At 57.8% G+C, this 57,201-nt stretch carries 53 protein-coding genes (2 of these 53 cut by a window edge); 32 read left to right on the top strand and 21 right to left on the bottom strand.

Going from position 1 to position 57,201, the window contains the following annotated elements; translation table 11 throughout:
• Both clpA and clpS read right to left on the bottom strand, forming a co-directional pair.
• Positions 1–1,909, bottom strand: partial view of an ATP-dependent Clp protease ATP-binding subunit ClpA gene (gene clpA / locus ACQUWM_RS02110; protein WP_428921026.1) — the 5' portion only. Its footprint begins 362 nt before the window's first position; the window shows 1,909 of its 2,271 coding nt (coding positions 1–1,909); the start codon lies at positions 1,907–1,909; the stop codon falls past the left edge of the window.
• Positions 1,910–1,927: 18 nt separating this feature from the next.
• Positions 1,928–2,290, bottom strand: coding sequence for an ATP-dependent Clp protease adapter ClpS (gene clpS, locus ACQUWM_RS02105; protein ID WP_127332801.1), 363 nt, complete (start codon positions 2,288–2,290; stop codon positions 1,928–1,930).
• A gap of 339 nt (positions 2,291–2,629) precedes the next feature.
• On the opposite strand from clpS, the gene ACQUWM_RS02100 reads away from it, so the two are divergent.
• The 8 genes from ACQUWM_RS02100 to ACQUWM_RS02065 all read left to right on the top strand — a co-directional run bounded on the left by ACQUWM_RS02100 (position 2,630) and on the right by ACQUWM_RS02065 (position 9,650).
• A complete protein-coding gene (locus ACQUWM_RS02100; protein ID WP_407000265.1) occupies positions 2,630–2,959 on the top strand; it encodes a cold shock domain-containing protein in 330 nt (109 codons plus the stop codon).
• Positions 2,960–3,150: 191 nt separating this feature from the next.
• Positions 3,151–3,777, top strand: a complete 627-nt coding sequence (locus ACQUWM_RS02095) for a pseudouridine synthase (protein ID WP_428921025.1) — start codon at positions 3,151–3,153, stop codon at positions 3,775–3,777.
• 2 nt (positions 3,778–3,779) lie between these two features.
• Positions 3,780–4,229: an NUDIX hydrolase gene (locus ACQUWM_RS02090; RefSeq protein WP_428921024.1), complete on the top strand. Its 450-nt coding sequence runs from the start codon at positions 3,780–3,782 to the stop codon at positions 4,227–4,229.
• Between the two features lie 48 nt (positions 4,230–4,277).
• Positions 4,278–5,432 (top strand): tRNA 2-thiouridine(34) synthase MnmA, encoded by a 1,155-nt coding sequence (mnmA, locus tag ACQUWM_RS02085; RefSeq protein WP_428921023.1) that lies wholly within the window; start codon positions 4,278–4,280, stop codon positions 5,430–5,432.
• Positions 5,429–6,073 (top strand): high frequency lysogenization protein HflD, encoded by a 645-nt coding sequence (hflD, locus tag ACQUWM_RS02080; protein WP_428921022.1) that lies wholly within the window; start codon positions 5,429–5,431, stop codon positions 6,071–6,073. The genes mnmA and hflD overlap by 4 nt, the downstream gene beginning before the upstream one ends.
• Before the next feature lie 78 nt (positions 6,074–6,151).
• On the top strand, positions 6,152–7,519 hold the full coding sequence (gene purB, locus ACQUWM_RS02075; RefSeq protein WP_407000254.1) for an adenylosuccinate lyase: 1,368 nt from the start codon (positions 6,152–6,154) through the stop codon (positions 7,517–7,519).
• Between the two features lie 17 nt (positions 7,520–7,536).
• Positions 7,537–8,688: a JmjC domain-containing protein gene (locus ACQUWM_RS02070; RefSeq protein WP_428921021.1), complete on the top strand. Its 1,152-nt coding sequence runs from the start codon at positions 7,537–7,539 to the stop codon at positions 8,686–8,688.
• Positions 8,685–9,650 (top strand): GNAT family N-acetyltransferase, encoded by a 966-nt coding sequence (locus ACQUWM_RS02065; RefSeq protein ID WP_428921020.1) that lies wholly within the window; start codon positions 8,685–8,687, stop codon positions 9,648–9,650. Before ACQUWM_RS02070 ends, ACQUWM_RS02065 begins: the two co-directional genes overlap by 4 nt.
• Here ACQUWM_RS02065 and ACQUWM_RS02060 read toward each other — a convergent pair.
• The gene (locus ACQUWM_RS02060) at positions 9,639–10,649 is read right to left on the bottom strand and encodes a LysR family transcriptional regulator (protein ID WP_407000248.1); all 1,011 of its coding nucleotides are present in this window, start codon (positions 10,647–10,649) and stop codon (positions 9,639–9,641) included. The two genes, ACQUWM_RS02065 and ACQUWM_RS02060, sit on opposite strands and share 12 nt — an antisense overlap.
• A 231-nt stretch (positions 10,650–10,880) precedes the next feature.
• Between ACQUWM_RS02060 and ACQUWM_RS02055 the strand changes: the two genes are divergently transcribed.
• Together ACQUWM_RS02055 and ACQUWM_RS02050 are read left to right on the top strand one after the other, a co-directional pair.
• Complete coding sequence (locus ACQUWM_RS02055) at positions 10,881–11,657, top strand: hypothetical protein (protein WP_407000246.1); 777 nt, start codon at positions 10,881–10,883, stop codon at positions 11,655–11,657.
• A 54-nt stretch (positions 11,658–11,711) separates the two neighbouring features.
• On the top strand, positions 11,712–13,709 hold the full coding sequence (locus ACQUWM_RS02050; protein WP_428921019.1) for an ATP-binding protein: 1,998 nt from the start codon (positions 11,712–11,714) through the stop codon (positions 13,707–13,709).
• Here ACQUWM_RS02050 and ACQUWM_RS02045 read toward each other — a convergent pair.
• Together ACQUWM_RS02045 and ACQUWM_RS02040 are read right to left on the bottom strand one after the other, a co-directional pair.
• Positions 13,660–14,127, bottom strand: coding sequence for a MarR family winged helix-turn-helix transcriptional regulator (locus tag ACQUWM_RS02045; RefSeq protein ID WP_407000242.1), 468 nt, complete (start codon positions 14,125–14,127; stop codon positions 13,660–13,662). The two genes, ACQUWM_RS02050 and ACQUWM_RS02045, sit on opposite strands and share 50 nt — an antisense overlap.
• 3 nt (positions 14,128–14,130) lie before the next feature.
• Positions 14,131–14,613: a glutathione peroxidase gene (locus ACQUWM_RS02040; RefSeq protein ID WP_407000240.1), complete on the bottom strand. Its 483-nt coding sequence runs from the start codon at positions 14,611–14,613 to the stop codon at positions 14,131–14,133.
• A gap of 228 nt (positions 14,614–14,841) precedes the next feature.
• Between ACQUWM_RS02040 and ACQUWM_RS02035 the strand changes: the two genes are divergently transcribed.
• From ACQUWM_RS02035 to htpX, 3 genes are all read left to right on the top strand, one after another.
• A complete protein-coding gene (locus ACQUWM_RS02035) occupies positions 14,842–16,056 on the top strand; it encodes a pyridoxal phosphate-dependent aminotransferase (protein ID WP_407000238.1) in 1,215 nt (404 codons plus the stop codon).
• 12 nt (positions 16,057–16,068) lie between these two features.
• A complete protein-coding gene (locus tag ACQUWM_RS02030) occupies positions 16,069–16,551 on the top strand; it encodes a hypothetical protein (RefSeq protein ID WP_428921018.1) in 483 nt (160 codons plus the stop codon).
• A gap of 94 nt (positions 16,552–16,645) precedes the next feature.
• On the top strand, positions 16,646–17,530 hold the full coding sequence (gene htpX / locus ACQUWM_RS02025; protein ID WP_428921419.1) for a protease HtpX: 885 nt from the start codon (positions 16,646–16,648) through the stop codon (positions 17,528–17,530).
• Here the strand turns inward: htpX and pdxB are convergent, their stop codons facing one another.
• Genes pdxB through ACQUWM_RS02010 form a run of 3 tightly spaced genes read right to left on the bottom strand, consistent with a single transcriptional unit; the run spans position 17,531 to position 20,586 of the window.
• Entirely contained in the window at positions 17,531–18,685 is a 1,155-nt protein-coding gene (gene pdxB, locus ACQUWM_RS02020) for a 4-phosphoerythronate dehydrogenase PdxB (protein WP_428921017.1), read from the bottom strand.
• 20 nt (positions 18,686–18,705) lie between these two features.
• On the bottom strand, positions 18,706–20,001 hold the full coding sequence (locus tag ACQUWM_RS02015) for a DEAD/DEAH box helicase (protein WP_407000232.1): 1,296 nt from the start codon (positions 19,999–20,001) through the stop codon (positions 18,706–18,708).
• Positions 20,002–20,007: 6 nt separating this feature from the next.
• Positions 20,008–20,586, bottom strand: coding sequence for an elongation factor P hydroxylase (locus tag ACQUWM_RS02010; protein ID WP_428921016.1), 579 nt, complete (start codon positions 20,584–20,586; stop codon positions 20,008–20,010).
• A 214-nt stretch (positions 20,587–20,800) separates the two neighbouring features.
• Between ACQUWM_RS02010 and dsbD the strand changes: the two genes are divergently transcribed.
• Positions 20,801–22,627, top strand: coding sequence for a protein-disulfide reductase DsbD (dsbD, locus tag ACQUWM_RS02005; protein ID WP_428921418.1), 1,827 nt, complete (start codon positions 20,801–20,803; stop codon positions 22,625–22,627).
• On the opposite strand, the gene tusA is transcribed toward dsbD, so the two are convergent.
• Positions 22,608–22,847: a sulfurtransferase TusA gene (gene tusA / locus ACQUWM_RS02000; protein WP_407000230.1), complete on the bottom strand. Its 240-nt coding sequence runs from the start codon at positions 22,845–22,847 to the stop codon at positions 22,608–22,610. The genes dsbD and tusA overlap by 20 nt on opposite strands.
• An 89-nt stretch (positions 22,848–22,936) precedes the next feature.
• Here tusA and ACQUWM_RS01995 point away from each other — a divergent pair, with 89 nt between their 5' ends.
• Positions 22,937–23,221 (top strand): antibiotic biosynthesis monooxygenase family protein, encoded by a 285-nt coding sequence (locus ACQUWM_RS01995; protein WP_407000228.1) that lies wholly within the window; start codon positions 22,937–22,939, stop codon positions 23,219–23,221.
• A 13-nt stretch (positions 23,222–23,234) separates the two neighbouring features.
• On the opposite strand, the gene rlmM is transcribed toward ACQUWM_RS01995, so the two are convergent.
• Positions 23,235–24,311, bottom strand: coding sequence for a 23S rRNA (cytidine(2498)-2'-O)-methyltransferase RlmM (rlmM, locus tag ACQUWM_RS01990; RefSeq protein ID WP_428921015.1), 1,077 nt, complete (start codon positions 24,309–24,311; stop codon positions 23,235–23,237).
• A 118-nt stretch (positions 24,312–24,429) separates the two neighbouring features.
• On the opposite strand from rlmM, the gene ACQUWM_RS01985 reads away from it, so the two are divergent.
• Positions 24,430–26,271 carry a sensor domain-containing diguanylate cyclase gene (locus ACQUWM_RS01985; protein WP_428921014.1) on the top strand — a complete coding sequence of 614 codons (1,842 nt, stop codon included), beginning with the start codon at positions 24,430–24,432 and terminating at the stop codon, positions 26,269–26,271.
• Here the strand turns inward: ACQUWM_RS01985 and ACQUWM_RS01980 are convergent.
• On the bottom strand, positions 26,268–26,927 hold the full coding sequence (locus tag ACQUWM_RS01980; RefSeq protein ID WP_428921013.1) for an alpha/beta family hydrolase: 660 nt from the start codon (positions 26,925–26,927) through the stop codon (positions 26,268–26,270). The genes ACQUWM_RS01985 and ACQUWM_RS01980 overlap by 4 nt on opposite strands.
• 232 nt (positions 26,928–27,159) lie before the next feature.
• Between ACQUWM_RS01980 and ccoN the strand changes: the two genes are divergently transcribed.
• From ccoN to ACQUWM_RS01935, 9 genes are all read left to right on the top strand, one after another.
• Complete coding sequence (ccoN, locus tag ACQUWM_RS01975; protein ID WP_407000222.1) at positions 27,160–28,590, top strand: cytochrome-c oxidase, cbb3-type subunit I; 1,431 nt, start codon at positions 27,160–27,162, stop codon at positions 28,588–28,590.
• A 15-nt stretch (positions 28,591–28,605) separates the two neighbouring features.
• The gene (gene ccoO / locus ACQUWM_RS01970; RefSeq protein WP_407000220.1) at positions 28,606–29,214 is read left to right on the top strand and encodes a cytochrome-c oxidase, cbb3-type subunit II; all 609 of its coding nucleotides are present in this window, start codon (positions 28,606–28,608) and stop codon (positions 29,212–29,214) included.
• 5 nt (positions 29,215–29,219) lie between these two features.
• Positions 29,220–29,405, top strand: a complete 186-nt coding sequence (locus ACQUWM_RS01965; protein ID WP_407000218.1) for a cbb3-type cytochrome oxidase subunit 3 — start codon at positions 29,220–29,222, stop codon at positions 29,403–29,405.
• On the top strand, positions 29,402–30,292 hold the full coding sequence (gene ccoP, locus ACQUWM_RS01960) for a cytochrome-c oxidase, cbb3-type subunit III (RefSeq protein ID WP_428921012.1): 891 nt from the start codon (positions 29,402–29,404) through the stop codon (positions 30,290–30,292). Before ACQUWM_RS01965 ends, ccoP begins: the two co-directional genes overlap by 4 nt.
• Before the next feature lie 124 nt (positions 30,293–30,416).
• Positions 30,417–31,847 carry a cytochrome c oxidase accessory protein CcoG gene (ccoG, locus tag ACQUWM_RS01955; protein WP_428921011.1) on the top strand — a complete coding sequence of 477 codons (1,431 nt, stop codon included), beginning with the start codon at positions 30,417–30,419 and terminating at the stop codon, positions 31,845–31,847.
• A 44-nt stretch (positions 31,848–31,891) separates the two neighbouring features.
• Positions 31,892–32,392 carry a FixH family protein gene (locus ACQUWM_RS01950; protein ID WP_407000212.1) on the top strand — a complete coding sequence of 167 codons (501 nt, stop codon included), beginning with the start codon at positions 31,892–31,894 and terminating at the stop codon, positions 32,390–32,392.
• 5 nt (positions 32,393–32,397) lie between these two features.
• Complete coding sequence (locus tag ACQUWM_RS01945) at positions 32,398–34,845, top strand: heavy metal translocating P-type ATPase (protein ID WP_428921010.1); 2,448 nt, start codon at positions 32,398–32,400, stop codon at positions 34,843–34,845.
• Between the two features lie 51 nt (positions 34,846–34,896).
• Positions 34,897–35,112, top strand: coding sequence for a cbb3-type cytochrome oxidase assembly protein CcoS (ccoS, locus tag ACQUWM_RS01940; protein ID WP_407000208.1), 216 nt, complete (start codon positions 34,897–34,899; stop codon positions 35,110–35,112).
• Entirely contained in the window at positions 35,112–35,813 is a 702-nt protein-coding gene (locus tag ACQUWM_RS01935) for a sulfite exporter TauE/SafE family protein (protein ID WP_428921009.1), read from the top strand. The genes ccoS and ACQUWM_RS01935 overlap by 1 nt, the downstream gene beginning before the upstream one ends.
• A 22-nt stretch (positions 35,814–35,835) precedes the next feature.
• Here ACQUWM_RS01935 and ttcA read toward each other — a convergent pair whose 3' ends face one another.
• Positions 35,836–36,750 (bottom strand): tRNA 2-thiocytidine(32) synthetase TtcA, encoded by a 915-nt coding sequence (ttcA, locus tag ACQUWM_RS01930; RefSeq protein ID WP_428921008.1) that lies wholly within the window; start codon positions 36,748–36,750, stop codon positions 35,836–35,838.
• A 73-nt stretch (positions 36,751–36,823) separates the two neighbouring features.
• Between ttcA and ACQUWM_RS01925 the strand changes: the two genes are divergently transcribed.
• Genes ACQUWM_RS01925 through ACQUWM_RS01915 form a run of 3 tightly spaced genes read left to right on the top strand, consistent with a single transcriptional unit; the run spans position 36,824 to position 39,219 of the window.
• Entirely contained in the window at positions 36,824–37,468 is a 645-nt protein-coding gene (locus tag ACQUWM_RS01925; protein ID WP_407000201.1) for a TetR/AcrR family transcriptional regulator, read from the top strand.
• 27 nt (positions 37,469–37,495) lie between these two features.
• The gene (locus ACQUWM_RS01920) at positions 37,496–38,164 is read left to right on the top strand and encodes a DNA-J related domain-containing protein (RefSeq protein ID WP_428921007.1); all 669 of its coding nucleotides are present in this window, start codon (positions 37,496–37,498) and stop codon (positions 38,162–38,164) included.
• Between the two features lie 23 nt (positions 38,165–38,187).
• The gene (locus tag ACQUWM_RS01915; protein ID WP_428921006.1) at positions 38,188–39,219 is read left to right on the top strand and encodes a polysaccharide deacetylase family protein; all 1,032 of its coding nucleotides are present in this window, start codon (positions 38,188–38,190) and stop codon (positions 39,217–39,219) included.
• A 2-nt stretch (positions 39,220–39,221) separates the two neighbouring features.
• On the opposite strand, the gene ACQUWM_RS01910 is transcribed toward ACQUWM_RS01915, so the two are convergent.
• The 4 genes from ACQUWM_RS01910 to ACQUWM_RS01895 are packed head-to-tail and all read right to left on the bottom strand — an operon-like array spanning position 39,222 to position 43,831.
• Positions 39,222–40,253: a MalM family protein gene (locus ACQUWM_RS01910; protein WP_428921005.1), complete on the bottom strand. Its 1,032-nt coding sequence runs from the start codon at positions 40,251–40,253 to the stop codon at positions 39,222–39,224.
• 43 nt (positions 40,254–40,296) lie between these two features.
• The gene (locus ACQUWM_RS01905; protein WP_407000193.1) at positions 40,297–41,922 is read right to left on the bottom strand and encodes an OmpP1/FadL family transporter; all 1,626 of its coding nucleotides are present in this window, start codon (positions 41,920–41,922) and stop codon (positions 40,297–40,299) included.
• A gap of 37 nt (positions 41,923–41,959) precedes the next feature.
• Positions 41,960–42,970 carry a transporter gene (locus ACQUWM_RS01900; protein WP_407000191.1) on the bottom strand — a complete coding sequence of 337 codons (1,011 nt, stop codon included), beginning with the start codon at positions 42,968–42,970 and terminating at the stop codon, positions 41,960–41,962.
• Between the two features lie 60 nt (positions 42,971–43,030).
• Entirely contained in the window at positions 43,031–43,831 is an 801-nt protein-coding gene (locus tag ACQUWM_RS01895) for a C39 family peptidase (protein ID WP_428921004.1), read from the bottom strand.
• 260 nt (positions 43,832–44,091) lie between these two features.
• On the opposite strand from ACQUWM_RS01895, the gene malT reads away from it, so the two are divergent.
• A complete protein-coding gene (gene malT / locus ACQUWM_RS01890; RefSeq protein ID WP_428921003.1) occupies positions 44,092–46,848 on the top strand; it encodes an HTH-type transcriptional regulator MalT in 2,757 nt (918 codons plus the stop codon).
• A gap of 3 nt (positions 46,849–46,851) precedes the next feature.
• Here malT and ACQUWM_RS01885 read toward each other — a convergent pair whose 3' ends face one another.
• Positions 46,852–48,315 carry an SLC13 family permease gene (locus ACQUWM_RS01885; RefSeq protein WP_428921002.1) on the bottom strand — a complete coding sequence of 488 codons (1,464 nt, stop codon included), beginning with the start codon at positions 48,313–48,315 and terminating at the stop codon, positions 46,852–46,854.
• A 50-nt stretch (positions 48,316–48,365) separates the two neighbouring features.
• Entirely contained in the window at positions 48,366–48,686 is a 321-nt protein-coding gene (locus tag ACQUWM_RS01880; protein WP_428921001.1) for a TraR/DksA family transcriptional regulator, read from the bottom strand.
• Positions 48,687–48,861: 175 nt separating this feature from the next.
• Between ACQUWM_RS01880 and ACQUWM_RS01875 the strand changes: the two genes are divergently transcribed.
• Positions 48,862–50,235: a sodium:solute symporter gene (locus ACQUWM_RS01875; RefSeq protein WP_428921000.1), complete on the top strand. Its 1,374-nt coding sequence runs from the start codon at positions 48,862–48,864 to the stop codon at positions 50,233–50,235.
• Here ACQUWM_RS01875 and ACQUWM_RS01870 read toward each other — a convergent pair.
• On the bottom strand, positions 50,232–52,385 hold the full coding sequence (locus ACQUWM_RS01870) for a methyl-accepting chemotaxis protein (RefSeq protein ID WP_428920999.1): 2,154 nt from the start codon (positions 52,383–52,385) through the stop codon (positions 50,232–50,234). The genes ACQUWM_RS01875 and ACQUWM_RS01870 overlap by 4 nt on opposite strands.
• Before the next feature lie 413 nt (positions 52,386–52,798).
• Here ACQUWM_RS01870 and ACQUWM_RS01865 point away from each other — a divergent pair, with 413 nt between their 5' ends.
• Both ACQUWM_RS01865 and malK read left to right on the top strand, forming a co-directional pair.
• Positions 52,799–54,412, top strand: a complete 1,614-nt coding sequence (locus ACQUWM_RS01865) for an alpha-glucosidase family protein (protein ID WP_428920998.1) — start codon at positions 52,799–52,801, stop codon at positions 54,410–54,412.
• 37 nt (positions 54,413–54,449) lie between these two features.
• Positions 54,450–55,565 carry a maltose/maltodextrin ABC transporter ATP-binding protein MalK gene (malK, locus tag ACQUWM_RS01860; protein ID WP_428920997.1) on the top strand — a complete coding sequence of 372 codons (1,116 nt, stop codon included), beginning with the start codon at positions 54,450–54,452 and terminating at the stop codon, positions 55,563–55,565.
• Between the two features lie 201 nt (positions 55,566–55,766).
• On the opposite strand, the gene malG is transcribed toward malK, so the two are convergent.
• Positions 55,767–56,657 (bottom strand): maltose ABC transporter permease MalG, encoded by an 891-nt coding sequence (malG, locus tag ACQUWM_RS01855; RefSeq protein ID WP_012137814.1) that lies wholly within the window; start codon positions 56,655–56,657, stop codon positions 55,767–55,769.
• A 10-nt stretch (positions 56,658–56,667) separates the two neighbouring features.
• Positions 56,668–57,201, bottom strand: partial view of a maltose ABC transporter permease MalF gene (gene malF, locus ACQUWM_RS01850; RefSeq protein WP_428920996.1) — the final stretch only. The gene runs 960 nt beyond the window's last position; 534 of the gene's 1,494 nt are visible here — the last part of the coding sequence; the start codon falls outside the window, past its right edge — the gene reads right to left on this strand; its stop codon occupies positions 56,668–56,670.

The following is a 57,201-nucleotide window of genomic DNA, read 5'->3' as shown; positions in this document are numbered from 1 at the left end:
TGCTGATGATTTCCATACCATCGGTACTGTGGTCCTGTTCGCTGAAGCCAATCGAGCGGCGGGCCATGCTCTCAGCGCCGGCGTTGGTGGTCATCACCAGGATAACGTGGCGGAAATCCGCCTTACGGCCGTTGTTATCCGTCAATGTGCCGTGGTCCATCACCTGCAACAACAGGTTGAAGACTTCCGGATGAGCTTTTTCAATTTCATCCAGCAACAGCACACAGTGAGGATGCTTGTTCACAGATTCCGTCAACAGGCCGCCCTGGTCGTAACCCACGTAACCGGGAGGCGCGCCTATCAGGCGGGAAACCGTATGCCGCTCCATGTACTCGGACATGTCAAAGCGCACCAGCTCGATACCCAGCACCTTGGCCAGCTGCTTGGTCACCTCGGTCTTGCCGACACCCGTCGGACCGGAGAACAGGAAAGCGCCTTCCGGCTTTTCCGGAGCCTTCAGGCCGGCACGGGCCAACTTGATGGCGGTCGACAGAGATTCGATCGCCGGATCCTGGCCAAACACCACCATCTTGAGATCACGCTCGAGATTACGCAGCAGATCCTTGTCGCTGGTGGACACATTTTTCGGAGGAATACGGGCGATGTTCGCCACCACATCTTCAATGTCGGGCACATCCACCGTTTTCTTGCGCTTACCCTCCGGAACCAGCCGCTGACGGGCGCCGGCTTCATCGATAACGTCGATGGCCTTGTCCGGCAGGTGACGGTCAGTGATGTACCGGTCGGCAAGTTCGGCAGCCACCCGAAGCGCCTTGTCGGTGTACTTAAGGTCATGGTGTTTTTCGAAATTGGGCTTCAGGCCCTTGAGGATCTGGTAGGTATCCTCAACGCTCGGCTCGTTCACATCAATCTTCTGGAATCGACGGGCAAGTGCGCTGTCTTTTTCGAAAATGCCCCGGAATTCGGAGAAGGTAGTTGAACCAATGCAGCGAATTTCACCGGAACCCAGCATGGGCTTGAGCAGATTGGAGGCGTCCATGACACCACCGGAAGCCGAGCCTGCCCCAATGATGGTGTGAATCTCATCAATAAACAGAATGGCGTGCTGCTCCTTCTTGAGCTCAGCCAGCAGTCCTTTGAGACGCTTCTCAAAGTCGCCCCGGTACTTGGTACCGGCCAGCAATGCCCCGAGGTCCAGCGAGTAAACCACGGCATCCGAGATAATATCCGGCACCTGGCCATCCACAATACGCTTGGCAAGCCCTTCGGCGATAGCTGTCTTGCCGACGCCGGCTTCACCCACCAACAGCGGATTGTTCTTGCGGCGACGCACCAGAATCTGAACCACGCGTTCCACTTCATGCTCACGGCCGATCAGTGGATCAATGCGTCCCTGACGCGCCTGCTCATTCAGGTTGGTTGCATAGCTCTCCAGCGGACGCGAGGCGCCGCCCTCTTCACCCACTTCCTCATGGGAAGCCTGATCATGGCCTTCCTGGTCCTCGGCACCCTGAACCCTGGAGATACCGTGGGACACAAAGTTCACCACGTCGATCCGGGCCACGCTCTGCTTCTTGAGCAGGTACACGGCCTGACTTTCCTGTTCACTGAAGATGGCCACCAGCACATTGGCGCCGGTCACTTCTTTCTTGCCCGATGACTGGACATGGAACACTGCCCGCTGCAATACCCGCTGGAACCCCAGCGTAGGCTGTGTTTCACGCTCACTGTCGTTGCTCGGGATCAACGGGGTTGTTGAGTCTACAAATTCAATGAGTTCTTCCTGAAGCCGTTTCAGGTCTGCACCACAGGCTTTCAGAACGCCCACTGCCGATTCGTTATCCAACAGAGCCAGCAACAAATGCTCTACCGTCATGAATTCATGACGCTTGTCACGAGCATTTTTGAAGGCCGTATTCAGCGTAATTTCAAGATCTTTGCTCAGCATGGGCCACCCCTGGGTCTATCAGTCCGCACGTTCAATCTCGCAAAGGAGCGGATGTTCGCATTCCGAAGAATACTGATTCACCTGTGCCGCCTTTGTTTCTGCGATGTCACGGGTATATACCCCACATACGGCTTTTCCCTGCGTATGGACGAGCAGCATCACCTGCGTCGCCTTTTCTTCGTTCATTCCGAAGAACTTCATCAATACATCCACCACGAAATCCATGGGGGTGTAATCATCGTTCAGAAGCACCACGCGAAAGCGCGCAGGGCGCTTGAGTGCGGGCTTCTCGGGAGCAACACTGAGGTCATCCTGACGCCCCGGCTGTTGTTCTTCATCCCCCTGATTAAATACTAGTAGAGAATTCTGGATAGTCCTCATGATTCTTTACCGGTAGTCGGTGCCCTTGGTTAAAGATGGTTGTGAGTCGTCCGGTTTTCAAGCCAACAAGACTACCGGACGTGCGCTGGTTATCAATATCTTCATGATACCGCTTCCGGACCCCCTTCAACCATACATTCCCCCAAAGTCCGCTATTGACTCAAAAGCAATATTGGTCAACAGTAAAGGTGCAATGTAAAATAATGTAAATTGGCGTCATGTTATTGTATCCACGGAAGCGTTCATAAACAGGTAATCCGATATCACGCGTGCGGGCGAGAACGCACGGTAATAACGCCAACAACTGTGATTGACAGCGAAAGAACAGGGGAGTTCATCATGCCAAAGGGCAAAGTGAAATGGTTCAACAATGCCAAGGGTTACGGCTTTATAATTGAGGACGGCTGCAGTGATGATCTGTTCGCCCATTTCTCTTCGGTACAGATGGAAGGTTACAAGACCCTGAAAGCGGGTCAGACTGTCACCTTCGACAAGAAGCCCAGTGACAAAGGCATCCATGCGGTCAACATTGTTCCTGACGAACAGCCGCAGAAACAGCAGAGCCATACAAGCATGGGAGACGAGGCTGAAAAGAAATCTGACACCGACACCGGAAGCAACGGCCAACGCCTGAGCCCTGACGCTGCCAGGTTGTCGGTTACACATTGACTCTATGGCCGGCCCCGCTCCAGGGCCGACCAAACCGCACGCAGCCGACACCTGAATTGAGGTGACGGTCTCTGCAGCCCTGTGTCACTCACCCACCCAATTCCGCTTTTCCTGAACTCTCCGTTCAGCTACCCTCACCGCTTTCAGTCACTCAGCCCCGGAATCGCCCGCGGCATAGCACAGAGCAACCCATGGCGACCCTGATCCTCTTCAACAAACCCTACAAGGTCATGAGCCAGTTCACCGACTCCGGTGAGGGTAAAACCATGCGTTCGACCCTGGCGGATTGGATAAACACACCCCATGTCTATCCCGCAGGTCGGCTGGACTATGATTCCGAAGGACTCCTGCTGCTAACGGATGACGGCCAGTTACAGCATCGTATTGCGTCGCCACGAAACAAAATGGCAAAAACCTATTGGGTTCAGGTGGAAGGCGACATCAGTGAAGACGCTCTCGACAGATTACGGGCAGGTGTCTCGTTAAAAGATGGCCCCACTCGTCCGGCCAGGGCGAAAAGAATACCCGAGCCGGCGCTGTGGCCGCGCGTACCGCCGGTTCGCTATCGGGATTCGGTGCCAACGTCCTGGATCGAACTGACCATTACCGAAGGCAAAAACCGTCAGGTACGACGAATGACCGCCGCCGTCGGCTTCCCTACCCTTCGCCTGATTCGCTATCGTATCGGCGACTGGAGCCTGGAAGACCTGGCGCCCGGCGAATATCGCAAACTGACCGTTCACGCACCGGCGCCCCCTGCTCCGCACCGGAAACGGAAACCGGGCGGCGGCAGCCACAAAACACGGAGAAAGAACTGACCATGACCTGGACACCTCACGCCACGGTGGCGGTTATCGTGGAAGACAACGATGGGCGATTCCTGCTGGTGGAGGAAGTCAGCGGTGGCCTGGTGGTCTTCAACCAGCCGGCCGGGCACATCGAGGAAGATGAAGCCATCCTTGATGCGGTACGCCGCGAAACGCTGGAGGAGACCGGCTGGCAGGTAGAGCCCCTTCACTTCCTTGGCCTGTACACCTACAAGGCTCCGGCCAACGGCGTAACCTATTACCGCTTTTGCTATTCTGCCCGGGCAGTGAAAAAGGTATCCGATCAACTGGATGACGGCATTATCGCAGCACACTGGCTGACACCCGACGAAATCGCCGGTCTTGGCAAACAGCTGCGTAGCCCGCTGGTGCTTCGGTGCATAGAAGATTACCGAAAGGGCCGGCGCTTCCCCCTCGATGTGATCGTCGACGCTGAGACGTAACCTCTGAACAATGATAAACTTCCGCGCTTTGACCAGTACGGTTCAGCTATGACAAAAGCACCCGAAAACACCCGAGTTATCGTTGGCATGTCCGGCGGCGTTGATTCGTCCGTGGCCGCCTGGCTCCTGAAAGATCAGGGCTACCAGGTTGAAGGCCTGTTCATGAAAAACTGGGACGAGGATGACGGCACCGAATACTGCACCGCCATGACCGACCTTGCCGACGCCCAGGCGGTCGCCGAAACCATCGGCATCCCCCTGCATACCGCCAGTTTCGCAGCGGAATACTGGGACCGGGTATTTGAACACTTTTTGTCCGAGTACAAGGCCGGTCGGACCCCCAACCCCGATATCCTGTGCAACAAGGAAGTGAAGTTCCGCGCGTTTCTGGACTATGCCGTTACCCTGGGCGCTGATTTCATCGCTACTGGCCACTACACCCGCCAGCGGCCGCTCAATGATGGCTCTGGCAAGGCACAGCTTTTGAAGGGGCTGGACCCTAACAAGGACCAGAGCTATTTCCTCCATGCTGTCTCCGGCGACCGCATCGAGCGGACGCTGTTCCCGGTCGGGGAGCTGGAAAAACCGGAAGTCCGTCAAATCGCTGAAGCTCAGGGCTTTGTCACCCACGACAAAAAAGACTCCACCGGCATCTGCTTCATTGGCGAACGCAAATTCAGTGACTTTCTTAAGCAATACCTTCCGGCCCAGCCCGGTGACATCGAAACACCAGATGGCCAGGTGATCGGTCGCCACCAGGGCCTGATGTATCACACCATCGGTCAGCGCCAGGGCCTGGGCATTGGCGGGCTCAGCGAGTTTGGCGACGATCCCTGGTACGTGGCGGAGAAGGATCTGAGCCGTAACGTACTGATTGCGGTTCAGGGCAAGCACCACCCACTGCTGTTTTCCCGCGGGCTGGTCAGCGGCCCGATTGACTGGGTGGCCGGCGAGGCGCCAGCCGATGAGTTCCGGTGCAAGGCCAAGACCCGCTATCGCCAGCCCGACCAGGACTGTGTCGTTACCGTGTGTGACGGTGGCGTGACCGTGGTGTTTGACGATGCCCAGCGGGCCGTTACCCCGGGGCAGTCGGCGGTATTCTACGAGGGTGACGTTTGCCTCGGTGGCGGCGTTATCGAACAGACCTGGCGTGACGGGGAAACACTCCCTGCACGGGCAATCGTTACCGGAGCACAGGAATGAGCCGATCGCTGTACGACCAGACCCTGGCACTGGCCGGTGTCTTTCAGGCCGCCGCCCAGGTTCAGCAGGTGGCCCACACGGGCCAGTGCACCGACTCCAGTTTCGAGACCTCCATGCGCTCGCTGTTCGCGACGGAGCCGGAGACCACGCTCGATGTCTACGGGGGCGAACTCAAGGATCTTCGTGAGGGCCTGAATACATTGGCCAATGTGCTCAGCCAGCAAAGCAAGCAGCAGGACATCGAAGTCCTTCGCTATACCCTCAACCTGATCCACCTTGAATCTAAGCTGAACCGCGACAAGGACATGATGGCGGTGATTGGCAGCCGTATCGACCAGGCCCGGCATACCGCCAGCCATTTTGGCTACCTGCACAGCAACCTAATTGGCAACCTGGCTTCCGTCTACGGCGATACTATCAGTACCTTCCGCATGCGTATTCAGGTAACCGGCGATCCCGCCATCCTGCAACAGGAAGAGAACGCAGCCCGCGTAAGGGCCCTGCTGCTCGCCGGCATCCGCTCCGCCGTTCTGTGGCGCCAGAGTGGTGGGCGTCGCTGGCAGCTGATTTTTTCCCGGCGCAAGGTGATTGCCACCGCGCGGGACCTCGCCGAGAAGGCTAACCGTTCGGTTTACGACTGATTCACGCCTTGCGGTGGTGTATCATAAGTATCCCCAATTCAGTATTGACCCATTCTTTGATGATTTGAGAGGTTTTCGATGGAACTCACCGCCCTGACCGCCATTTCCCCGGTCGACGGACGTTATGGCAGCAAAGTCAGCGTTTTCCGTGATATTTTCAGTGAATACGGCCTGATTCGGAACCGGGTGACTGTCGAAATCCGCTGGCTGCAAAAGCTGGCCGCCCACCCCGAAGTGGCGGAAGTCCCGGCATTCTCCCCGCAAGCCAATGCATTTCTGGACGAGATGGTACGGGAATTCAGCCTGCCGGACGCCGAACGCATCAAAGACATCGAGCGCACCACGAACCACGACGTCAAGGCTGTTGAGTATTTCATCAAGGAAAAGATCGCGGAGGTTCCCGAGCTGCACGCCGTCACCGAGTTTGTTCACTTCGCCTGCACCTCCGAGGACATCAACAACCTGTCCCACGCCCTGATGCTGCGGGAAGGCCTGGACCACGGACTGCTACCCGGCATGGACCGCATTGTGGACAAGCTGGCGCAGCTGGCCCACGATCATGCAGAGCAGCCCATGCTGTCCCGCACCCACGGTCAGACCGCGTCTCCGTCGACGGTTGGCAAGGAGCTGGCCAACGTTGTCCACCGTCTGCGCCGTCAGGTCAAGCAGGTTCGAGCCACGGAACTGCTGGGTAAGATCAACGGCGCGGTGGGCAACTACAACGCACACCTGTCGGCCTACCCCGACATCAACTGGGCACAGAACGCCAAGGACTTCATCGAGAGCCTTGGCCTGGACTGGAATCCCTACACCACGCAGATTGAGCCCCACGACTACATCGCCGAGCTGTACGACGCCATTGCCCGCTTCAACACCATCCTGATCGATCTGGACCGGGACATCTGGGGCTACATTTCTCTCGGGTACTTCAAGCAGAAAACCGTGGAAGGCGAAGTGGGCTCCTCCACCATGCCGCACAAGGTCAATCCGATTGATTTCGAGAACTCGGAAGGCAACCTCGGCATTGCCAATGCCCTGTTCAGCCACCTGTCCGCCAAGTTGCCGATTTCACGCTGGCAGCGGGATCTGACCGACTCCACGGTGCTCCGCAACCTCGGCGTTGGATTCGCCCACAGCCTGATCGCCTACGAAGCCACCCTGAAGGGGCTGGGCAAGCTGGAGATCAACCCGGGGCGCCTGGATGAAGACCTGGATCACGCCTGGGAAGTGCTGGCGGAACCCATCCAGACTGTCATGCGCCGCTACAACATCGAGAAGCCCTATGAAAAACTCAAGGCGCTCACCCGAGGCAAGGCGATGACTCCCGAGGTCATCAAGAACTTCGTCGAGACCCTGGATATTCCGGAAGCCGCAAAAGCCGAGCTGATGGCGCTGACCCCGGGTTCCTACATCGGCAACGCCGTCGATCAGGCGCAAAACATCTGAACACAGGACACAGACCCATGGACATGCTTGGCGGGATTTCAGCGGCGGATTTTCTCAGGGATTACTGGCAAAAGAAGCCCCTGGTGATCCGTCAGGCGTTCCCCGGGTTCCAGTGCCCGGTGTCTGCCGACGAACTCGCGGGTCTTGCCTGCGAGGAAGGCGTCGAATCCCGGATCGTAATTGAAGATGACAACGACAAGCCGTGGCAGTTACACAACGGCCCATTCAGCCCGGACCGTTTCAGCACCCTGCCCGACCAGGACTGGACCCTGCTGGTGCAGGGACTGGATCACTGGGTGCCGGACATTGCCGACCTGCTGGACAACTTCCGTTTTGTTCCCAACTGGCGGCTGGATGACATCATGGCCAGCTACGCGCCGAAGGGCGGAAGCGTCGGGCCGCACTACGATCAGTACGACGTCTTCCTGCTACAGGCCCAGGGGCATCGTCGCTGGACCTTTGGCGGCCACTGTGATCACACCACCCCCCGGGTGGAAGGCACGCCGCTGCGCATCCTGAGCAGCTGGGATGGAGAAGAAACCGTTACCCTGGCACCAGGCGACATGCTCTACCTGCCGCCCGGCATTGGTCATCACGGCGTTGCAGAGGACGACTGCATCACCCTGTCCATTGGCTTTCGCGCACCGACCATTGATGACATCCTGACCGGCTTCACGGATTTCCTCTGCAGCCAGTCCGATGCCGCCGATCACCTCAACGATCCCGACCTCAGAGTCCAGGACAACCCAGGCACCATCGCCCCCGAGGTCATTGATCGTCTGGAGGGCGTTATTCGCGAGAAACTGTCGGATCGCCGCCAGCTCTCCCTCTGGTTTGGCCAGTACGCCACGATCCCCAAAAGCATGGACATCGTTGTACCGTCCGATGAACCGATTGCGCCGGAGGTGTTCAGGGACCTGGTCCTTGACGGCGCACAATTGCGCTGGAACGAAGGCTCCCGCTTTGCCTATCATGAGTTGGAGGATGAAACCGCACTGTTCGTCGATGGCGAGCAATACCTTCTGAGAGGCGATGCCCGGCCGCTGGCTCCCCTGCTCTGCGCCGGCGCCCGTATCAATATGGAGGCACTGGCCCCGCTGTCCGAGGACGAAGCCATCTGCGGTCTGCTCAGCAACTTATACAACCAGGGATCCGTTTACTTCGAATGACCAGGGTACGAATCCGCAAATATAGCTGGCCACTGGCGCCGGGCCACATCCGCGACATACGGCAACGCGTGTTCGTCGAAGAACAGAAAGTGCCTCCCGAGCTGGAATGGGACGACACAGACCATATAGCGGATCACTACCTGGCGGTCACCGAAAACAACGAACCCGCAGCGGTTGCCCGGATCTTCACCACCCTCGATGAAACCGCCCATATCGGACGCATGGCGGTACTGCCGGAGTTTCGCGGCCAGGGCGTGGGCGATGCATTGCTAAAACACCTGATCAGCGACGCGACCGGTTTCGGGGAGCTGAAATTGTCCGCCCAGGAACACGCCATTCCTTTCTACCAGCGCGCCGGCTTCCATGTGTGTTCCGGCCTCTATGACGATGCCGGCATTCCCCACGTGGACATGCGCTGCCTGTCACCAGATATCGTGACGCCGGAGCTGGACCGGCGGCAGTGTCCGATGATCCTGGGTAAGGACCGGGACGCCTGGTTGTTCGAATCCGAGGGCCAAATGATCAGCCTGCTGGATTCGATGACCGGCCAGGCCACGCAACGGCTGTGGTTGTATGACCGCCTGCTGGATCACGACACCTATAACCGCTACCGTTTCCGGGAATTGCTCTCCGCGCTTGCCCGCCGGCACAGACTCTGTGAAGTCAGACTTCTGATCCATGACGACAAGCCGCTGATAAAACGCCGTCACCAGATCGTCGAGTTGATGAGACGCCTGCCAAGTCGAATTGAGTTGAAACTGGTTAACGACGATTACCCCGTCGAAGACAGGCCTTTTCTGCTGGTCGACCGCGAAGGCGTGGTGTATCGACACAACTTCCACAAACCCGAAGGCTTTGCCAACTTCGCCGACGATGGACGGGTCAGGTTGCTCGGGGAATCCTTCCAGCGTATGTGGGACGTCGGCCGCAGTTCCCTCGAGTTACGGGAACTACCGCTCTGAATGATGCGCCACGGGGAGTTCAGCGGACTCGAACTGTGCCCCGAAAGGCGCGAACTCGGTGTCCACATCCTCCGCCACTTCTGCAATCAGCCTCCTCAACCACTGGTGGTCGGCATTGTGTTGCAGCAATGGACTCCACGCCATTTTCAGCTCGAATGGGGGGATCTCGAACGGCGGCACCTTGACCACCAGGTTGGGGTTGTCCTTTTGAAGCCAGGCCGCCCTTGAGGGCAATGTGGCAATGAGGTCGTGCTGCTCCGCCAGCAACATGGCCACCTGATAATGCCGGGTAAACACCGAAATCTGCCGTTTTCGGCCCATCAGCGACAGGGCCTCATCCACCCAGCCTAATCGCTGTACATCTTTCGGGTTGACCCCCACCCCGACCCCGAAGCCGGTTTTACTCACCCAGATGTGGCTGGCATCAAGATAGGTGTCCAGGGTAAACGGTTCCTTGAGAATCGGATTGCGGGCATTCATCAGGCAGGCAAAGTATTCGGTCCACAGGGTTTTCTGGTGAAATGACTGGGGGATTTTGTCAAAGCGGTTAATCGCCATGTCCAGCCGCCCCTGCTCCACATCCAGAAAGCTGACGTCACTGGGGGTGAGTACGTCCAGGGTTACGTGAGGCGCCTCCTGACGAATGCGCCTCAGCACCCGCGGCATCAGGCAGGATTCCGCATAGTCGCTGGCCATGATACGGAACACCCGCTGGCTCTCCATAGCCGAGAAAGGCGTCTTCTCCTGCACCGCCTGCTCGATGTCCGAGAGAATGCCGCGAACCAGCGGCTGCAATTCCCGGGCGCGCTCCGTGGCCGACATTCCCTCGCTGGTGCGAACCAGCAACGGATCCCCGAACAGATCCCGTAAACGTCGCAGGCCATTGCTCATGGCCGGCTGGGTAATCCCCAGGTGATTGGCGGCCTTGGTCACGTTCCGCTCCCTGAGCAGTACATCAAGGTACACCAGAAGATTCAGGTCAACCCGGGAAATATCCATTCAGCAACTCCAGCCAACATGACACACCCTGGCCAGGCCAGGGCATTGATCCAGGCAATCTACAGGATCCATTCGATTCACGAAATAAATATAACGGAGGAATCATTCACATTTCAAAACGGAATCAATACGGGTTTTCTGCTAGTCTTTCGGATACTTGCTGAAGCGCGGTGGCCCCAAGAGCGGAATCCACCGCCCCTTTTTCCGATAACCGGAGTTATTGCCGATAACATGGATACCACTACGATCGTTCTGATACTCGCAGTCATCGTTACCGTTTCTATTGTCGTCATTGTCGGTAGTCAGATGCGGGAGCGGGCACGGATTGAACGGGCCCGGCGAATGACGGCCCAGGAAGATCAGTACAACCGGGCCGGCCGACTGCTGGGCGAGATTCCGGGACAGTATCTCACGCCTGACCTCAAGCTCCTGCTCATCAAAAGTATGGAAGAGGCGTGCCATGAACTGGTTGCCCTGAAATCGGGCCTGCCAGCAAAACAGTGGCTGGAAGAGACCCAGCAACTGAAAGACCGGGTCATGGAAAATAATGACAGCCGCCCGCCGGTCAAAATAGACTCCCCTGAGAAGTCCAACTATGTCAAAGAGTTACTGCAAAGTCTTTTCAAGATGATTGAAGGCATGCACAAGGCAGGAAAACTCGACAATGCCACCGCCAAAAAGAACCTGAAGTACGTGCTGTTCCTGGTCCACAAAACCCACGCGGACCTTCATGTATTCCAGGCCCGGGACTATGTGCGGCAGAACCAGATTCGCAAGGCCATACACGCCTACCACCTGGCCAGCACGGAGATGGGCAAATCCCGGGAGAACCCACTGGCCATGAAAGCAGTAAAAAGTTTCCGCACGCGTATCAAGGAACTGGAGGCAATGGACGCTGAGGGGGATCAAACTCCCGGCCCGCAAGAAGGCCAATCAAAACTGGATCGGGAATGGGATACCTTTCTCCATGATGATGAATGGAAGAAAAAGGCAGACTATGATGACTGATCCGACACGTACCACTCATCCCTGACAGGCCCCAGACAAGGATTGTGACAACTGGTGACTAGGCTATTCCGAAAACGCCTTTCTTTCCGCCTGACCCGAGATACCGTTCTGATTGCCATGGTACTGGGGCTGGCTCTCAACATGATTCAGGTGACCCTGGACTATTTCAGCGCCCAGGAGTCCATGGAGAATGAAATCCGTGCGCTTATTGAAATCAGTCACAGCCCCGCGTCGCAAATTGCCTATAACATTGATGTTCGTCTGGCCGAAGAACTGCTTGATGGCCTGCTCCGTCACCCGGCCACCATTGATGCGCGAATCATCGACAATGACGGCCACACCATGGCCGCCTCCAGCGAGAGCAGCCCGACTTCGCCCTACCGCTGGATCAGCGATGCCCTGTTCGGATCAAACCGGTCGTTCAGTGACGAACTGAAAGTCCAACAGTTGGCGGACCTGCCACTCGGAACACTGAACCTCACCATTGATACCTATCACTACGGCCTGCAGTTTCTGCAAAGGGCCGGATACACGCTGATCAGTGGTTTCTTCAAGAGCCTGGCGCTCTCAGCCGCACTCCTGGGAATCTTCTATTTCGTACTCACCCGCCCGATGATGACTGTCATTAACACGCTCGGACGTGTACAGGCGGATACACCGGAAAAAGTACGCCTGCCAATTCCCGCCAATCACCAGGAAGACGAGATTGGCGCAATGGTGGGCATCATAAACCAGCACCTTGAAACCATCGACAGCACTCTGGACCAGCTTCGCCAGGCGGAAAGTTCTATGAAGAACTATTCCACGCAGCTGGAACGGGAGGTGGACGACCGCACCCGTGAAATCTCCGAGAAAAATTCAGCGCTGCAACGGGGTAACCGGGCCCTGATCAAGGCCAAGGAAGACGCGGTTCGGCGGGCCCGATCGCGGGCTAACTTCCTGGCCAGCATGAGCCATGAGATTCGCACCCCGCTGAACGGCGTGCTGGGCATGCTGGGTCTCGCGCTGGAAGGTAGCCTGGAACAAGAGCAGCGCGATCGGCTGGAAATCGCCCTGACCGCCGGTCAAAGCCTGCTTGGGCTGCTCAATGACATTCTCGATATATCCAAGGTCGAGGCCGGCAAACTGAGCCTGGAAAATATTCCATTCAGTGTCCGGAACCTGATTGAGGAATGCGCCACGCTGCACGCCCAACAGGCGAAAATGAAGAGCATCGAGCTGCGCATGGACATCGATCCCGAGTTGCCGGACATGTTCCTCGGCGACCCGACCCGCACCCGACAGGTCCTGAACAATCTGCTGAGCAACGCCATCAAGTTTACCGAGGAAGGCAGCGTCAGAATTCACGCTACCCGCTTCGGTGGCAATCTTCGCATTGATGTGATGGACACCGGCATCGGCATGTCCAAAGAAGGCCTGCATCGCATTTTCTCGCCGTTCTCCCAGGCAGATACGGACACGACACGCCTCTATGGCGGCACGGGCCTGGGTTTAACACTCTGCCGTCAGCTGGTGGAGCGCATGCATGGCCAGATCATGGTGGACTCGGAAATTGGCCATGGCACCCACTTCACGGTGACCCTGCCATTGCCTGTCTTCACTCAGACGGCCCGGCAGGCGGAGAAACCTCTACCCGTCGAGGAGCCCCACACGCCGGTGAAAGGCCTGCATGTGTTGCTGGTGGAAGACAACCAGGTCAACCAACTGGTGGCCAGCAGCCTGCTGCGCAAACTGGGCCACTCCGTGGATCTTGCCGAGAATGGCAAGCAGGCCCTGGAAGCGCTGGAAGAAAGGAACTACGACATGGTCCTGATGGATTGCCAGATGCCGGTTATGGACGGCTACGAGGCAACCCAGAAGATTCGCGGGAACCCGGCCTGGAAGAGACTGCCCATCATTGCGGTGACGGCCAATGTCATGCAGGGCGACCGCGAAGACTGCCTCGCATCCGGTATGAACGATTACATCACCAAACCGTATAACCGTAGCGAGCTCAAAGCCGCTATTGAGCGCTGGGCGCCTGATTCTCCAGTTGGGCCAGAACCGACCTGAGCTCGTCACGAAGCGCCACCAGGCGATCGGGGGCGACACCGGTACTGCACAGAAGTCGGGCAGGAATTGACCTCGCCTGCTCACGCAGGGCGAGGCCAGCGGCAGTGGCGGCCACGGTCACTACCCGCTCATCCTCCACGCTTCGCTGCCGACTGACCAGACCACGCTCCTCAAGGCGCTTCAACAGCGGCGTGAGCGTGCCCGAGTCCAGCCGCAGGCGTTCGCCCAGTCGGGATACGCGCACACTCTCGTCAACGGCGGCGGCTTCCCATAACACCAGCATCACCAGATACTGAGGGTAGGTCAGTCCCAGTTCAGTCAGCAACGGCCGGTAACGGGCCGTCACCGCCCGATTCGCGGCATAAAGCGCAAAACAAAGCTGGTTATCCAGGGCCAGGGTATCGTCCGCATTACCCATCAGTCACAGCAGCTTTTCGATATCGGCGCGGATGGCCTCAGGTTTGGCGGTGGGTGGATAACGACGGATCACCTTGCCCTCCCGATTTACCAGGAACTTGGTGAAGTTCCATTTCACTTTTTCGGAACCCATCACGCCCCTTGCCTCGCTTTTGAGAAAACGATACAGCGGGTGAGTGCCGGGGCCATTCACCTCAATCTTGGCGAACATGGGGAAGTCCACGCCATAGTTGAGGCTACAGAACTGGCTGATCGCATCATCGTCCGCGGGATCCTGGTTCATGAACTGATTGCACGGAAAGCCCAGCACGGCCAGCCCCTTGTCGCTGAGATCACGGTACATCGACTGCAGGCCCTCAAATTGCGGAGTAAATCCGCATTTACTCGCGGTATTGACGATGAGCAGGACTTTGCCCTGATACTCCGCCATGTCATGTTCGTTGCCCTTGATGTCCTGAACCTTGAAATCGTAAATACTGTCGGCCATGCCCTGCTCCTTATGTTTTCTACAATTATATTGCACACAATACATTATTCGACGAACGATGTCCCATTTACTGCACGAATCTACAGACGGCATGAACTTATCGCCTTAAATCTCCATGATTTAGCCACAATTCATCACAATTGACCTGTTGCCGGGCGGTCATGCTCCGCTAGAATACAGGCTTGTCTTTTGATTTTACTGATATCAGGTTAAGGAAACCGGAGTCCTATGCAGAATTACTACAAGTCCGCCAAGCTGGATAACGTGTGCTATGAAATACGGGGCGTGGTTCTGCGTGAGGCGCGTCGCCTCGAAGAAGAGGGACACCGGGTACTGAAACTCAACATCGGCAATCCCGCGGCGTTTGAACTGGACGTTCCCGAGGAAATCCAGCAGGACGTCATCTACAACATGCCTCTGGCCCAGGGCTATGTGGAGTCCAAAGGCCTGTTCTCCGCCCGCAAGGCCGTCATGCACTACTGCCAGAAAAGAGGCATCGACAAGGTCGATATTGACGACATCTTTCTTGGAAATGGCGTCAGCGAGCTGATCGTCATGTCCATGCAAGCCATGCTCAACACCGGTGACGAAGTGCTGATCCCCGCCCCGGATTACCCATTGTGGACGGCGGCGGTTACCCTCTCCAGCGGCAAGCCGGTGCATTATCACTGCGACGAAAAGCAGGACTGGTTCCCGGACATTGACGATATCCGCAAGAAAATAACCAAGCGGACCCGCGCCATTGTTCTGATCAATCCCAACAATCCCACCGGTGCCGTGTATTCCCGCGAGCTGCTGGAACAGGTTATCGAACTGGCGCGCCAGCACAACCTGATCATCCTCTCGGACGAAATCTACGACAAGATCCTGTACGACGGAACCGAACACGTATCCACAGCCTCCCTGGCCGATGACGTGCTTTTCTTCACCTACAATGGGTTGTCGAAGAACTACCGGGCTGCCGGCTACCGTTCCGGCTGGATGATCATCAGCGGCGCCAAGCATCGCGCCCGGGACCTGATCGAAGGCATCGAGATGCTGTCCAACATGCGGCTGTGCGCCAACGTGCCTGCCCAGCTCGCCATTCAGACCGCCCTTGGCGGTTATCAGTCCATTGACGATCTCGTTGCTCCGGGCGGACGCCTGTACGAGCAACGGGAAACCGCCTGGCAACTGCTCAATGACATCCCGGGCGTCAGCTGCGTGAAACCGAAAGGCGCGCTCTACCTGTTCCCGAAACTCGATCCCAAGCGCTTCCCCATCATGAACGATGAAAAGCTGGTACTCGACCTGCTGTTGCAGGAAAGGATTCTGCTGGTCCAGGGCTCCGCTTTCAATATTGATGACAAACAGCACTTGCGGGTGGTGTTCCTGCCGAGGGTCGACACCCTTGAGGACTCCATGACGCGCCTCGCCCATTTCCTGTCCACCTATCAGCAATAATCGGTGCAGCATATGGCTGACATACACGTAGAGGAATTTTATAAAGACGCCGCCATCGCCCTGGTCCAGCTATACAGCGCCTTTCCCAGACGCATTAACCTGTTTGTGGAAGACATTGCCGGCCCGGATGAACCGGACGAGTTCGGCCTGCACAGCAAACGCCACATGGCGTGCTTTGGCGCCCTGCTCTGGCTCGAGGAGGAGGGCCTGCTTCGCTACGTGGATACCATTCGCCAGGAGGCGCTGGACCAGGCTGTTCTCACCCAGAAAGCCTTTGTTCGCCTAAGCACCCCTGCCAGCGCCGGACTACTGGCACGCCTGGAGAATCTGGCGCCCCGGGATCAGGATCAACTGCCCGAGTCCGTCAGACAGGATCTTTCGACACATATCCACCTTATCCGCAATGCCCTGCGAAGCGGCAGCTCGGCCACCATCAGCCAGGTGATGCAAGGCGCGTTCTTTGGCGGAACTTCCGCACTGGCCAGCGATCATTAAATCCGCGTAAACCTATTGAACCCGGGCTGGTCGCCCAAATATAAACAGGCGGAAACCTGTCGCCTTTGTGGATAACGAGAGAACCAAGGAACCGATCATGCGCATTCTGTTGTTTCTGGCCACCAACCTGGCGGTCATTATTGTCGCCAGCATCACCCTGCGCCTGCTTGGCGTGGACAGCTACCTCGCCCAGAACGGGATCCAGTACGGCTCCCTGCTCGCCTTTGCGGCCGTATTCGGCTTCGCCGGCGCCATTGTATCCCTGCTGATCTCCAAACCGATGGCCAAATGGAGCACCAAAGCCAAGGTCATCGATTCACCCCGCACACCCGCGGAGCGCTGGCTGGTGGACACCGTCAGGGAACTGGCAGAAAACGCCGGCATCGGCATGCCGGAAGTCGCCATTTTCCCGGCGTCCCAGTCCAACGCATTCGCCACGGGCTGGAATAAAAACGATTCACTGGTGGCGGTCAGCGAGGGCCTGCTTCATCGTTTCAACAAGGACGAAATCCGCGCCGTTCTGGGTCATGAGATCGGCCACGTCGCCAACGGAGACATGGTGACCCTGGCGCTGATCCAGGGCGTCGTGAACACTTTCGTCATCTTCGCTTCCCGGGTCATCGGCTCTTTTGTCGACCGGGTGGTATTCAAGAACGAGAGCGGCCATGGCATCGGCTTTTTCGTGGTCAGTATTGCGGCGGAAATAGTCCTCGGCATTTTGGCCAGCACCATTGTCTTCTGGTTCTCGCGGCGTCGGGAGTTTCGGGCTGACATTGCCGGCGCTCAACTGGCGGGCCGCAGCGCCATGATCAGCGCACTGGCAAGGTTGAAACAGGAAAGCGAGGTACCGGACCAGATGCCGGATTCATTGCAGGCGTTTGGCATCAACCGGGGCGCCCGAGGCGGCCTGAGCGCCCTGTTTATGACACATCCGCCGCTCGAAACCCGCATTGAAGCCCTTCAGAGTGCAAACATCTGATCAGATTTTCAACTTGAACCCCAGGGCACGGAAGGTGTCCTGGAGGGACTTACTGGTGCCCTTGAGCTGAATCTTCACACTGGAAAATTCCCGCCGCACGGGGTAGTTCTTGCGCAACCGGTCGAAGGCGTTGCCACGTTCCTCCGCCGGCAACGCCATGGTCAACCGGAGGCGCGCGTCGTCCTTGCGAGGATCGTAGCAAGAGCGCATGGCAATATTGCCGGCGTCCATTTCCTCCGCCGCACTGGTAAAAGACAACTTGCTTAGCGCCGATTCCGGCAAAAACTGACCCGCCTGTTTGCGCACTGGCAAACCCAGGAACCGGCAAAGAGACTGATAGATCATCTCAGTCCCCTGAACCTTGCCTTCAAGGCTGTATCCGGCGATATGAGGCGTACCCAGCCAGACACCGTCCAGCAGTTGCGGATTGATCTTCGGCTCCTGCTCCCACACATCCAACACAACAGTGGGTGCGTTGGCGGCATCCAGGCGTTCCTGAAGTGCGACTGAGTCAATCACTTCGCCCCGGCTGGTATTAACAAGCAATTGACCGGCACTGAGCTGGTCAAGCCTGGCCTGATCCATCATGTGGAACGTAGCGTGGGGACCTTCCCTGGTAAGTGGCGTGTGCAGGGTAATGACATCGCATTTCAGTGCCTCGTCCAGACTGCAAAAGTCCTCTTCCCCGCCCTCTTCCTGTTCCGCCCTTGGCGGATCGCACAGGCGCACGGTGAAGTCCAGCTTTTCCAGCTTGCGCGCCAGTTCACTGCCCACGTTACCGGCGCCCACAATACCAACGCTCAGCGTTTCCCAGTCCTCCAGCCCCTGTTTTTCGGCGTACAGTGAAAGCACGGACAACACGTATTCAGCCACACTGTTGGCATTACATCCGGGCGCTGCGGAAAACGCGATGCCACGGGATTTCAGCCAGGCCAGGTCAACATGGTCGGTCCCGATGGTTGAGGTGCCGACATAGCGAACCCTGCTGTCCTTCAACAGCGCCTCGTTAACCCGGGTTACCGAACGTACCAGCAGGATGTCAGCATCATTCACATCCCCGGGGGACAGGGTACGCCCCGATACCCGGCGAATATCACCGATATCACCAAAGAACGAATCCAGTAGGGGAATGTTTTCGTCAGCTACGATCAACATGGTCTGGTCTTCCAGCCTCTTTAGTTTCTGCGCTGTCGCTGGGGGCGCCCGCCCTGATTGCGCCCACCCTGCCCACGATTACCCTGGGGACGACGTCCGCCACGCTTTCTGGTAATCGGTGAATTGGGCATGGCCTCGCTCAGCTCTTCATCCGGCACAGTGGTTTTGAGTTTCTGGCTGATATAGCTTTCGATCGCCGGCAGCGAGAAAGCATCATCCTCACTGGCAAAACTGACCGATACGCCGGTCTTACCGGCACGGCCGGTTCGGCCGATGCGGTGCACGTAATCCTCAGCGTTCTCGGGGAGATTGTAGTTAAAAACATGGGTCACGCCGTTGACGTGTATTCCCCGTCCGGCCACATCGGTCGCCACCAATACCTGGATGTCGCCCTTCTTGAACTGTTCCAGCGTTTTCAGGCGCTTGTTCTGGGCAATTTCCCCGGACATCAAGGCCACCTTGACCCCCTGGTTACGCAGATCCTCATCCAGATCCCGGCACTGGTCACGACGGTTGGCAAAGACAAGGGCCTTCTCCACCTCCGGTCGTTTCAGGTAGTTCACCAATACCGGCAACTTTTCGTCCTCGCCAACCAGGTAAACCGTCTGCTCTACCCGCTCTGCGGTTTTCTGCTCGGGCTCGATTTCCACAAACTCGGCATTGCTGGTCCACATGGACGCCAGGTTGAGTACGTCCTGGTTAAAGGTAGCGCTGAATAACAACGTCTGACGCCCTTCCTTGGGCGTGCATTTGCGAATGATGCGCTTGACGTCAGGTATAAACCCCATGTCCAGCATACGGTCCGCTTCATCCAGGATCAGGATATCAAGCTGATCCAGGAACACGTCCTGGGACCCCAGGAAATCGATCAGACGCCCCGGTGTCGCCACCAGAATATCGACTATTTCGTTTTGCAGCTGATCCCGCTGTTTATCGTAGTTCATGCCGCCAACGACCGTCACCACGTTGTGCCCGGTGTAACCACACAATTGTTCCGCATCCTTGGCGATCTGCATGGCCAGCTCGCGGGTGGGCGCCAGAGCCAGCACACGTGGCTCTGAAGCAAAACGGTCCTTCGGCGGGACCGGCGTTTCCAGCAGGCTCTGGATGGCGGTGATCAGGAACGCAGCGGTCTTGCCGGTGCCGGTCTGTGCCTGACCGATCAGATCCTGGCACGCCAGGGTGAACGGCAGGGTTTCGGCCTGAATCGGGGTGCAGTGCTCAAAACCTATGTCGGTGATGGCATCCAGCAGGCGCTGATCCAGATTAAGATCCTTGAACAGCGTCTTGCCGGTATCGTTTGGGTCAGATGTCATAGATATTCAGTCTTCCTTTATGTTTGTAGTGAAACTCAGGGGACCCAGGCGCCGGGACTCTTCCTGCCAGGCGTGCTCAAAGGTGTCTCCGGTTCCATAAAATGACCTGAGCGTGTCAAAAAATGCGCGGGCGCGTGCCGGCATTCCATGCTCCAGGTAACTATTGGCCTGCGCCCTTACCTTGCGGCGAAAGCCTGCTTCATCTGCTGCCCCGTCTCCGGAGAGATTGTCCACACTGATATGAAAGCGGGACCCCGCAGCCACGGAAAAAAGCCACTCAAGAGCCTGAGGTTTGACCTCGACCTGCTCGAATGCCTGCTGCTGTGCCGTTGAACGGCCGTCGGGGCAGTACCAGTATCCGTAATCCCTGAGAGTCCGGCGATATTCGCCGGCGATGCACCAGTGACTGATCTCATGCAAGGCGCTTGCATAATAGCCGTGAGCGAAAATAATCTGTGCAACGCCGCCGGCCTCCGAAGCAGGCAGGTATTCGGGTTCATCACTGCCTCTGACCAGGACCGTCCGGTGATTTTCCCGGAACAGGTCATTGAACAGCATGATAAGATCGTCTGGATTGTGATTCATTGGGTCGCTATTGTGCGACTTTAAACCCTTCAATACCAGAGGGAACTTTAGGGTGGCAGGTTTGTCCATTGCAACCTGAAGCATGCCATTCCCGGGTTATAATCCCGTAGTGACGATACTTAAAATCACCAGCCAGGATCCCGAAGCCTCTATGACCGAGTTTGCTTTAACCACAGGCCGCCTCCGCATCACCATGCCGGCCCGACGTGGCGCCATGGCACTGCTTCTCCTGCTGTTCTCGGCCGCTGCCTGGGGATTGGGCAATTCGGGCAATTCCCTGTTCGGAAACAACGGCGATTTTCTGCCCGTCGATGAGGCACTTCCGTTCAGCTACCTCACCGACACCGACAGCGTGGTGCTGTCCTGGGACGTGGCGCCGGAACACTACCTCTACAAGACCCGGGTGTCCGTTGAATCGGTGACCGAGGGGATCACCCTGGGGGAGCCGCAGTTCTCACTACAGGGAACCACCACCGAGGACGAGTTCTTTGGAGAGGTAACGGTTTTCTACGAGCCGGTCGAAGCGCGCGTGCCATTGTCTCTGCCAGAAGGTATCAGGGAAGCAGAGCTTAGGGTGACCTACCAGGGCTGCGCTGAAGCCGGTCTGTGTTACCCGCCGCAAACCCGGGACGTTCTGTATTACGCCGGTAGCGGAGGTAATACCAACACTGGCAGCACCAACACGGATTCCGGTGCCAATAGCAATGCCGGCAGCTCGGCAGGCGTCAACACCAATTCGGCCACCGGCCTGGCAGGATTCCTCTCGGAACAGTCCACCCTCGCCATCGCCGCGGTTTTCCTACTGCTGGGCCTTGGGCTGACCTTTACCCCCTGCGTACTGCCCATGGTTCCGATCATTTCGTCCCTGGTTTCCGGCCGCAACACCCGCACCACGGGCCACGCCCTGATGCTGTCCGGAAGCTACGTGCTGGGCATGGCGCTGACCTACGCTGCTGCCGGGGTGATCACCGGGCTTCTCGGCGCCAGCTTCAACCTGCAGGCGCAACTGCAATCCCCCTGGGTTCTCGGGGTGTTCGCAACCCTGTTCGTGGTCTTTGCCCTGTCCATGTTCAACCTGTTCGAGATCCAGCTTCCCCGCTTTATCCGGGAACCACTTAACGACGCCAGCCACCGCCTGACCGGCACGCGCGTGTTCAGCATTTTCGGCATCGGCGCGCTATCAGCACTGATTGTATCCCCCTGCGTATCCGCCCCGCTGGCCGGCAGCCTGCTTTACATCAGCACCACCCAGGACGCGTTGATGGGTGGCATTGCCCTGTTCTCCCTCGGCCTGGGCATGGGGATACCCCTGATCCTGGTGGCCGTCGGTGGTCGCAAGCTTCTGCCGGCGACCGGTCCGTGGATGAACGTGGTCAAAGCCTTTTACGGTGTCATGCTGATGGCAGTCGCGATCTGGCTGGTCGAACGTCTGGTTCCGGCATGGGCAGCCTTGACGCTGTGGGGCCTGCTGGTTGCCATCACCGGTGTCCAGCTCGGCGCGTTTGACGCCGCCAGGGCTGGCTGGGAGAGAACCCGCAAGGGTCTGGGACTGGTCATGTTCGCCTATGGCCTGGCGCTGCTCGCCGGCGCCGTTGGCGGTGCACAGGATCCGCTGAACCCACTGGCACCCTACACCGCAACAGCCGACAGCGGTGCCGGCATTTCCCGGGAGCATGCGGGTTTCAGACGGGCGGAGACCCCGGAAGAAATCAAGTCGCTGATCACAGCGGCTAGCCAGCAGCAACGGCCGGTCATGCTCGACTTCTATGCCGACTGGTGCATATCGTGCAAAGTCATGGAACGCAACGTCTTCAGTGATCCGTCAGTTATCCAGGCGCTCGCACCCTATACGCTCCTGCAAATTGACATGACCGATAACACCCCGGCTCAGCAGGCCTTCCTGGAGGAACTGGGACTTTTCGGGCCGCCGGCTATCCTGTTCTACCGGAGCGATGGCCGCGAACTGTCGTCAGAAACCCGGGTACTGGGTGAAATGGACAGGGACGAGTTCCTGGCGCACCTCAACTCCCTCGACGTATGAAGAAGAAGAACTCGTTTCCGCTCTCTTCACTGTGCACCAGTTGATGGTCGAGAAACTGGCAAAATCGGGGAATGTCCCGGGTGGTGGACGGGTCGGTCGCCACGACCTTGAGAACTCCACCCACCGGCACATCGTGAATCCGGTTGTGGAGCATCATCACCGGTTCCGGACAATACAGCCCCCGTGCATCCAGCTCGCCATCAAACGTTATCTCATGCAAGGCTGCTTCTCCGTCGGTTGATTCAATGTATTTCTGAAAATACGTGCTAAATTATTGTTTATAACAGTCAAAATGTTAAGAGGTAAGCCATGATCCGGGTATTGATTGAACGTCATATCGCAGAGACTCTTGAATCCGCCTATGAGGAACGGTCCCGCAAAGTGCTGCAGCAGGCTGTCGCCGCCCCTGGTTTCATATCCGGTGAGACCCTGGTCGATGCCCATGATCCCAACCATCGGCTGACGCTGTCCAACTGGCGGTCGGAGGCGGAATGGGATCGGTGGTACCGCTCCGAGGAACGGAAAGCCCTGATGGCCGAACTGGTCCCCATGATGGATCAGGACGAGGCCATCACGGTGCTCCACCAGAGCTGACCCGGTTTTGCCGCTACATCACCCGCTCCAGGAAGCAGGTGATTTCTTCACGGTCGTGGTAAAGATGACGAGCCCTGAGCCGGAACGTCATCTCCGAGTCCGCCAGACCACTCTCAAGAATATCGCGGCAGATCAGCCATTCCTCATACCGCTTTTTCATCGGCAGTTTGAGGTTGAATATGGTGTAACGGCATAGCCCGTTCTTCAGCCAGTCGACCGCCAGCTTCGAGGTCCGGCGTGGATGATCGACGATGTCACAGACCATCCAGTCAACACCGCGCCGGGGTTTCCAGGCATACCCGTCCGCTTCGACATGCTCAACCTGCCCCGATGCCATCAGGTCGGTGTTCATTGGGCCGTTATCCACCGCAGCCACCATCATACCCTGCCGGACCAGCTGCCAGGTCCAGCCACCGGGCGCAGCGCCAAGGTCCACTGCACGCTTGCCGCCCCCAAGATAATCGAGAACCTGTTCCGGTGGCAGGAAGACTTTCCAGGCTTCTTCGAGCTTCAGCGCCGATCGACTCGGCGCCGATGCCGGCAGGCGGAGCCGGGGAATGCCACCGACATAACGGGCCCGGTTGCCGCTGGGACTGAGACCGATCACGGCCTGCTCAAACCCCGGCAGCAGAATATCGAGCCTTGCGGGCGCCTTGGCGTCCGGATCCGGTTTCATCAGGCCGGCCCCCCGTAGCCCCCGGGAAAGCGGAGCTACCCACTTCCTGGAGAAATTCCCAAGGTCACGGTCGGCGTTATCCTCCGGCACCCGCACCTCTACCCTGGTGCAGTTCGGAAATCCTCCGGGCAGGGCCTGCAAACCCTCAATCACCGCGCCAACGCGGTCCGCAGCGGGCAATGCCAGCTCCGCCAGCCCGACCATCCAGTCCCTGACGAAGACCATATCCTCCAGATTCAGCCGGCGGAGCAGTTCGTCGGCGCCTTCCGGCCCGGTAAGGAAGAAAAACAGGTAACCATGTTTGCCACGAGGCTCAAAATAGCCAAAAACACCCACGGCAGCGGCTGCATCGGTCATTTCGCGGCCTGCTTCTGTTTCAAAGCCAGGGCGGCAAAACAGGATCATGTGTTCCATGGAGCACCTTTATCGGGATTCCCACCACAGGAAATCCTTGAGAATTTGAAACTGTTTAACAGTGAACCAGATCGGCAATCGATAAACTGGCAGACTACTTCCCGGCAGGAATTCACAAATGCTGCTTTACCTGCGTACCTTCATCACGCTGACGGCCCTGGTTCTGGCGGGCACGGCTCCGGCGCTGACCGCCCACCCCGGGAGTCCCTGCCCGATCCTGGATGCCAGCCAACCCCAACAGCGGCAAGTGCTGATGAGCCATGTGTGTTTCCATGCAGCGGCCCCGGATGACCCCGCGCACCTGGCAAACACGCCTGCCGAACTACCGGAATCCATCGAGTGGCAGGATGCCGGCGGCCATGACCTGGTGTTCAGCCACACAGATTCGGTGTACTGGGTCCATTTACACCTGACCAACTCCGGAAACAAACGGGGATTGTGGTACCTGAAACTCAATTATCCGCTCCTGGATGACGTCACTTTCTGGCAGGACGGCGATTCCACATCCACTACCATGGCCACTGGTGACCAACGCCCGTTTCTGTCGCGGGGCATAGATTACCGGTATTTTCTCCTTCCCGTCACCCTGGACTCCGGTGAAAACCAGAGCATTACCCTCAGAATACGGAGCAGCGGCGCCCTGAACGTGCCACTGTCCCTTGAAACTCCGGGGACCGTTATTGCCGAGAGCAACCACCTTACCCTGACTCACGGACTGTTCTACGGTGCGCTTCTGGTCTTCGCAGTGTTCAACCTGCTGCTGTTCTTCAGTTCGGGGACGGTCTACTACTTTCATAACGCCTTTTACATGGCGTCCATGGGCCTGTTCCTGTTTGCCATGGGCGGCTTTGCCAATCAGTATTTCTGGCCAGACAGCACCGGCTTCGCCAATACCTCCATTCCGTTGCTCATTGCACTGTGTGCTCTGGCAATGACGCTGTTCGGACGTTCCTTCCTGGAGATTGAACCTGACACCCTTTCAGCAAGCACCTTGCGTGCCCTGGCCTGGTCATCCGTCGGGCTTCTGATCATTACCTTCCTGCTGCCCTACAACAAATCAATCCTGTTCAACACATTTCTGGTGCTGACGGTGATTGCCAGCCTGTTTGTCATCGGCATCCTGAGGTGGCGGCAAGGCTACGGGCCCGCCTTATGGTATGTGATGGCCTGGTCGGTCATGCTGGTAGGCGCTCTCATCTACGCCCTGGCGGCATTCGGCTATCTGACGGATTTCCTGGCCCGCGAGTTTTTCATGCTGACGGCCATCGGGGCTCAGGTCATCCTGCTGAACTACGCCCTGGTGCAGCGCTGGCGATTGCTCAACCAGAAATTGCTCAATGTGGAACACAATGCTCGCGCTGAGCTGGAAACGAAGGTCCATGAACGCACCGCCCAATTACGCAACACCATGGGAGAGCTGGAGAGGGCCAATCGAAAACTCGCGACCATGAGCCTTAATGACGCATTAACAGGGCTTTACAACCGGAGGCACCTCGACAACATGCTTCCCGAACTGTGTGCCGAAGCCCGCCGGACTGGCCACCCTCTGACCCTGACCCTGATCGATGCCGACCACTTCAAGGACGTTAACGATACCTGGGGCCATGGTTTCGGGGATCAGTGCCTGCAACGCATTGCCGACATCCTCAGCCGGCACGTCAAGCGCCCCAGGGATGTTGCCATCCGCTTTGGTGGCGAGGAATTCGCGTTGCTCCTGCCCGGAACCGACCAGGAAGGCGCGTATCGGGTATGCCAGCGCATTCTGGAGGACATGCGGAACACAGCGATCCCTGCGGATGACGGCACCCACGTCACCATCACACTCAGCGCTGGCGTTGCCCTACTGGCTCCCGATGAAAATGAGCAAACACTGTTTCAACGGGCCGATGAGGCGCTGTATCAGGCCAAGGCATCTGGAAGGGACCAGATTGCAACCGTGAAGGTGCCAGTCGTTGACTAGTGTCCCGTCTCGCATCTCATAAATGCGGCCGCCGATCTCGCCGCCTGCTGAATCAGGCCAATCTGGGTTTCCGGCTGCCTGGCTAAGGGCTGAAAGTCATGGTTTCCACCCTCGAGCCAGACCAGTTCAGGCTCTGCAAGCGTTGCCAGACGCTCATTCACTTCATCAGGCTTGCCAAAAGGATCGCGGGTGCCCTGAATAATAAGGACCGGGCACCAGAAATCCGGAAAGTGATCGGTCCGCCAGCGGTCCTTACCTGGCGGATGAAACGGGTAGCCAAAACACAGAACGCCCCTGAACCGTCCCTTCAGGCGGGGATCGGCGGCCAGCAGGCTCGCCATCCGCCCTCCCATGGATTTACCGCCGATGAACAGCGGCCGTCCGGCCAGCGATCCCTCGATAATTTCCGCAATCAACTGTTCGAGCTGCGCCAGCAATGCCGGTTGTCTCTCGGGTGGACGCTTCCTGCCGTCCTCTCGACGCTTCGCCATATAGGAAAACTCAAACCGAACGGTGGTTACCCCCTCGTCAGCCAAGGATTCGGCAAGCATTTCCATAAAAGAGGAGTCCGCTGGCGCTCCGGCCCCATGTGCTAAAATCAGCACAGGTTCCTTTCCCGAGCATGAATGAGGGCCATTGGTCTTATAAACTTCCATCCAATTCACCTTGTAAGTCGAAGCTTCTATTATAGGGACCTGTAGCAACGAAAGCCCGGCAAAACCGATAAGCTCCCAGCATCAAAAAAGAATCCGTAGATGCTCTCTGCATGTTACTGATTCGGGCGCATTTGACGGGCATTGCGAGTTGATCTGAGTCATTGCAAAGCGCTAATGGTTTCTCCATACTTGCGCCCGCATATTTTCCCACTCTGAACCCATTGGTAAGGCTATGAGCACAGTAAATGCTAACCTGACATACAACTACAAGGTGGTGCGGCAATTCGCCATCATGACGTTGGTCTGGGGCATTGTTGGCATGGGCATGGGTGTGCTGATCGCATCCCAACTTGTCTGGCCATCGATGAACCTCGACTTTTCCTGGACCCATTTTGGTCGCCTGAGACCTCTTCACACAAACCTGGTTATCTTCGGGTTTGGTGGTTCAGCACTCTTTGCTACTTCCTACTATGTCGTGCAGCGCACCTGCCAGGCACGCCTGATTTCGGACGGGATGGCCGCCTTCACGTTCTGGGGCTGGCAGGCCATCATGGTCGCCGCCATCATTACCCTGCCAATGGGTCTTACCTCAACCAAGGAGTACGCCGAGCTGGAGTGGCCGATTGATATCGCCATTGCCCTGGTCTGGGTGACCTACGCACTGGTTTTCTTCGGCACCATTACCAAACGCAGCACGCCGCACATATACGTTGCCAACTGGTTCTATGGCGGCTTTATCCTGACCGTTGCGGTTCTGCATATCGGCAACAACCTCGCACTGCCAGCTACGGCGTTCAAGTCCTACTCCGCCTATGCCGGAGTAACCGACGCCATGATGCAGTGGTGGTACGGCCACAATGCCGTAGGCTTCTTCCTGACGGCCGGCTTCCTGGGCATGATGTACTACTTTGTTCCCAAGCAGGCCAACCGGCCGGTTTACTCCTATCGCCTGTCCATCGTCCACTTCTGGGCGCTGATTGCCACTTACGTGTGGGCCGGTGGCCACCACCTGCACTACAGCGCGCTGCCTGACTGGGCGCAGACTGCTGGCATGGTAATGTCCCTGATCCTGCTGGCTCCGTCCTGGGGCGGTATGATCAACGGCATGATGACGCTGTCCGGCGCGTGGCACAAACTGCGCACCGACCCGATTCTGCGCTTCCTGGTGGTGTCACTGTCGTTCTACGGCATGTCTACCTTTGAAGGCCCGATGATGGCTATCAAGACCGTCAACGCGCTTTCTCACAACACCGACTGGACCATCGGCCACGTACACTCCGGCGCACTGGGCTGGGTTGCCATGATCAGTATCGGCGCCATCTACCACCTGATTCCCAAGCTGTGGGGAGTGCCTGCCATGTACAGCACCAGCCTGATCAACGTGCATTTCTGGCTCGCAACCGTCGGCACCGTGCTCTACATCGTTGCAATGTGGGTAAACGGCATCATGCAGGGCCTGATGTGGCGCGCAGTGAACCAGGACGGCACCCTGACATACAGCTTTGTTGAAGCGCTTGAGGCTTCCTGGCCTGGCTACCTTGTCCGCTTTATCGGCGGCGTAATCTTCCTCTCCGGCATGCTGGTCATGGCTTACAACACCTACATGACCGTTCGCCAGAAAGATGCCGTCGCACAGGACAACGCGGCAGCTCAGCCGGCGTAACGGGAGACAATCAAGATGAAACACGAAATCGTAGAGAAAAACCTTGGCCTGATGATCGTGCTGATCATCCTCACCATCAGTGGCGGTTTCCTCGCCGAAGTTGTGCCGTTGTTTTTCAGCAAGCAAACCAATGAGCCGATCGAGGGCCTTGAGCCCCTGTCCGCGCTCGAACTGGAAGGTCGCGACATCTACATCCGCGAGGGCTGCCACGTGTGCCACACCCAGCAGATCCGTCCCTTCCGGGCAGAAACCGAACGCTATGGCCACTACTCCGTGGCGGGCGAGTTCGTTTACGATCGCCCGTTCCTGTGGGGCTCCAAGCGCACCGGGCCAGATCTGGCCCGAGTCGGCGGCCGTTACTCCGATGCCTGGCAGCGCCAGCACCTGTACGATCCCCGCAGCGTTGTTCCCGAATCCAACATGCCTGCATTCCCTTGGCTGTTTGAGGATCGCGTGGACCATTCCGACACGGCAGCAAAGATGAAAACACTGCAGACACTGGGCGTGCCCTACACCGATGAGCAGATTGCCGAAGCATCTGCGGAAGTGGAAGGCAAGTTCGAAATCGAAGCGCTGGTGGCCTACCTGCAACAGCTGGGCACAGTGATTTCTGAGAAACGGTGATCCCGATGGATTTGAACGAGTTACGTGGTATTCACACCCTGCTTGTCATGGTGGCATTTCTGGGTATCGTCTGGTGGGCCTACAGCGCCCACCGCAAGAAACCGAACGACGAAGCGGCGCACCTGCCCTTCGACGATGACGAGGTGGAAAAGCGTACTCTTGAACAGGAAAAAACGGAGAAAAAGCAATGAGTACCTTCTGGAGCATCTGGATCAGTGTGATCGTGCTCGGTACTATTTTCGGATGCTGGTGGCTGCTGCTGGCAACTCGCAAGAGCCAGACCACCGACACCGAAACAGACCGGACGACAGGCCATTCCTTTGATGGCATCGAGGAGCTGGACAACCCACTGCCCAAGTGGTGGTTCTATCTCTTCATCGCAACTTGTGTCTTCTCTCTGGGTTACCTGGCGCTCTATCCTGGTCTGGGGAACTTTCAGGGCCTGCTGGGGTGGAGTTCCACCAACCAGTGGGAAGCGGAAGTTCAGCAAGCTGAGGCCCGTTACGGCGAACTGTATGCCAAGTACGGTGATACCCCGATTGTGGAGCTCGCCGACAATGATGACGCCATGAAAATGGGGCAGCGTCTGTTCGCCAACAATTGCGCGGTTTGTCACGGGTCCGCTGGCCGGGGATCCCTAGGCTTTCCCAACCTGACCGATGACGACTGGCTGCACGGTGGCGAGCCGGACAACATCCTGACCACCCTGCAGGAGGGACGCACCGGCAACATGCCTGCCAAGGGTATGATGCCCGGCATGACGTCCGAGCAGGTTGACCAGGTGGTCAACTACGTGCTGTCATTCAGTGATCGTGCAAAGGACGCCGAGGCCGCTGAAGCCGGCGAGGAAGTCTTCGCCCAGGCCTGCTCCAACTGTCATGGCAGCGACGCCAAGGGCAATTATGCGTTCGGTGCGCCCAACCTGACCGATGACACCTGGTTGTATGGCTCAACCTATGAGTGGATCAAGGAAACCGTGGTCAACGGTCGCCAGAACAAGATGCCCGCCCAGAGCGGTCGGCTCTCCGACGACCAGATCCAGATCCTGGCTGCTTACGTTTACAGCCTGTCCAACTGATTGCCTGGCCGGCCTCCGTGCCGGCCCGGTCTGCTCAACCCTGTGTCTGCCAACGCGGGCACAGGCTTGAGAAGACCCAAGCCCCTGAGGTTTCTCAGCGGCTAATTTTCATCGGGAGGTAGCGATGAGCAGTGAGATTCCGGTCAAACAGATTGACCCTTCCTCTGACCCCTCCGATAAAAATAACAAATCCGGAACCGTCGAGTTATACGCCAGTCGCAAGAAGATTTACGTCAAGGAAGTTAAAGGCTTCTTCCAGCGTATCCGTAATGTCAGCCTGCTGGTTCTGATGGGCATGTACTTCCTGTTCGTCTGGCTTACCCTGGATGGCCAGCCACTGATTCACTTCGATCTTCCCGCCAGGGAATTTCACCTCTACGGACTGACCTTCTACCCGAAAGATTTCTTTCTGTTGTCGGGTTTGCTGATCATCGCCGCTTTTGGTCTGTTCTTTATCACCACCCTGTTTGGTCGGGTGTGGTGTGGCTATACCTGCCCGCAAACCGTGTGGACTTTCATTTTCATGTGGGTGGAAGAACGCATTGAGGGCGGCAGAAACAAGCGAATGAAGCTGGACAAGTCACCCCGTTCCGCGGAAAAGGTGGTGAAAAAATCGCTGAAACACACGGCCTGGCTGTTGATTGCCCTGGCCACGGGCCTGACGTTTGTCGGCTACTTCTATCCCATCCGCGAACTGATCACCGATCTGTTTACCTTGCAGGCCAACGGCTGGGCGTATTTCTGGGTAGGCTTCTTCACCGTCGCAACCTACCTCAATGCCGGCTGGATGCGTGAGCAGGTTTGCCTGTATATGTGCCCCTACGCCCGCTTCCAGTCGGTGATGTTTGATCCGAACACCAGGGTGGTCTCTTACGATCCCAATCGCGGTGAACCCCGCGGCGGGCGCAAGAAAGGCGTGGAACCGGACGAACTCGGACTCGGGGACTGCATCGACTGCGGCCAGTGTGTCCAGGTCTGTCCCACGGGTATCGATATTCGGGACGGCCTGCAATACGAGTGCATTGGTTGCGCGCTGTGCATCGATGCCTGCGACGAAATCATGGATAAAATGGACTACCCCAGGGGGCTGATTCGCTACACCACCGAGAACGAGCTTGAGGGCAAGCCCTCCAAGCTCATGCGCCCACGCACCTTCGGTTATGGCGCGGTGCTGGCATTAATGATCGGCGCCATTGTGTTTGTCCTGGCGACTCGGGTGCCGGCAGAGCTGGACGTCCTCAAGGACCGCGGCGCGCCGTTCGGTTTCAACGGCCAGGGGCGAGTCGAGAATTCATACACCCTCAAAATCGCCAATATGACGGAGGTACCGCAAACCTTCGACATCTCCGTTTCCGGCATGGAGGGTATCCAACTATTAACAGATACCAGCGTAACGGTCGACAGTGGCGAAAACCGGGCACTGCCGACGGTCGTTGATGTAGATCCCGACGTTATTTCACAGAGCAACAACGTCATCCGGTTCCGTATCACGTCGGAAACCGATGAATCTCTGATTATCGAAACTGAAAGCCGATTTATCGGTCCTAACCGCTAGCATTCCAGCTACCCGTTAGAGACTTCCAAGAGAGACAATGAGTTATGACTGAAGACACTGTTAAACCCTGGTATCGCCAGCCGTGGTTCTGGTTCCTGACGATCTTTCCGTTGGCGTCCATCACCTATTGCGCCATTGCCATCACCATCGCCATGAACTCCGAAAATGCCATGGTGACCGATGACTATTCCAAAGAAGGTCGCGGTATCAACATGGAAATTGCCCGTGACCAGAAAGCCAGGGATATGGGCCTGCAGGCGGAATTTTCATTCGCGGAACGTGACATTAAACTGTCCCTGACAGGCAATGAACAGCGGGATTACCCATACCTGATCCTCAACCTGTTCCACCCGACCATCGCCGAGAAAGATCAGACTGTCCAGTTCACCCGCACCGGCGAGTCCACTTATCGCGCCACCCTGAACCAGAACGTCAAGGGTCGCTGGTACTTTGATCTGCGGGGGCCAGACAACGACTGGCGCCTGAAAGGGGAAACCTCCCTGCCTTCGGATAAAGCCATTCACATTGGCGCGGCAAACCGCTGATCCGTGTGAACCCCCTGCCCTGTTTCCACTGCGGCGAAGCAGCTGACGGATCGCCGCCCATCACTCTTGAGCTTGATGGCGAGACCCGTCACTTCTGTTGCCGGGGCTGCAAGGCTGTGTGTGAGACCATCCGTTCGGAAGGACTGACCGGTTTTTACCAATACCGGACCGAACCCGCCGCCACACCGAAACAACTCACCAGTAACGAACTGGACCGGATCCGGGAAGTGGACCACCCACTGGTTCAATCAGCCTTCGTGTCCGCCACCAAAGGCGGTCAGGAAGCCCAACTGCTGATAGAGGGCATCACCTGCGCCGCCTGCATCTGGCTGCTGGAAAACCACATGGCCAAACAACCCGGGGTGCTGTCATTTTCCGTGAACCACACCACCCAGCGAGCGCGGCTGGTCTGGTCTGCTGAACAGGCGAAACTGAGCGACCTGCTTGTCGCGATCCACGAACTGGGCTACCGGGCCCGGCCCTACCAGGCGGACGAGGCCGAGCAGGCTCTCAAGGCGGAGCACCGCTCCATGCTGATTCGGCTCGCGGTTGCGGGTATCGGCACCATGCAGAGCATGATGCTGGCATTCCCCCTGTATTTCGAGATGATCAACGACCTGTCTCCGGATTTCATTTCTTTTTTTCGCTGGTTCAGCCTACTGGTTGCCACGCCGGTGGTATTGTTCAGCGCCCGGCCCTTTTTCCGCAACGCCCGCAGGGACTTGCGTAGCCGGCACCTGACCATGGATGTACCCGTCGCCATTGCCATTGGCCTGGCCTACGCCGCCAGCGCCTGGGTCACCGTCATGGGTGGTGACGAAGTCTATTTCGAATCGGTGTGTATGTTTACCTTTTTCCTGTTGCTGGGCCGCTACATCGAGATGCAGGCCCGATACCGGGCAGGACTCACCGGTAATGCCCTGGCTGGCTTCCAGCCCGACGTCGCTACCCGTGTCAGTGGTGATACCACCGCCATTGTTGCCACACATGAACTGCGAACCGGAGATACCATCCGGGTGCGTCCCGGCGAAACGCTACCGGTGGACGGTCGCATCATCAGCGGTCATTCCACACTGAATGAAGCCGCCCTTACCGGTGAATACCTGCCGGAAACCCGCCGGCCTGGCGATACTGTGCATGCCGGCAGCGTTAACGGGGAGAACCCGCTGGACATCGAAGTTGCCAGCGCCGGCGCCCAGACCCGGCTCTCAGGCATTCTGCGCATTCTCGACCGCGTGCAGGCAGAGAAACCGCCGGTGGCGCGGATGGCCGATCGCATCGCCGGCACCTTTGTCAGCCGGGTACTGATCCTGACGCCGCTGGTCTGGATCGGCTGGTGGCTGGCCGGGGCCGACAATGCGTTTGATATTACCCTGTCGGTATTGGTGGTCACCTGCCCCTGTGCGCTGTCGCTGGCAACCCCGACGGCCATCACCTCGGCCACGGTCAGGCTACGCCGGCTGGGGTTCCTGCCTACCCGGGGCCACACCCTCGAATCCCTCAATGACATAGACACCGTTATTTTCGACAAGACCGGCACCCTCACCCGTGGTGAACTCAGCCTGATCGAAACACGGGTAACCGGTTCCCTGGATGAATCAACCTGCATCAGTCTCGCCACTGGCCTGGAAAAACATTCCGAGCACCCCATTGCCCGGGTATTCCAGCCGTTCGCCGGCGCTTCCGTATCCGCCGTCACCAACCACCTGGGTGGCGGGTTGTCCGGCATCCATAATGGCAAACCGGTCTATATCGGCCACAGTGAGTTTGTCAGGCAGCATACCCGGGCCACGCAACCATCCGTGCCGACCGGTCAGGGAATCGATATCTGGCTGGCTACCGATGATCAGTGGCTGGCCTGCTTTACGCTGGACGACCAGCCCCGGCCTGACGCAAGGACCACCATCGCCAGACTGAAGTCTTCGGGCATCCACACACTTCTACTCAGTGGTGACCGGTCGGGACACGTGGCGCAGATCGCCCAACAGGTGGGTGTTGATGAAGCCATTGGTCAGGCCACGCCGGAACAGAAGCTGGAAACGTTACAGAATCTTGTAGCCCAGGGCCGCAAGGTGATGATGGTAGGCGACGGATTGAACGATCTGCCTTCCATGGCTGGAGCGGGAATTTCTGTGGCCATGGGCAACGCCGCTGATCTGACGCAACTCAAGGCGGACGCCGTACTGCTCAATGGCCAGTTGATGCAACTGACCGAGGCCATGAACACCAGTCGCCTGACTCGCAGGATTATTCGTCAGAACCTGGGCTGGGCGCTGGTATACAATGTGCTGGCACTACCGCTGGCAGCGGCGGGAATGGTGCCGCCCTGGCTTGCTGCCATTGGCATGTCACTGAGCTCCCTGGTGGTGGTGCTGAACGCCCTGAGACTTGGCCGGACCGCGCCTGACAGCCATCAATCGGAGCATGCGGTTGGCGTCCCGACAACGTCCTGATACCGTAGTCAGACTACCCGGTTACCTTGAGGTTTCACCGTGCAAATAGTAATGATTCTGGTCCCCGTCATGCTGATCCTGGTGGCGCTGGGGATCGTCCTGTTCTCCTGGGCCGTCAAGAATGGCCAGTACGATGACCTGGACGGCCCGGCACACCGGATCCTGTACGATGACGACAAGGATATGATCCCGGATGACGCCAGGCAGGCCAGTGAACGGAAGGTTGCTGACACGGACAAGGCCGAAGACGAGAAAAAAGACCGTTGATGAGCGAAGGCCTGTATCTGAGTTACCCCAGCGCCTTTCTGATCGGCTTGCTGGGCAGCACCCATTGCCTGGGTATGTGTGGCGGCATCAGCGCATCGCTGTCCATGGCCCTGCCGGTCGGCAAGGGCTTTCGCATACGTCAGACCTTGATGTTACTGGCCTTCAATGGCGGGCGTATTGCCAGCTATACGATGATCGCAGCCCTGGTTGCACTGCTGAGCACCAGCGCCGCCGCACAATGGGCCCAGCTCGCGCCGGTACTGAGAACCATCGCCGGTATGCTATTGATTCTGATGGGCCTGTCCATGGGGCAGTGGTGGCAGGGTATTCGTTATATCGAACGGGCGGGAGCACCGATATGGAAACGGATATCTCCCCTGACCCGCCGCTTCCTTCCCGTTCAGCATGCCTGGCAGGCCCTTGCCCTGGGTGGGTTGTGGGGGTGGCTGCCCTGCGGCCTGGTCTATAGCACCCTGGGCTGGGCCGCACTGCAACCCTCCGTTGGCAGTGCCGCCGCTACCATGGCATTTTTTGGCCTCGGCACCCTACCCTCCATGCTGGCGACCGGATACGCAGCCACCTGGATACGAAAACTTCAGGGCCAGAAACAGGTTCGCCAGCTCACCGGCGTGTTATTGATTGGTTTCGGAATCTGGACACTGCCCCTCGGTATGGTTATACACGGGGGGCATGGCGGGTAAGGAAGGGAAACGGGTTCCGGATTCAGATATTAAGCACGTCCAGCCGGCCAAAGTCTTCCGGCTCAGGCTCTACGGAACCAACGGCCGGAGCGGCCTGCGCGTTCAGCCGCTTGCCTTCACGGAAATCGTACAAAGAGTTATCCGCCAGATGCGACGGCTCCACGTTGCACATGGCCCGGAACATGGTTTCCAGCCGGCCCGGGTGCTGCTTGTCCCAGGTCTGGAACATTTCCTTGATCACCTGGCGCTGCAGGTTTTCCTGGGAACCACACAGATTGCAGGGAATGATCGGAAATTCCCGCAATGCCGCGTAGCGGGCAATATCCTTTTCGCGACTGAATGCCAGCGGGCGGATGACGGTATTTCTGCCATCATCGCTGTGCAGTACCGGCGGCATCGACTTAAGCTTGCCGCCATAGAACATGTTCAGGAACAGGGTTTCCAGAAGGTCATCCCGGTGATGCCCCAGCGCGATCTTGGTGACACCGTGCTCTTCCGCAAAATTATAGAGAATTCCACGACGTAGACGGGAACAAAGTCCGCAGGTGGTCTTCCCTTCCGGCACTTTTTCCTTAACAATACTGTACGTGTCCTTTTCGATGATGTGGTACTCGATACCCATGGATTGCAGGTATCCAGGCAACACCTCTTCCGGGAAACCCGGCTGTTTCTGGTCAAGGTTGACTGCAATCAGCTCAAAGGAGACCGGCGCGCTTTTCTGCAGGTTCATCAGGATATCCAGCATGGCATAGGAATCCTTGCCGCCGCTCAGGCAGCACATAACCTTGTCACCGGCTTCAATCATCGAAAATTCTGCAATGGCCTGCCCGACTTCACGGCGCAGACGCTTCTGCAGTTTGTTAAGTTCCAGTTTGTTCCTGCGATCCGCCTCGGACGACAGGGTTTGATCTGGGTTGGCAGTCATTGCATCGGACATAAAACACTACGTTCACTGGATTGGTGGGCTCAGGATTATACGCGTGTGAAACACTCAGGGACAGGATACCGACATGGATATGTTACAGAGCAGGGATGAAGCCGTTGGCAAACGGGAAACCAACCGGATCCGCAACCGCAGCGCCATCCTGCTGGCGGCCCGGGAATGCTTTCGGGAAAAGGGGTACGATAACTCCACCATCCGCGACATCGTGCGCCGGACCGGCCTGGCGGCGGGTACGTTCTATAACTACTTCTCCAGCAAGCAGGACATTTTTGCCGCCCTGCTGAACGACTTTCTCAACCACCTCAACGCCAACCTGACCGGTTTACGGCAAACGCCCGGCACCACGGAAGACTTTATCCATTCGGCCTATCTCGCCCTGTTCCGTGCCACTGCGACTGATCCACTGGTCTATGAACTGGCACACCGTAACGATCACGCCATCCGGGATCTGTTCGGGTCGGATCTTCTGGGGCTGGCGATGCTGTCTCTGGAGGAAGACGTTCAGCGGGCCGTCGAGAAAGACCTGCTGCCTGACGTGGATCAGGACTACCTTTGCGCGGTGTTTTCCGGCGTTGCCTACGAAATGAGCCTGCGCGTTGCGGAACGCGCCCTCCAGACGCCGGACAAGGGGGAGCGGGAAGCCCACCAGGCCGCACACTTTGCCTCCACACTGTTTCTTGGCGGGCTGACTCGCTTGGCCAAGCTTTCCTAACGTTGCCCGGTCCCCTAACATGGAGCCATGAACGAATCATCCCCGACCAACACCCCAAAGGCCGACAGGCCAGTACCATCGAAGTCCGACAAGGAGGCGGTGCTCGACCTGCAGATCCAGCACATGCTGATTGCGGTTGAGCACGAGCTACGCCAACACCCTGCGGGCATGAATGAGCTGACACTGATCAAACGCCTCCAGGGCTCGCCCTGGGAGCTGATCGGCGACGTCTCATTCAGTGAACCGGAGCAACTCTACCCGGTCCACTTCCTGCTGTTTCACACCCTGTACCGGTTGCGGGATCAACTTGCCGAATCGAGAGAAACCATCACCATTTCACCCATGCACCTGCGGCTCTACGAGAATCCGGTTGTTTCCGGCTCCGGTGTCGCCGGAGAAGTCGATGCCCTAAGAACCTTTTACCTGGACCTGACCCAGTACCGGATGTCCGGGGACAGCATCCAGAAAATGATGAACGACTTCTGGAACGGACATTACCCGCAGCGTCCTCCACACCAGGAAGCCCTGAACGCCGCCGAGGTCCTGGGCTTTGACTGCCTTCCGGACAGCTTCGGCAAGGTCAAACACCGGTTCCGCCGCGCCGTCATGCAGGCCCACCCGGATCGGGGTGGCGATACCGAAAGCATTCAGAGCCTGAACCAGGCCTTTGCGACACTTAAAGCCCACTTTCAATAAATAGCCAGACTGAGGATTAACGAATGGTCAAAACAACCACACGTTTTGTCTGTGGATTACTGTTTATCAGCGTCGCCATCGGCGCCAGGGCCGATCTTGTGGTTCTCCAGTACCACCACGTCAGCGATGCCACTCCGCCTGCAACGAGTACCTCCGTCTCGCTGTTCGAGGAACAGCTGGAGATGATTGAAAGACTGGAGCTGGATGTGGTCGACCTGCAGAAAGGCACCGAAGCCGCGCTCGGCGGTGAGCTGGACGGCAGCAAACAGGTCGCGATTACCTTTGACGACGCCTACGATTCCGTCTACACAGCTGCGGCTCCCATGCTGGAAGACAGAGGCTATCCCTACACAGTCTTCGTCAACACCGACGCAGTCGGGGGCCGCGGATACATGAGCTGGGATCAACTGAAAGAGCTCGAAAGCAAAGCCTCCGTCACCATCGCGAACCACAGCCACGATCACGGACACCTGGCAAAGCGACCCGATGAGAGCCAGTCAGGCTGGGAGCAAAGAGTGGAAAGCAGTTTGGACCAGGCTCAGTCGATCCTGAAGGAGAAACTTGGCACCGATGTTCCCATGTTTGCGTATCCCTATGGCGAGTTCGATGCCGGGCTTGAGGAAAAGCTGGCGGAAAGAGAATGGATCGGTTTTGGCCAGCAGTCCGGCGCGGTGGGGGAAACCTCCAGTATTACCCGCTTGCCACGATTCCCCATGGCTAATGCCTATGGCCAGCTTAACAGCCTGAAGAACAAGCTCCTCAGCAAGGCGCTACCGGTGGATGCCAGCACCTTGCCGGCGGGTATTGTCACCGACAACCCGCCAACCCTGGAATTGACGCTCCCCGATCACATCAGCGTAAACCGACTGACCTGCTTCGCATCTGGCCAGGGTCGTATCGACGTCAACCCCAGCGGCCCGGGTATCGTCAGAGTGCGAGCTCCGGACGCGTTCAACAGCCGGCGCTTCCGTTACAACTGCACTCACCCAACCGATGACGGCAGCTATTACTGGCTGTCTCAGCAATGGCTGGATCTGAGTAAACCGGAAGACTAAAGCTAACGCTCCCGGATCTCAGCCAGCCCAAGCTCACCCAGCCGGCTGTGTTCGATGGCACGGGGCCCCCGCTTATCTTCGATAACGGTTTGGCCCCTCAGGTCCTCGTCCCGGGTAAAGATCACCATCCAGCGCTCACCGTGCCCGGGAAACACCGGAATAAAAGATTCCAGGTAACCACGGCGGTGCCAGGTTTCCGGGACATAGTCCGCCACCAGGTCGGTCACGATTCTCACCGGCTTCATGGCCACATCCAGGAAAGCCACGGACGGCACAAACATCCCCTCCCTCGCGAATGATCGCAGGCGCATGATGAAATCCCGCCTGCCGGCTCCCGCCGGAATCCGAACCAGTCGATAGTGGCTGTGCCCGGTGATGAATGAATGGGCCGGGGAACTGTCATCGACAGTCAGACCAAACTCACGATCACTGTGCCAATCCTCGACATCGCCCCGGCCGAAAGCCTCACAACAGTTCTCCGCCCAACGCTCCAGGAAGCTGTCTCCGGCAGCCTCAACACCGAGAATAGCAAAGGCATCCGGGTCGCCCCCCTCCCGCTCCACAACGGGATCTGGAGAGTCGCTGCGTTGGTAGATACTGGCGGGCGTCAGTTGCACCGGCGGTTTGATGCGCCCTTTTTCCACATCGGACCGGGTATCCGGCTGGTAATAGCTGGTGCGGATATTGCCATCAGCGTCCTGCCAGGTGAAATAAGGCTGGGGTTCCCCAGGGCGAACATAGCCCCGTCGCTCCAGTTCGTTTCCGTCTGGATAGTTCTCCAGATTGAACTCGGCGTCCTCGTCGGAAGCGGATGGGCTGGGGTGTCCTGGATCCGGGCGAGGATCCTCGGTTTCAGGTTCTGGCTCACGAATGATCCGCGAATGCTGAACCCTGCCCTGATCGTCCACCCAGGTGAAATAGCCCTCCCGGGAAGACGATGTGCCGCCACTGCCCTGGCAACCGGCCAACAGGACCACCGCCAGGGTGAGCGAGGCTATATGGGCACCCCGATGCAGGGGTCGGCTGTTCGACATAACGGCTGATCACCTGAACGACGCCACCGATTCCCGGTTTGCGTCAGAATTTGGTCCGGAAACTGAGCCCCGCCATAACCACTCGCAGGGAGGTTTTCACATCCAGCCCGGCGTACGGGTTGTAGATGATATTGGTTATATTGTCACAGTTGACGTTGCAACTGGTATCCGCCGGAATGGTTTCGACGGAGTGGAGGTAACTCAGGTTCATATCGATTTCGGTGTCCTTGTCCCACTGATACCCCATGCCGATGCTGTACAGGTTGGCGCCCCCGAACGGGGCCATGATGGATCGCTGATCATCCGGAATCACCGAATCACGGATCTCCACCCCGGCCCTCAGGTCCAGTCGGGATGAGGCGTGGAACTCTACCCCGAACGCCCAGTTCCACTGGTCGGTGAAGCCCAGGGGCAACCGCAGGGTATCCGGTGTGGCGTTGTCCGGAGACAGGATACGCGCCGCATTGAGAAATTCCAGGTTGCGGTCAAAGCGGAACAGGAACGCATCCCACTGCTTGTAGTCGGTCCAGCCCACATCCACATTCACAGTCAGTTTCGGGTGGACATCCACGCTGACGCCGGTCTGGAAATGCTGCGGATACACCAGGTCCATGCTGACGTTACCGGCCTCACGGGGGGCGCCGGAAGGCAAACTGAGAATGGCGGAGGAAATCGCGCCCAGTACCGAGCCGTTCACACTCTGCCAGAAGCCGGACCAGTCATCGGTGTACTCGATCTCGAAGGTACCCTTGAGGTTCATATCCGCTTCGGACGTATAGCTCGCGCCCCAGCTGAACCAGTCCGTCGGCTCCCACATCACCCCGAGGGAATAGGTGGGAGACAGGGTTTCCTGAACATCGATGCTCAAGGCGCCAATATCGTCCCAGGGGCCCACATTACCGCCGCATAACGCCAGCCATGGTTGTAGTGGTTCGTCACCACTCTCACAGTTAAAGGCGTCCTGGAGCACTTCCGCCACCCCCAGCAGCATATTGGGCGCCCGCATGTACTGGTCTGCGGCTATCCCCATGTGGGACAGGTGAATACCGGCACCCACGGACCACTCGTCATTGATCTCATAACCAATGGTGGGGGCCAGGTAAGTGGTCCTTTGCAGCGCTGTCGCCTGGGGCTGATAGCGGCCCGGATCGTCCTTGTCCCGGTAAAAACCGGCCGCCAGCGGCAGATAAAATGCGTTGGCGAAAGTCAGCTTGGAGCCCGGCGGATTAATGCTGATGCCCGCCGATGGCGCGATAGCCGGGCCCGGAGGCGCGCGCAGAATGCCATACCCCGGCAGGTACAACGCCACATTATTGGTGTGACTGTGGCTATTGGCGACCGGGTCCCGTTGTTCACCAGTGAGCGGATCGGTCTCCAGGCCATCAATACCGAATATTTCATAGCCATCCGGGGCATGGAAATCGGCATCGACATCGAGGTAAACACTCATCAGGTTTACTTCAAGCTGGCGTCCGTCCAGCTTGGTCAGACCCGCCGGATTGTAATGAATCGCCATAATTCCGGGCGGATCTGCCGTAACTGCGTTCCCCAGCGCCAGGGCCTTGGGGTGAATCGTCAGGTTCTGCGCGAGCTGGGCCTCGGCACCACACGAGATGGTCGCGGCGATCACCGCCCCGAGAATCTTCTTGTTGTGGCTGGTCATTCCCATGGAATCTTCCCTTCCCGTAAAACGTCAGCGGCTTCGATCACTCTTTGAGGCCGGAGAATTTGATGGGCAGGGACACACCCAGAGAAAAGTCCGGGGCATCCTCGGTCAGACCAATACCAAGGCTGGTATTCACGATGGTGGTGTCACTGACGCGGGTGCCCAGCGAAAGACTGAGAAACCCGGTCATCTGGTCCTGGGCAACCGCCTGGTCACCATTGGAAAAACTCAGGATGGTTTCATCGCTGTAACTGAGCTGGGCTGACACGCTGAGGGAAATGTCGTAAGACAGGGAATAGGCAAACCCGGCGGAGCCTGACAGGCCGAAACCCGGCTCTACCTTCTCCAGCAATCTCGCCCCCCGGACCTGCTGCAGGCCAGATTCAGTCAGTTTATAGGTGGCGCTCAGGGAACCGAACACCACCACCGGGTCCAGCACCTTCGACAGGCTCGCGCCGCCACCGATCGAATAATAGCCACTGCCAGTGGAGAGCTGCTCGTTAATATCAATTTCGTAGGGGCTGACACCCGTCTTCGAGGTGAGCGTTCCGAACAGGGTGGTGGACATCTTGCCCGGGACGTACGCAAACGGTTGCCAGCGGGCGGTAAAGGAAATATCCCCGAAATCATAAACGCTGAGCTCGTCCTGGGTGTCGTACTTGACCACCAGCGGTACCCGGGTGCCAATCGTCAGGTTGTCCAGAAACCCATAGTCATAGGAAAAAGCGTTGGTAAAGTTGTGGGTGGCCGATGGCACGACATCGAGGTTACGAACCGAACCGTTGGTAATGGCCAGGTCCAGCCGCTGATCAGCGGTGTAGCTGTAATCAAAGGAATAGTTCAGGGAATGGGAGCCTTTTTTCTGCAGCGAGTAGTTCTTCTCGGTTGCCTGAAAAACCTCTTCCAGTTGACGGGTGGAATCCTCGTCACCCTCCTGTTTCGATAGTGCCTCCCTCGCCTGGTCGACACTGCCTTCCTGTGACATCGCCATCCCGGGCAACAGGCCGGCTATAGAACAAAGGATAAAACCTCGCACAAACCAACGATTCATCCTGACTCCCTTAAATTCTGGTTTTATTATTCCTGATCCCCGGACACTGAATCCGGGCCATTAATTCCGGCGGTAATGAAGCTGCTTGCGCGTGTTCTCCACGCTGCCATCCGGATTGTTTTTCTGGCGTTCAAGCAGATTCTGAATGCGCCTGGCGGTTGATTCATGGAACTCGGGGACCTGCTGCAGCGCGAGCAGGGTCATGGTCTGGTCGTCTATGAAACGCAGATCCTCTTCCTTGAGCTCCAGGTAATCCAGCGGTTGGTCGCTACCCGGAAACACGATGAACAGCACGTTGTCATCCCACTTCTCTTCAAACTGGGCCAGGGTGAAGGAAATGTTCCCCACCGCCGGGTCAGCGAGATAGACCCGATCGTCGCGAATGGTCCGGAGCACAACAAAATGTTTGAAGCCGGCGTGGTGAATCGGAACGATGGCGGGGTGATCCAGGTCAATCAGATCGTCAATGCTGGCCTTGAATCCGCCGGAGGGATATCCCAGCGCTGTCACCAGGCGTTTCATGTCCAGCATGGAAAAGGCACGGCGCTGAACGATCCGTTCGCTCTCCCCGTAATGAAGCAGGCCTTCCATCACCTGGCGTTCGTTCAACGTCCGCCCGAGGTAGAAGTTCAATACCGTGGTGAGCGCCGCGCTGCCGCAACTGTAGTCATAGGCCTGGCGGACAATGTTACGGAACTTCTGCTCTACCAGTGGCTCTACCCGGACATCCGAACGCAATTCCACCGGCCCGCTGTCAACATCCTGTTCAATGACCACCGTGCCTCTGTCATAGGGCTCCACCACGGTTGCTTCCTGCACCATGGTGAAAGTTAGAATGGATCCGGCGAGCACCAGCAGCATGTCAGAAGAAGTCCCTGGTTATTATTGGTTTCGGTCTGTCGCACGTATTATTGAGTTACACGTTGTTACGGTAAGATACCGAAAAGCCCAGGGCCTTAAAGATAACTGTGCCTCAAATCTGTCGCTGCAGAAGAGGCCGTGGGGAAAGGTTTTGAGAACTGGTTCAAGGCATTGCCACCACAGGCACAGAAGTTGACTACCGGGGCGAAAGCCGGTATCACACCCATTGAAGTTGCCAGTAACCCAACCTGAAGATCCTGATGACAACAACACTTAACCCGGGGCGCCTGACATTTATCGCTGCCAAAAACCAGCGGCCCTTTCTACCTGCATCACTCCTGCCCAGGGAGAAATTCGATGATCTGCTGCACGGGCCGGAACCCATCAGTCTGCTGCTGGTTCATGCGCCAGCCGGCTATGGCAAAACCACCTGTATCGCCGAACGGCTTCAGATACTTGAGACCAGAACCGCCTGGTATCGACTGGAGAGCAGTGACAACGATCCCGCCCGGTTTGCCGGCTATCTGGCCCAGGCGTTTGAGGTCCAGTCACCGGGCGCCAGCTCCGGCACGCTGGAAACGCTGCAAACCAGCGGCTACTCCGGACTGGAAGCCTTTCTGACCGATCTGCTGGCCGAGTTACCTCAGGACGATGAACCTCTGTACCTGGTCCTTGATGATTATCATCTGATTGAAAATCAGGCTGTCCACGACAGCCTGCGCTTCCTGCTTCGCCATCTTCCCTCCCACGTCACCCTGGTGCTGATAAGCCGCACCCTGCCCCCCGTCGGCGTCGCCCAGCTGCGCATGCAGGGACGGATGGGCGAAATCACTGGCCGTGACCTGGCGTTCAGCGCGGACGAGGCCCAGAGATACTTTGAAAAACGTTTGCCCTTCGAGGTTTCACGGGAAAGTATTGAGCGTGCAGTCAGGCGGGTGGAAGGCTGGATATCGGCACTGCAGTTGCTGTCTGCCTCAGCGGTTACCAGCATCGAGTTCGGTGACTTCGTGGACCAGTTGGAACACGGCAACCAGCATATCTTCGATTACTTTGATGAACTGCTCGGCCAGAGCCTGACCGAGCAGCAACGGACGTTCCTGCTGCGCACCAGCATCCTTGACCGCTTTAATGCCGCCATGGTCATGCGCGTGATGAATGACAACGATGGCCAGGCCCTGCTCAGCAGTCTTTTGGCCCTGGGGCTGTTTATCACGCCCGTTGACAATTCCGCTCTGTGGTTCCGTTACCACCCGCTGTTTTCAGTCTATTTACGCCACCTGCTGAGCTGCACTACCCGGGAGAACCAGCAGGAGCTCCATCAACGCGCAACCGATGCGTGGCTGGACCTGGATCACGCGGAAGAGGCCGCAAAACACGCCATTGCTGCGAAGGACTCAGACCGCATTACCCGAGTACTGACTGCCCATGGCCGCAAGTTCTTCACTGAAGGGCAGTTCAGCCTCCTCCAGCGCTGTCTGGACACCCTGCCCCAGGATGTCATTGCACAGGACCCGACCCTGACACTGCTGCGAGCCTGGGTTGCGCAGGGACAATACAGGTTTGATGAAGTCGAGAACTGGCTGTCTGCGGCGGAAACCCGTCTGCAGGCCTCGATGAACGAAGACACCCAGCGGGCGATCGAAGGCGAGTTCAGCGCCATTCGCGCCCAGGTTGCAATGAACTACGGGGACCATGAGCGGGCCCTGGCGCTGGCAAAGGAAGCGATCAACCAGGAAGCCCGGTTTCTGCCGACCTCCCGGGTTGCGGCGGCGTCAGTGATCGGTGAGGCCCTGTTCGTTCAGGGCCAGCTTGAGGAGGCCCTGGAACGGATGCAGGATACCGAGCACCTCGCCCGCACCCACCATGCACACCAGAACGTACTCTGGGCCCTGTGTCAGCAGTCCGAGATCAGCGTTGCCATGGGGTTACTGCAGAAGGCCTATAACATTCAGGAGCGGGCATTCCAGTACGCCGAGGAAAATCACCTCAATCATCTGCCCATCCTTGAATTCCTGTTCCGGATCCGTAGCCAGATCATGTGGGAATGGCATCATCTTGAGAGTGCCGAGCGTTGTGCCCTCCAGGGTATCGAGATTCTCGAAGCCCAGGGCGAGCGCTGGTATGTGCAAAGCCATACCTCGCTGGCAAAAGTCGCGCATGCCCGCGGCCGGCAAACCCTGTGCGCCGATTACATCGCCCGTATCCAGAAAATGCTGGCCGCCGGCGACTACCACCTGGACTGGGTCGCCAACGCCCATGCCACCATGCTGACCTACTGGGACGCGGTGCGCGATCATGACTCGATCCAACGGTGGCTGACCATTGCCCCGCCCTGCGACCCTACCGCTGCGACCAACCACTTCCACCAGTGCAACGGCCGCAACCAGGCAAGGGCCCTGATGAGCCTCGGGCAGTTCGAACAGGCCCTGCCGTTGCTGAACGCACTTACCGAAGTGGCGGAAAGGATCGGCCTGAGAACCGATCTCAACCGCAACCACATTGCCCTGGCCTATCTGTACTGGCAAATGGAAAGCCGGGACCAGGCCCTGACCCACATGAAAAGGGCGTTAACACTGGCCAGCACCACCGGTGCAGTGGGCAGCTTTCTGCGCATGGGGAAGGCGCTGATCGTTATCCTGAAGGCGCTGATCAATGAAGGAACCATTGACGGCATGGAGCTCCAGCGTGCCGAGCGGCTGATTCAACTGGCCCAGCAGCAACGGGATTTTAGCCGCGCGATCCGCATTTCACTGGACGAAGCCATTATCCAGGACATTATCGATCGGCCGGATGTGCCGGAGCTGATCCGGACGTCTCCCCTCACCCGCCGGGAATGGCAGATCCTGAGCCTGATTCATGCCGGCCTGTCCAATGACCAGATTGCGGAGCACCTGAAGGTGGCCTCCACCACGGTGAAGACCCACATTCGCAGCCTGTACCAGAAACAGAACATCAGCCACCGTGGGGAAGCCATTGAACTGGCCAAGGATCTACTCAGCAAGATTCAGGGCGAATAAGCATTACAGGCTGAATACCAGCCCGAGCAGCATGTAACTCAACAGGGTCACCACGACAATGCCCATGATGTTGAGGGCAAACCCCGCACGGATCATGTCCTGAATTTTCATGTGACCGCTGGAAAACACGATAGCGTTCGGCGGGGTGGCCACCGGCATCATGAATGCACAGCTCGCGGCAATCGCCGCCGGAACCGTCAACAGCAGGGGCGACAGATCCTGAGACATTGCCAGTGCGCCGAGTAACGGCAGGAAAGCGGCGGCCGTGGCAGTATTGCTTGTCACTTCCGTCAGGAAAATGATGACGCCTGCGACCAGAACAATCATCACAATGGCAGGAAGGTGACCGGCCACACTCAGGCTCTCGGCGATCCACTCCGCCAGCCCGGAACTGCTGATCACACCAGCCATTGCCAGACCACCTCCGAACAGCAGCAAGACACCCCAGGGAATACCCTGGGCAGTTTCCCAATCCAACACGAATACCCGCTCTTTTACATTGACGGGAATCAGGAACATGGCTACCGCCGCCGCAATGGCGATACCGGTATCACTGAGCCATGGCATTAATCCGTCCGACAGCAATGGCCGGAAAATCCACGCCGAAGCGGTAAGCACAAACACGATTCCAACCAGCTTCTCTCCCTTCTGCAGCGGACCAAGAGCCGATAGTTCTTCACGAATCATGGCTCCGCTGTCGCCCCGACTGGCCAGACCAAAATCCTTTCTTGTGAGCCACCACCATGTCAGTGACAACATAACGACAGTGACAGGGACGCCAATCAGCATCCACTGGGCAAATCCGATGGATACTCCCTGATTCTCACTGAGATAGGCCGCCAGCAGAGCATTGGGCGGTGTTCCGATGAGCGTGGCAATGCCGCCAATACTCGCGGAGTAAGCAATTGCCAGTAAAAGTGCCGTTGCATACCTGCGCTGACCTTCAGGCTTCGAGCTCCCCACCATGGCGATCACGGACAAACCAATGGGCAGCATCATAATCGAGGTGGCGGTGTTACTGACCCACATACTCAGAAAAGCCGTTGCGATCATGAATCCGGCAATCTGTCGTTTCGGCTTGTCGCCGACCGACCGCAAGGTCAGCAACGCAATCCGCCGGTGAAGATTCCAGCGTTGCATTGCCAGCCCCAATGTAAAACCACCCAAAAACAGGAAGATAATCGGGTTGGCGTAAGGGGCGGTGGCCTCCCTGACGGAACCGAGCCCCAAAGCGGGTACCAGCACAATCGGCAACAGTGCTGTGGCCGGAATGGGAATGGCTTCCGTGGACCACCAGGTTGCCATCAGTAGCATCAACCCGGCTGCTGCCCAGGCGGCATCACTCATGCCTTCCGGGGCCGGTAGCGCCAAAGTGAGCAACAGCAATAGCGGGCCCAGAAACAAACCGATCAACTGACTTTTGGGCAATCCGTCTTGTTGTATTTCACGGTCAGGTACATCAGGCATAGATCGCGTTCCATCACCGAATCATGGATTTACAAGAAGGCCCGCATCCCTCAGCTATCGGCACACCCAACACAGACCGTCGTGTAAGGCAGTACCTGCAGCCGTCGTGGATCAATCTCTTCCCCACAGCGCTCACACTCTTCCCCCACACCCTGCCGGATGCGATCCAGCGCATGTTCAATCTGGGCCAACTCAGACCGCGTTTCGGATTCCAGGGAATCCACCACTTCGTCGTTCTGGGTTTGCACCGCCTGCTCTTCGAAATCCTTCTCCAGGGCGCCGTCCTCGCGGTGCTGGTGAGCCTCATAGCGTGACAGCCGTGCTTTCAGATCGGCTCTCAGGGTTTCCAACTCGGATTGTCGGTTATTCATGGCGCACCTCCTGAAATAGACGCCGATGGTCTGTGAAAACCAAAGACCACAGACTAAATCATAAGCTGGACCCAGATTTGATGCTTGTCAAAATTACCGCTCCCGTTCCGATGTCTCGCCCGTCAGTCGTTAATATGGCACCATTCCGCCCTTATCATCGGCGGAGCAACTTGTCATGTTTTACACCACCGCAGCCGCACTGGCTGTTGCCCTAATACTGTTCACCTGGCTTGGCGTACGCGCCAGGCTGGCCGAAGGTAGCCTGGATGATTTCGTTACGGCACGGAACACCCAAGGGGCGAGGGCCCTCGGCTTCAGCTTTCTGGCATCGGGCATGGGTGGCTGGATTCTTTTTGCCCCCCCGGAAGTCGGCGCTCTGGTAGGACCACTGGCTTTGGCAGGGTACGCTCTCGGCGCGGCGCTTCCCTTTATCGTATTTGCCTTCTGCGGGCCGGCCATTCGTCGCTTCCTGCCCCAGGGCCGGAGCATTGGCGAATTCGCCCAGGCCTGCTACGGCAACAGTGTTCGCCGTTACGTATCACTGATTTCCGTGCTGTATATGCTGTGCTTCCTCACTGCAGAACTAACCGCCATTGGCGCTATCACCTCCATGCTTTCAAATATAAACGGCAATATCGCCGTGGTGGGTGTTGCCGTTGCAACACTCATCTACACGGCTTGGGGAGGTTTGCGGGCAAGTCTTGTGACTGATCAGTGGCAGGCATTCCTGTTGATTGCCCTGCTGATAATTGTCGGTGTAGTGGCAACCGACCGGCTGCCGGAAGTGAGTATGGAGCACGCCGCGTCAGTGCCGGTGCCCAGCGCGCTGGGCGTTGCAATGACCCTGGTCATCGCGGTGACCGCCGCCAACCTGTTTCATCAGGGTTACTGGCAGCGCCTATGGTCCGCCCGCGATACCTCTTCCCTCCAGCGCGGTGCGTTCTTTGGCGGCATCATTACCATTGCCGTGGTGGCCGTGGTCGGCTCGCTGGGGATCGCCGCGGCCATGAGCGGCACTGACCTGGGCTCCCCTCCCATTCCATTCTTTGCCATGCTCTCAGGTGCACCGGCCTGGCTGACCATCCCGGCCCTGGTACTGGCGTTGACCCTAGTCGCTTCCTCGGTGGACACCCTTCAGAATGCCCTGGCCTCATTGGCTGTTACCGAGAAGAAAGGGCTATCTCTCACATCCGCACGCTGGATTACGGTGTTGCTGATGATTCCCGTGGTGCTGGTGGCGCTACAGGGCATCTCCGTGCTCCGGCTGTTCCTGATCGCCGACCTGCTGTGCGCAACCGCCGTGATTCCGGTACTTATGGGGCTGTGGAAGAAAATGTCGACAACCGCAGCCGTCGGTGGCGGGTTAGCAGGGCTGGTTGGCGCCATCCTGCCCGGCTGGATCAGCGGTGGCACCCTGATTGCCGGCCTGGAGGCAGCCAGCTTCCCCGGGGCAATTCCAACTCTACCCCCCTTCCTTGGGGCGCTGTTGTGCTCAGCGGTCGCCAGCCTGTTGCTGGCAACCCTGGCGGGACGGAAACAGGCAGCCTAAGCTTCCCGAGCCTGACCGGACACCTGAAACTGTCCGGTCAGGCGCTGCAGTTTACGCGCAGCAACCCGGGTCTGTTCAGAGCTTCCGGTGAGCTCCTCGATAACCCCGTTCATCACCGCAGCGCTTTCCGCTACATCCGAGGTCTGGCTACTCTGCTGCCGATTGGTCTCCGCTATGCCGGTAATGGCCCGAAACAGCTTTTCCACCATGTGATGGAGGGCCGAGTTATCATCGGCCGCTGCCTCAGCCTTTTGAAGCCTTTCTTCCATTTCCGACATGCCCTCTTCCATGGTCACCACCGCCCGACGGGTTTCCTCCTGAACCCGCTCAAGGCGCTCACCAATTTCCTCCGTCGCATGGGCCGTGCGACTCGCCAGGTTTCGCACTTCATCGGCAACGACCGCAAAGCCGCGGCCCGATTCTCCCGCCCTCGCGGCTTCAATGGCCGCATTGAGCGCCAGCAGATTGGTCTGTGCAGCAATATCGTTAATCACCAGCGCCGTTTTGCTGATCTCCCCGGTACGCTCATTGGCCGCCCGGATGCTTTCCGCCGAACGAGTGATCACCGCACGGATACTCTGGGTTTCCTGACTGACTCGCGCAAACTGTTCCCTGGCCCGGGTCACCACTTCCTCCACGCCCGCCCGCATTTCCTGGGCCGTGGTAGAGGCATTGGTGATCTCGTTTTCCTGGTGATTGGCGCCTTCAAGCATGCCGGTAATATCCCCGAGAACCTGGCGGATTCTCTCATCGGCCAATCGATTCTGGGTCATCAGGTGCTCGCTAGCGGCACCCGACTCTTTTGCCAGGGTGATAACCTGGCCAACCATGCCGTCAAGGCTGTCAATGAAACTATTGGTCCAACGCGCCAAATCCCCGCTTTCATCCCGACGCATCCGAGATAGATCCACCCTCTGCCTCAGATTACCACCCCCCTCGGCAATGTTCCGGATGACATCCGCCATGGTAGCCAGCCTTTGAGCCAGCGGTCGGGCCGAGGTTGCCCGGAACAACAGCACCACCAGCACAACCGCAAGGGCGTTGACCGAGCTTTCCAACCAGAGCGGCACACCGCTCCATGCCATTGTCAGGTTTACCCCCCATAACAAGCCGGCCAGCAGTGCAAAACGGGCAGACAGGCCATAGGACACCGAGCGGCGACGGTACACTTCCTCCAGGTCCCCTTCACACATCATTCCCCAGCGGTCGGGCGATCCGGGCATGCGGAATGTCAGCCCCTTGCCAATAACCGGTATATGACGGTAGTCCGAGTACCCCGGATACTTTACATAGAGATTTTCACCTTTGGCGATGGTCTCCCGCACCCCCGGATGGAGCTGCCCCGTTGCCGGATCGGTAAAGCGGATTTCGAATTCGGTACGGGCGCGAACTGCAACCGTCCCGAAGCCCGTCCGAATACCGTCTTTCAGGTTGTCACCATGGCTGAAGGTCGCATCCTCGAATCGGGATCGTGACAATGCCGTTCCCGGCAGAATGGTGGCATCAAACCGGCTTTCCACCATGAAGATGTAGTTATCGCCAGACTCTTCAAACACATGCCCTGCTTCCCTCTGTATCAGGTCACTCATAACATCATTGGGAATCCGTGCGCACACCGCAGCGGACTTTCCCCCGGCCAGCCTCACCGGCTGATAGAACATCAGAGTGACATCGTCATGGAACCGGGACGTTGTCGCCCCCAGGGACTGTGTGACCGGGTCACTGTATGGGCCGTGCAGGAAGGGACCCAACAGGCCGCGTTTTACCGCCGGGGCCGATAAGTCACGCGCTCCCACCCTATGCGATAACGTGGAGGCAAGGACAACACCGTCACTACTCACCACCATCATTTCGGAGATTTCTCGCAACCGGCCCGCGGAAGCCTCCAGAACTTCAGCCAAGGCACTCTCTGGCACGCACTGCATGCGGTCCGCCACGGACTCCATAAACGCCCACTTATGCTCCGCCCACGCAATCAGGGCATCTCTTCGTGTACGGGCAATACTCTCAAATATCTGTTCGTTAGTGGCGTACAGGCTGCGATTGAGAAAACAGGACCACCCCATTTTCAGTTTTCCCGCTACTCCCCACCAGGGTAACCAACCACGTTCCTTGCCGGTCAGATTCATGGAATCGCTTTTCAGTGTCATGCAATGGTGTCCTCCAGTTCCGTACATCCCGACAGGCAACAGGCACTATCCTGGTGCAGCCGGACCGGTAAACTGGTTAACTGCAAACATCGGGCCGGGGCCATGTCATGCCAAGCAACGGCCCGGGAATATGCCGCCTCAGTCAGGCGAGTGGAGGAGCGCCTTATGATCCCCAACCGCATAACGCCCTACATCAGGGCACATCGAATAACATTCGAACAGATGCGCACCATTGTTGATCAGGACTGCCTGAAAGACGCCGATCATGCCTCCGCCCTCCTACTCCCCCCTCCTCCCCCCATCTACGCCAACAAAAAGTCAGACAGGAGGATGAACGCTTGCCAGCCCCACCGCACTATGGACGGATACGGAGTAAATAATAATTTTCACCATCAGGGTGTAAGCGAGGAAATATGATCAGGAACCCGGACTGGTGGCGCGGCGCCGTCATCTATCAAGTGTATCCACGCAGCTTCTACGACTCGAACGGTGATGGTATCGGCGATCTTCCCGGAGTCACCGCCAAGCTGGACTATATCGCCAGCCTGAATGTGGATGGGATCTGGCTGTCACCGTTCTTCACGTCGCCCATGAAAGACTTTGGCTACGACGTTGCCGATTACCGTAACGTCGACCCGATCTTCGGCACCCTGGAAGATTTTGACAACCTGATTGCCGAGGCCCACAAACGCGGCCTCAAGATCATGATCGATCAGGTGCTCAGCCATTCCTCCGACCAGCATCCGTGGTTTGTGGAAAGCCGCGCCAGTCGCGATAACCCCAAAGCGGACTGGTATGTGTGGGCTGATCCCAAGCAGGACGGCACAGTGCCCAACAACTGGTTATCCGTTTTTGGAGGCCCGGCCTGGTCATGGGACAGTCGCCGCAAGCAGTACTATCTGCATAACTTCCTGACCAGCCAGCCTGACCTGAACTTCCACAACCCGGAGGTGCAGGATCAGGTGCTTTCTGATGTGAAGTTCTGGCTCGACCGTGGCGTCGACGGATTCCGCCTGGATGCCATTAACTTCTGCTTCCATGACGGCAAGTTAAGGGACAATCCGCCCAGTGAATCAGTCGCAGAGGGTTCCATTGGTGTTCGCCAGGAGAACCCCTACGCGTACCAGTTCCACAAGTACGACAAGACCCAACCAGAGAACCTGGATTTCCTCAAGCGTCTGCGTGCGTTACTCGACCAGTACCCCGGCACGACCACCGTGGGCGAAATCGGTGATGACCATTCACTACAGACCATGGCGGACTACACCAGTGGTGGCGACAAGCTCCACATGGCCTACTCGTTCGACCTGCTGACCGAACAGCACGGCGCGGATTTCTTCCGCAAAACCGTCAACACCATTGAAGACAAGCTCACCGATGGCTGGCCCTGCTGGGCAATCGGGAATCACGATGTGACCCGGATCGCCACTCGCTGGGAGGTGACATCCGACCAACAACTGAAGGCTTACATGGCCATGCTGCTGACCCTCCGCGGCAGCATATGCATCTACCAGGGAGAGGAGCTGGGGCTGACCGAGGCCGAGCTGGCCTATGAGGATCTGGTCGACCCCTACGGAATCAATTTCTGGCCGGAGTACAAGGGCCGTGACGGTTGCCGTACGCCGATGGTCTGGCACGACCAGAAAGCCCACGGTGGGTTCTCCGATGCACAACCCTGGTTACCGGTTTACGAGAATCATTACAGCGCTGCTGTTGCACTCCAGAATGAAGACGAACACTCGGTTCTCGAAGCCTACCGTACGTTCCTGGGTTGGCGACAACACCAGCCGGCCCTGCTCAAGGGCGACATCGAGTTTCTCGAATCGCCAAAGAACACCTTGCTGTATGCCCGCAGCTATGAGGGTGAAACCCTGTTCATTGCCCTGAATCTCAGCAACAATCCGGTGACGATCAACCTTCCGCAAGGAAGTGCCCAACTGGCGGGAACCCCGGACTTTGTCGGTGGCCAGTGGCATGGACAGGAACTGCAACTTGGGGCCTGGGGCGTGGACATCGCCCGAGGCTGAGATAGCATTACACTGATCAAACAAGAAGAGTCTAGTTATGGCCAGCGTAACCTTACGCAACATCTGCAAGAGTTATGACGAAATCCAGGTTACACGTAACGTAAACCTGGATATTGAAGACGGTGAATTCGTGGTTTTTGTCGGCCCTTCCGGCTGTGGCAAATCCACGTTGCTGCGCATGATTGCCGGGCTGGAGGACATTACGTCCGGCGACATGTACATCGGCAACGACCGCGTAAACAACCTGCCACCCAAGGAGCGGGAAGTAGGCATGGTGTTCCAGTCCTACGCGCTCTACCCTCATATGGACGTGGCGGAGAACATGGCATTTGGTCTGAAGCTTGCCAAGACCAATAAAGCTGAAATCAACCGTCGGGTCGAGGATGCGGCAAACCTGCTGCAGCTGGACAAACTGCTTGAACGCAGGCCCAAGGACCTGTCCGGCGGCCAACGCCAACGGGTTGCCATTGGCCGCACCATTGTTCGCGAGCCGGCGGTATTCCTGTTTGATGAGCCGTTATCCAACCTTGATGCATCGCTGCGCGTACAGATGCGTATCGAGATTTCCCGGCTGCACAAACGTCTTGACGCCACCATGGTCTACGTAACGCACGACCAGGTGGAAGCCATGACCATGGCCGACAAAATCGTGGCTCTGGACAACGGTGCCATTGCCCAGGTCGGCAAACCCATGGAGCTTTACCACTACCCCGCGACACGCTTTGTTGCCGGCTTTATCGGTTCGCCGAAGATGAACTTCATTGACTGCACGGTTGCATCCGCAAGCAGCCAGTCCGCGACCGTCGTATTGCCCGGCAACCATCGCCTGGAGGTGCCGGTCAATGGCTCGGAGCTCTCCGAGGGGGAAACGGTTACCCTGGGTATACGCCCGGAGCATCTGAGCGAAAACCAGGAAGCTGACATGTACCTGGAAGGTGAAGTTCATGTGGTAGAGCGCCTTGGGTACCAGACTCTGGTGCATCTGGTAATCGATAACGTTGAAGGCGTTCTTACCATGCGGACCGACGGCAGTAACCCGGTACAGGAAGGCACACCAGTGACCCTGGGCATGAATGCCAACAAGTGCCATCTGTTCCGTCAGGACGGCAGTGCCTGCCCTCGCCTGTTCCAGGAACCCTGCATAGATTTCTGAACGTTACTGACACCAATCCGGGGGCTGCAACAGCCCCTTTTTTTTTGGCCGTAAAAAAACCCGGTCAGTAGGGGGGGGTTAGCCTGACCGGGTCGCGAAAGTTAACGCTGGAAGACGCAGAGATCGCGGAAAGGCCGTGCGGGATCTTCCGTCACGGCCCGGGAGAGAGACTTCAGCGAAGCCAGGAGAACAGCAACGGCATCATCCCTTGACGCCACCGGCGGTCAGACCGCCCACAATCCATTTTTGGCAGTAAAGGAAGATCAGTGTGATGGGCAGCCCCGAGAGGACTGCTGCAGCGGCAAAGTCGCCCCACAGGTAGTTCTGCTCGTACAGGTATTGTTGTGCACCTACCGCCAGAGTCAGCTTGTCAGTATCCACCAACAGCACGGAGGCCATCGGGTATTCCATGATGGTCATAATAAAGGCCAGGATGAACACTACGACCAGGATCGGTACGGACAACGGCAGCAGAATGTAACGGAACGCCTGCCAGGTGGTGGCCCCGTCCACGATGGCCGCCTCCTCCAGGGAGCGGTCGATGGAATCGAAGTAGCCCTTGATGGTCCAGATGTGAAGCGCCATACCCCCCAGGGAGGCAACGATGACGGCACCATGGGTATTGAGTCCCAACCAGCTGACGTGATTGCCTATCTTGTCAAACAGGGCATACAGCGCCACCAGGGACAGCACCGGCGGAAACATCTGGAAGATCAGCATGGACTTGAGCACAAAGCCCTTACCCGCGAAGCGCATGCGGGCGAAGGCATAGGCGCTGGTGGTGGACAGCGCCAGGATCAGCACGGCGGAAACCACCGCAATCTTGATGGAATTCCACAGCCACAGCAGTACCGGGAACGGCGGCTGAGTCACTGTGCCGTCTTCGCCGGTATAGGGAATGCCAAGCGCCAGATACCAGTGCTCCAGCGAAGGATTCTCCGGCAGCAGGCTGCCGGAGGCGAAGTTACCGCTGCGGAAGGAGATGGAGATCACCATCAGCAGCGGAAAGAGAATGATCACGATGAACCCCAGCATCCCCAGGTGGGATGCCAGAACGCGATACTTGGTGGAGCGGGGTTGAACCATCGCCATGGGTAGCTCCTTATACTTTGACTTTGGACAGTTTCAGGTTGATCAGCGACAGGGCGCCAACCACCAGGAAGATGGCTGTGGCAATCGCAGCCGCCAGGCCAAAGTTCTGTCCGGAATCCTGGAACGCGATGCGGTAGGTGTAGCTCACCAGCAGGTCTGTGGTGCCTGCGGGTGTGCTGGCACCGATAATATCGGGGGCACCACCGGTCAACAGGGCGATCAGGACGAAGTTGTTGAAATTGAACGCGAAGCTTGCGATCAACAGCGGCATCAGCGGCTTGATGATCAGCGGCAGGGTGACATTGAACAGATTGTTCACCGGCCCTGCCCCATCCATGGCGGATGCCTCGTAAAGATCCCGTGGAATCGCCTGCAGCAGGCCCATGGTAAGCAACATCATGTAGGGGTAGCCAAGCCAGGTATTCACGATCAGGATCATGGTGCGGGCCAGAGCCGGGTCGCTGAACCAGTCTGGTCGCATGCCGAACAGCCCCTCCAGCACCAGGTTGATCTCACCGAAGTTCTGGTTGAACAGGCCCTTGAA

The organism is Marinobacter sp. DUT-3 (genome assembly GCF_050379435.1).
In the GTDB taxonomy this organism is placed as follows: domain Bacteria; phylum Pseudomonadota; class Gammaproteobacteria; order Pseudomonadales; family Oleiphilaceae; genus Marinobacter.
Note: the sequence above shows the minus strand (reverse complement) of the source record. Positions and strands in the feature narration are given on the sequence as shown.

Excerpts from the sequence above, each read along its gene's own strand:
- ccoG (WP_428921011.1), top strand. The coding sequence starts at position 30,417 with ATGAGCAGTGAGATTCCGGTCAAACAGATTGACCCTTCCTCTGACCCC.
- ACQUWM_RS02095 (WP_428921025.1), top strand. The coding sequence starts at position 3,151 with ATGGCGACCCTGATCCTCTTCAACAAACCCTACAAGGTCATGAGCCAG.
- ACQUWM_RS01885 (WP_428921002.1), bottom strand. The coding sequence starts at position 48,315 with ATGCCTGATGTACCTGACCGTGAAATACAACAAGACGGATTGCCCAAA.
- ACQUWM_RS01910 (WP_428921005.1), bottom strand. The coding sequence starts at position 40,253 with ATGTCGAACAGCCGACCCCTGCATCGGGGTGCCCATATAGCCTCGCTC.
- ACQUWM_RS01965 (WP_407000218.1), top strand. The coding sequence starts at position 29,220 with ATGGATTTGAACGAGTTACGTGGTATTCACACCCTGCTTGTCATGGTG.
- ACQUWM_RS02015 (WP_407000232.1), bottom strand. The coding sequence starts at position 20,001 with ATGACATCTGACCCAAACGATACCGGCAAGACGCTGTTCAAGGATCTT.
- ACQUWM_RS01870 (WP_428920999.1), bottom strand. The coding sequence starts at position 52,385 with ATGACACTGAAAAGCGATTCCATGAATCTGACCGGCAAGGAACGTGGT.
- malG (WP_012137814.1), bottom strand. The coding sequence starts at position 56,657 with ATGGCGATGGTTCAACCCCGCTCCACCAAGTATCGCGTTCTGGCATCC.
- ACQUWM_RS01950 (WP_407000212.1), top strand. The coding sequence starts at position 31,892 with ATGACTGAAGACACTGTTAAACCCTGGTATCGCCAGCCGTGGTTCTGG.
- ccoP (WP_428921012.1), top strand. The coding sequence starts at position 29,402 with ATGAGTACCTTCTGGAGCATCTGGATCAGTGTGATCGTGCTCGGTACT.
- ACQUWM_RS01880 (WP_428921001.1), bottom strand. The coding sequence starts at position 48,686 with ATGAATAACCGACAATCCGAGTTGGAAACCCTGAGAGCCGATCTGAAA.
- ACQUWM_RS02010 (WP_428921016.1), bottom strand. The coding sequence starts at position 20,586 with ATGAATCACAATCCAGACGATCTTATCATGCTGTTCAATGACCTGTTC.
- ACQUWM_RS01995 (WP_407000228.1), top strand. The coding sequence starts at position 22,937 with ATGATCCGGGTATTGATTGAACGTCATATCGCAGAGACTCTTGAATCC.
- rlmM (WP_428921015.1), bottom strand. The coding sequence starts at position 24,311 with ATGGAACACATGATCCTGTTTTGCCGCCCTGGCTTTGAAACAGAAGCA.
- ACQUWM_RS01895 (WP_428921004.1), bottom strand. The coding sequence starts at position 43,831 with ATGCTGCTGGTGCTCGCCGGATCCATTCTAACTTTCACCATGGTGCAG.
- malK (WP_428920997.1), top strand. The coding sequence starts at position 54,450 with ATGGCCAGCGTAACCTTACGCAACATCTGCAAGAGTTATGACGAAATC.
- ACQUWM_RS02065 (WP_428921020.1), top strand. The coding sequence starts at position 8,685 with ATGACCAGGGTACGAATCCGCAAATATAGCTGGCCACTGGCGCCGGGC.
- ACQUWM_RS02055 (WP_407000246.1), top strand. The coding sequence starts at position 10,881 with ATGGATACCACTACGATCGTTCTGATACTCGCAGTCATCGTTACCGTT.
- ACQUWM_RS02030 (WP_428921018.1), top strand. The coding sequence starts at position 16,069 with ATGGCTGACATACACGTAGAGGAATTTTATAAAGACGCCGCCATCGCC.
- ACQUWM_RS01875 (WP_428921000.1), top strand. The coding sequence starts at position 48,862 with ATGTTTTACACCACCGCAGCCGCACTGGCTGTTGCCCTAATACTGTTC.
- ACQUWM_RS01980 (WP_428921013.1), bottom strand. The coding sequence starts at position 26,927 with ATGGAAGTTTATAAGACCAATGGCCCTCATTCATGCTCGGGAAAGGAA.
- ACQUWM_RS01865 (WP_428920998.1), top strand. The coding sequence starts at position 52,799 with ATGATCAGGAACCCGGACTGGTGGCGCGGCGCCGTCATCTATCAAGTG.
- ACQUWM_RS02040 (WP_407000240.1), bottom strand. The coding sequence starts at position 14,613 with ATGGCCGACAGTATTTACGATTTCAAGGTTCAGGACATCAAGGGCAAC.
- ACQUWM_RS02035 (WP_407000238.1), top strand. The coding sequence starts at position 14,842 with ATGCAGAATTACTACAAGTCCGCCAAGCTGGATAACGTGTGCTATGAA.
- pdxB (WP_428921017.1), bottom strand. The coding sequence starts at position 18,685 with ATGTTGATCGTAGCTGACGAAAACATTCCCCTACTGGATTCGTTCTTT.
- ttcA (WP_428921008.1), bottom strand. The coding sequence starts at position 36,750 with ATGTCCGATGCAATGACTGCCAACCCAGATCAAACCCTGTCGTCCGAG.
- malT (WP_428921003.1), top strand. The coding sequence starts at position 44,092 with ATGACAACAACACTTAACCCGGGGCGCCTGACATTTATCGCTGCCAAA.
- ACQUWM_RS01915 (WP_428921006.1), top strand. The coding sequence starts at position 38,188 with ATGGTCAAAACAACCACACGTTTTGTCTGTGGATTACTGTTTATCAGC.
- dsbD (WP_428921418.1), top strand. The coding sequence starts at position 20,801 with ATGGCACTGCTTCTCCTGCTGTTCTCGGCCGCTGCCTGGGGATTGGGC.
- ACQUWM_RS01905 (WP_407000193.1), bottom strand. The coding sequence starts at position 41,922 with ATGGGAATGACCAGCCACAACAAGAAGATTCTCGGGGCGGTGATCGCC.
- ccoO (WP_407000220.1), top strand. The coding sequence starts at position 28,606 with ATGAAACACGAAATCGTAGAGAAAAACCTTGGCCTGATGATCGTGCTG.
- ACQUWM_RS01935 (WP_428921009.1), top strand. The coding sequence starts at position 35,112 with ATGAGCGAAGGCCTGTATCTGAGTTACCCCAGCGCCTTTCTGATCGGC.
- purB (WP_407000254.1), top strand. The coding sequence starts at position 6,152 with ATGGAACTCACCGCCCTGACCGCCATTTCCCCGGTCGACGGACGTTAT.
- ACQUWM_RS01920 (WP_428921007.1), top strand. The coding sequence starts at position 37,496 with ATGAACGAATCATCCCCGACCAACACCCCAAAGGCCGACAGGCCAGTA.
- ACQUWM_RS01925 (WP_407000201.1), top strand. The coding sequence starts at position 36,824 with ATGGATATGTTACAGAGCAGGGATGAAGCCGTTGGCAAACGGGAAACC.
- ACQUWM_RS02045 (WP_407000242.1), bottom strand. The coding sequence starts at position 14,127 with ATGGGTAATGCGGACGATACCCTGGCCCTGGATAACCAGCTTTGTTTT.
- clpS (WP_127332801.1), bottom strand. The coding sequence starts at position 2,290 with ATGAGGACTATCCAGAATTCTCTACTAGTATTTAATCAGGGGGATGAA.
- ACQUWM_RS02100 (WP_407000265.1), top strand. The coding sequence starts at position 2,630 with ATGCCAAAGGGCAAAGTGAAATGGTTCAACAATGCCAAGGGTTACGGC.
- ACQUWM_RS02090 (WP_428921024.1), top strand. The coding sequence starts at position 3,780 with ATGACCTGGACACCTCACGCCACGGTGGCGGTTATCGTGGAAGACAAC.
- ACQUWM_RS01985 (WP_428921014.1), top strand. The coding sequence starts at position 24,430 with ATGCTGCTTTACCTGCGTACCTTCATCACGCTGACGGCCCTGGTTCTG.
- mnmA (WP_428921023.1), top strand. The coding sequence starts at position 4,278 with ATGACAAAAGCACCCGAAAACACCCGAGTTATCGTTGGCATGTCCGGC.
- ACQUWM_RS02060 (WP_407000248.1), bottom strand. The coding sequence starts at position 10,649 with ATGGATATTTCCCGGGTTGACCTGAATCTTCTGGTGTACCTTGATGTA.
- ACQUWM_RS02070 (WP_428921021.1), top strand. The coding sequence starts at position 7,537 with ATGGACATGCTTGGCGGGATTTCAGCGGCGGATTTTCTCAGGGATTAC.
- ccoN (WP_407000222.1), top strand. The coding sequence starts at position 27,160 with ATGAGCACAGTAAATGCTAACCTGACATACAACTACAAGGTGGTGCGG.
- hflD (WP_428921022.1), top strand. The coding sequence starts at position 5,429 with ATGAGCCGATCGCTGTACGACCAGACCCTGGCACTGGCCGGTGTCTTT.
- ccoS (WP_407000208.1), top strand. The coding sequence starts at position 34,897 with ATGATTCTGGTCCCCGTCATGCTGATCCTGGTGGCGCTGGGGATCGTC.
- ACQUWM_RS01900 (WP_407000191.1), bottom strand. The coding sequence starts at position 42,970 with ATGAATCGTTGGTTTGTGCGAGGTTTTATCCTTTGTTCTATAGCCGGC.